We start from the raw sequence: 56651 nt of genomic DNA, 5'->3' as shown, positions 1-56651 counted from the left end.
TGTCGCGGCTGAGGAAATCGTCCAGCTCCTCCTTTGTTGGCATCGCCGGCGCACAGCCGTGACGTGACACCACCAGCGCGCCGCAGGCATTGGCGTAGCGGCACGCCTGCTCCCAGCTCTCATCACTGAGCCAGCCGCGCAGCAGACCCGACATAAACGCATCGCCGGCACCCAGTACGTTGAGCACCTCAACGCGCACGCCGCTGTGCAGGCGCGTCTGTTCCCAGCTAGCAGGAATATCGCCCTCAAATACCACGCAGCCGAGCGGCCCGCGCTTACACACCAGCGTGGCGTTGCTGGCCTGGCGCACGTTTTTCAGCGCAGTCAGGGTGTCGGTGCTGCCGCCGGCAATGTGAAACTCTTCTTCCGTTCCAACAATCAGATCGAAATAGTGCACCACTTCCTGCAGCTGCTGCGTCACCTGGCCGGACTCAATGAAACGCGTTTCACCGTCGCCCAGCGAGGTCAGCCCCCACAGCACCGGACGATAATCGATATCCAGTGCGGTACGCAGCCCGTTGCGCCGCGCGATATCCAGCGCTTTCAGTACCGCCGCCCGCGTGTCCGGATGCGACAGATGCGTGCCGGTTACCGCCACGGCGCGCGCTGAGGTAATGAACTCTTCCTTAATGTCCTCCGGCACCAGGCCCATATCGGCACAGTTATCGCGGTAGAAAATCAGCGGAAAGGTCTCTTCATCTTTAATGCCAAGAATCACCAGCCCGGTCAGGCGCTGCTTATCGGTAATCAGCCCGTCAGTATTGCAGCCCACGCGCTGAAGCTCCTCACGCAGAAAGCGGCCATTATGTTCGTCCCCGACGCGCGCCAGCATCGCCGATTTCAGGCCCTGAATCGCGGTGCCATAGGCCACGTTGCCGGAAGAGCCACCAAGGTATTTGTTGAAGCTGGTCATGTCTTCCAGACGTGAGCCAATTTGCTGGCCATAAAGGTCGACGGCGATGCGTCCAATACAAATCACATCAAGCCGCTTCGGTTGTGTACTCATACTGATGGTTTCCTTCTGTGATAAGCAGACACGGCGGGCGCTGCTGCCCGATCTCAGGCGCTGCGCTTCCGGGATCTCAGGTGCCTGGCTGGCTATAGAGGCAGTATGAGGAATAAAAATTCCATATACAATATGAAATGAAACATCTATCGCGATTTTGTGAGCCAGGTAAAACTCTGGCCTGGCCACCTTTAGCGCCCTCTGCTGCCTGGCTGTTTCGCGGATGCACTGGCTTGTGAGCCAGCTCGCAGGAAATCGTGACAGGATAGCGGAAGCTGCTGAGGTGAAATGAAATTTCATTCTGGCGACTAAAGCGCAGTGTACTGTTCCACTTTGCTGTTATCTGACCCCACCGCCGCCCCCGTTTCGACGCTGAATTTGATCTTCATCGCAAAATGAAATGTTTCTTCTGTAATCGAGTTTGATGGAAAAAATATTTGTTTATAATCGCCACACGTTTCACTTAGCGACGGGCGCCGTTCACCTCCGCCGACCCGAACCGCGTGTACCCCCTGAGCGGGTACTCCATGTAAAGGAAAGAGCATATGGGCACTATCAGATTGACTACCGCGCAGGCGCTGGTGAAATTTCTCGATAATCAGTACCTGAACGTTGACGGCGTTGAAACCAAATTCGTGCACGGCATCTTTGCGATTTTCGGTCACGGCAATGTGCTCGGTCTCGGCCAGGCGCTGGAGCAGGATAGCGGCGATCTGGTGGTGTATCAGGGCCGTAACGAGCAGGGCATGGCGCATGCTGCCACCGGCTTTGCCCGTCAGTCGCTGCGCCGTCAAATCATCGCCTGTACCTCTTCCGTCGGACCGGGTGCCGCCAACATGATCACGGCGGCGGCCACGGCGACGGCCAACCGTATCCCACTGCTGCTGCTGCCGGGCGATGTGTTCGCCACGCGCCAGCCGGATCCGGTGCTACAGCAGATCGAGCAGAGTCACGATCTCAGCATCAGCACCAATGATGCCTTCCGCGCAGTGAGCAAATACTGGGACCGCGTGAGCCGTCCGGAGCAGCTGATGACCGCCTGTATCAACGCGATGCGCGTACTGACCGACCCGGCGGAAACCGGCGCGGTGACGCTGGCGCTGCCGCAGGATGTGCAGGGCGAAGCCTGGGACTTCCCGGAATACTTCTTCCAGAAACGCGTGCATTTGCTCGACCGGCGTCTGCCGACCGCGGCCCAGCTGGATGCGGCGCTGACTTTAATTGCGCGTAAGCACAAGCCGCTGATTGTAGTGGGTGGCGGCGTGAAATATTCCGGCGCGGGTCAGGCGCTGCTGAGTTTTGCCGAACGTTTCAATATTCCGTTTGCCGAAACCCAGGCCGGCAAAGGCACGATTGTTTCCGACCATCCGCTCAACGTGGGCGGTGTAGGTGAGACCGGCTGTCTGGCGGCGAACCTGCTGGCCAAAGAGGCCGATCTGGTGATCGGTATTGGTACGCGCTATACCGATTTCACCACCGCATCAAAATGGATCTTCCAGCATCCGGACATCAGCTACCTCAACATCAACGTCAACAATTTCGACAGCTACAAGCTGGATGGCGTGCAGCTGCTGGCGGATGCGCGTGAAGCGTTAACCGCGCTGGAAGCCGGGCTGAACGGTTTTGATAATCACTGGGGCAGCCAGATTGAACAGGCGCAAATCAGGCTGCTGAAAGAGACGCAGCGCGTTTATGCCGCCACTTTCAACACCGACGACTTTATTCCGGAAATCGCCGACCACATCGATCGTGCCGCGCTGTTTGGCGAGTTTGAGCGCTTAACCAAATCAGTGCTGACACAGAGCAGCGTGCTGGGCACGTTAAACGAACAGCTGCCTGAAGATGCGGTGATTGTCGCCGCCGCTGGCAGTCTGCCGGGTGACCTGCAGCGCGTGTGGCGCACCAAAGATTACAACGCTTATCACGTCGAATACGGCTACTCATGCATGGGTTATGAAGTGAATGCCGCGCTGGGTGTGAAGCTGGCGCAGCCGCAGCGTGAAGTCTACGCCATGGTCGGCGACGGCTCGTTCATGATGCTGCACTCCGAATTGGTCACTTCGATTCAGGAAGGGGCGAAAATCAACGTCATCCTGCTGGATAACATGACCAACGGCTGCATCAACAACCTGCAGATGGAACACGGCATGGACAGTTTCAGCACCGAGTTCCGCTTCCGTAATCCGCAGGGCGGCAAGCTGGATGGCGGTTTTGTGCCGGTGGATTTCGCGGCGATCGCCAGCGGCTACGGCTGTAAAACCTACCGGGTGACCACGCTGGAGCAGCTGAAAGCGGCGCTGGAAGATGCGCAGCAGCAGACGGTATCCACGCTGATCGACATTAAAGTGCTGCCGAAAACCATGGTGCACAAATATTTCAGCTGGTGGCACGTCGGCGTGGCGCAGGCTTCCACCTCAGAACGTACGCAGCAGGTGGCCGACAAGCTCAATCAGCATATCGAACAGGCGCGTAAGTACTAACCCTTTTTCGGCCGGCGCTGCCCGGCCCGTTTTACCCTACTTATCCGACTCTACAGGTGTAATTATGACGCTCAAACTCGGTGTAATCGGTACCGGCGCAATTGGTCAGGAACATATTCGTCGCTGCAACAACGTGCTGCAGGGCGCAAAAGTGGTGGCGGTTTCGGACATTAATGTGGAAGGCGCGCGCGCGGCGCTGCAGCGACTGAATATCCAGGCCGAAGTGTATCAGGATGGCCATCAGGTGATTAACTCACCGGAAGTGGATGCGGTGCTGGTCACTTCATGGGATCCGACACACGAAGCGTTCACGCTGGCCGCGATTGCCGCCGGGAAACCGGTGTTCTGCGAGAAGCCGCTGGCGCTGAGCGCGGAGGGCTGCCGCCGTATCGTCGACGCCGAGATCGCGCACGGCAAACGTCTGGTGCAGGTGGGCTTTATGCGTCCGTATGATGCCGGCTATCGTGCGCTGAAAAAGGTGATCACCGACGGTGACATCGGCGAGCCGCTGATGCTGCACTGCGCGCACCGTAATCAGAGCGTCGGCGAGAATTACACCACCGATATGGCCATCACCAACACCCTGATTCACGAACTGGACGTGCTGCGCTGGCTGACCGAAGACGATTACAAGAGCGTGCAGGTGGTGTTTCCGCGCACGACTTCAAAGTCGCACGCGAAGCTGAAAGATCCGCAAATCGTGCTGTTCGAAACGCAGAAGGGCATCCGCATTGATGTGGAGATCTTTGTGAACTGCGCCTACGGCTACGACATTCAGTGTGAAGTGGTGGGCGAAGAGGGCATCGCCAGACTGCCGGAGCCGTCGGCCATTCAGATGCGCAAAGATGCCCGCCTCGGTAACGCGCTGCTGACCGACTGGAAAGATCGCTTCATCGACGCCTACGACGTGGAGCTGCAGGCGTTTATCAATGATGTCAAAGCGGGCCAGCTGAGCGGGCCTTCCGCGTGGGATGGCTTTGCCGCCTCGGTGGCCGCCGATGCCTGCCTGAAGGCGCAAAACAGCGGCGCGATTGAAGCAGTCGCGATGCCACCGCGTCCGGCGTTTTACCAGAAATAGTCTGAGCCTGCGCTAACCCATCCACGGCAGCGGATTAGCGCTGCCTCTCTGCATCAGGGAGCTGAAAATGAATCAAGATAACGTCAAACTGGCCATCGCGCCGATTGGCTGGACCAACGATGATATGCCGGATCTCGGCAGCGAAAATACCTTCCAGCAAACGGTCAGCGAAATGGCGCTGGCGGGCTTCACCGGCAGCGAAGTCGGCAGTAAATATCCGCGCGATCCGGCGGTGCTGAAACCGATGCTGGATATTCGCGGTATCCAGATTTGTAATGCCTGGTTTAGTACCTTTTTTGCCAATGGCGACAAGGCGAAAACCATTGATGAGTTCATCAATCACATGAATTTCCTGCACGCGATGGGCGCGCGCGTGATTGGTTGCTCAGAGCAGAGCAAAAGCATTCAGGGCACGTCGCTGCCTGTGCTGGAGCAGAAGCCGGTGTTCAGCGATGAAGAGTGGCGTTTGACGGCGGAAGGCTATAACGAGCTGGCGGAGATCGCGGCGCAGAAAGGGATGCGCGTGACGCTGCACCATCACATGGGCACCGGCATTCAGACGCCAGCCGAGATCGAGCGTTTTATGGCGCTGACCAACGATAACGTCGGTCTGCTGTATGACACCGGCCACATTTACTACTCCGAAGGCTCACAGCAGGTGATGCTGGATGTGCTGACCCGCTATCTGCCGCGTATTTTCCACGTGCACCTGAAAGATGTGCGCGACAGCGTGGTAGAAGAGGTGCGCGCCAATTCGCTGTCGTTCCTCGACGGGGTGAAAAAAGGCACCTTTACCGTACCGGGCGATGGCGTGATCGATTTCAAACCGGTATTCAAAATCCTTGATGATTACGGCTACAAAGGCTGGATGGTGGTTGAAGCAGAACAGGATCCGGCCATCGCTAATCCCTTCGAATATGCGGTGAAAGCCCGTAAATATATTCGTGACAATGCCGGGTTGTAAATTTGCGTGTTAATTAGCGCAATGAATTGCGCCGCTACGGTAAATTCGGTAGTGACTTTCGTCATTATCGACCGCACACACTGTAGCGGCGAGATTTATCGCGCTATGTATCAATTGCTCTTCTGCAATCGACTCATTTCATTGTCTTAATTCACTGTCTAAGGTTGAAGCGGAACAGGATCCGGCCATCGCTAATCCCTCCGAATATGCGGTGAAAGCCCGTAAATATATTCGTGACAATGCCGGGCTGTAAGATTGACGGTCAGTTAGCGCAATGAATTGCGCCGCTACGGTAAATGCAGCAGTGACTTTCGTCATTAACGACTGCACACACTGTAGCGGCGCGATTTATCGCGCTATGTATCAATTACGCTTCTGCAATTGACTTATTTCGTTGCCTTTGTTCACTGTGTAATTTCCTGAATCCAGTGAGAACATCACGCCCCCATCCTGCGCCCGCTGAATTTTCATCAGTAAATTTTTATCCAGGCAATTAGCAGGGGGTTGCATTTGCTTGAAACAAATACGGTCCTCTTTTTCCAATGGCTGGTATCCCTCGCCCAATGCATAAAAATAGTAGGTGATGGGGCCATTTTTATTAAAGGCTCTAAAAGAAAAAACAAAAACCCCGCGCGGTGGCGGGGTTGTGGACAATGCTTAAGGCGATTACGAAGCCAGCGACAGCGCCGGTTTCTGGCCGTTTTCTGCCAGCCAGTCACGGATGCGCGCCTGTTCGGCTTCGCTCAGCCACATGCCCTGTTTGGTGCGGCGCCAGATGGCGTCGTCCAGTTCACGTACCCATTCGTGTTTCACCAGGTAACGCAGTTCGGCTTCATAGAATTCGTGGCCAAAGTTTTCACCCAGATCTTCACGGCTCTTCGCGCCTTCCAGCAGCACTTCAGTACGGCTGCCGTAGGTACGGGCGAAGTGACGCGCCATGCCTTCGCTGATGAACGGATAGCGACGGCGCAGGCTGGCGGTGTAGTCTTCACGCGTGCCGGAGAAGTCACCGCCTGGCAGCACAGCGTTTTTGGTCCACGCCGGACCGGCATCAGGATAGTATTTCGCCAGTTTCTCCAGCGCATGCTCCGCCAGCTTGCGATAGGTGGTCAGCTTGCCGCCGAACACGGACAGCAGCGGTGCCTGACCGTTATCGTCATGCACGTCCAGCGTGTAATCACGGGTGATCGCCTGCGGTGAATCGGATTCATCATCGCACAGCGGACGCACACCGGAATAGGTCCAGACGATGTCGTCACTGGTCAGCTGCTTTTTGAAGTGCGCATTAAACACCTTCAGCAAATAGCTGATTTCGTTGTCATCAATTTTGACGTTCTTCGGATCGCCTTTGTATTCCACATCGGTGGTGCCAATGATGGAGAACTCATCCATCCACGGAATCACAAACACGATACGGTTATCTTCGTTCTGCAGAATGTAGGCCTGCTTCTCGGTGTGCACGCGCGGCACCACAATATGGCTACCTTTAATCAGGCGGATACCGTACGGCGATTTCAGCTTCAGGCCGTCGTCAAAGAACTGCTTCACCCAGGGACCGGCGGCGTTAACCAGCCCTTTGGCGCGCCAGGTATAGGTTTTGCCGGTATCGACGTCTTCCGCTTCCACCATCCACAGGCCGGCTTCACGCCAGGCGCGGGTCACGCGGGTGCGGGTGCGCACTTCACCGCCCTGTTTCACCACTTCCTGCGCGTTAAGCACCACCATGCGCGCATCGTCCACCCAGCAGTCGGAATATTCGAAACCGCGCGTGATTTCTGGCTTCAGGGCCGATTCCGCGCCAAAACGCAGACCTTTACTGCCCGGCAGCGTAGTGCGCTTACCCAGACGATCGTACATAAACAGGCCCATGCGGATCATCCACGCCGGGCGCAGATGCGGGCGGTGTGGCAGACGGAAACGCATTGGGAAGGCGATGTGCGGGGCCATTTTCAGCAGCACTTCACGTTCGGCCAGCGCTTCGCCTACCAGACGGAATTCGTAGTGTTCCAGATAGCGCAGGCCACCGTGAATCAGCTTGGAACTGGCAGAGGAGGTTGCACAGGCCAAATCCCGCGCCTCCAGCATCAGCACTGACAGGCCGCGTCCTGCAGCATCCACTGCAATGCCGGCACCGTTGATGCCGCCGCCGATCACGATCAGGTCTTTGGTTTCCACGTCATCTCCTCCGATGTTCGGAATAGTTCTAAAATGTTCGTTTTCGAGCGTAATAATAGTCGGAAACCAACATTGACGCCAGCGCTTAACTCAATAAAAACATTCTTGCGTGATATAGCTAACATTTCGGCAGGAAAAAAATCACATATCCACAGAATTTGTCAGGTTATCGCGGCGGCTTATCAGGGTAAACTAACGCCAATTGATGACGAGGTAATGAGAGACCCATGGAAACCTTCGAGTGTATTAACGTCCTGCAGGCTAATGAACATCTGGCACAGGGTGCCCAGCTGGTGGACATCCGCGATCCGCAAAGCTTCGCCATGGGCCACGCCACCGGCGCCCAGCATCTGACCAATGACAATCTGGCAACATTCATCGCCGGCGCGCAGCACGACCAGCCGGTGCTGGTGATGTGCTATCACGGCAACAGCAGTAAAGGCGCGGCGCAGTTCCTGTTAAGCCAGGGCTTTAGCGACGTCTACAGCATCGACGGCGGTTTTGATGCCTGGCGCGCCGCGTTTCCGACGCAGGTGGCGACCGGCAGCCTCTGATCGACCGACAAAAGGAAGGAGAGCACCGCATGATGCGCATTACCCAGTTTAACCAGCCGCGCATGGCACAGGCGTTTGTCGATTACATGGCGACGCGCGGCGTCACGCTGCGGATTGAGCGCGAAAGCCACTATGTCATTGTGCTGGATGACGACAGCAAGCTGGAGATGGTCGAAAACGAACTCGCGCAGTTCGTGCGCGATCCTAACCATCCGCGCTATCAGGCGGCGAGCTGGCACAGCGGCACCACCGCCAGCGGACTCCGTTATGAGCGCAGCAACATCTGGGCAAACATCCGTGAACGCGCGGGCCCGCTCACCCTGACCATCATGATGGCCTGCATCGCGGTGTTTATTCTGATGCAGATCGTCGGCGACGATGTGGTGCTCGGCTGGCTGGCCTGGCCGGCAGATTCATCACAATATTTTCAGGTGTGGCGCTGGTTCAGCCACGCGCTGCTGCACTTCTCGCTGCTGCACATTCTGTTCAACCTGATGTGGTGGTGGTATCTCGGCGGCGCGGTCGAGAAGCGCCTCGGCAGCGGTAAACTATTTGTGATTATGCTGATTTCGGCACTGCTGAGCGGCTGGATGCAGGCGAAGTTCAGCGGCGTGCTGTTTGGCGGTCTGTCCGGCGTGGTCTATGCGCTGATGGGCTACTGCTGGCTGCGCGGCGAGCGCGATCCCGAAAGTGGCATTTATCTCGAGCGCGGCCTGATTGGCTTCGCTATTGTATGGCTGGTGATTGGCTGGTACGGCGCCTTTGGCCTGTCGATCGCGAACGCTGCGCACGTCACCGGTTTGCTGGTGGGGCTGGCGATGGCGTTCGTTGATACGCGCAAACGCGCACGTCGCTAGCAGCAGGATAAAAAGAACACGGCCTTGAGCCGAGGAGAGAGATGTGAAGCAGACGCAACGTCATGACGCCATTATCGATCTGGTCCGGCGTCAGGGGTATGTCAGTACGGAAGAGCTGGTGGATCACTTTGAGGTCAGCCCGCAGACGATCCGGCGCGACCTGAACGATCTGGCCGATCAGAACAAAATTCAGCGCCATCACGGCGGCGCGGCACTGCCGTCCAGCTCGGAAAACACCGCGTGGCAGGATCGCAAAATGATGTGGTCGGCGGAGAAAGCGCGCATCGCCGAGCGCGTGGCGAGCCAAATCCCGGACGGCGCCACGCTGTTTATTGATATCGGCACCACGCCGGAAGCGGTGGCGCATGCGCTGCTCAACCACAACAATCTGCGTATCGTCACCAACAACCTCAACGTGGCGATTTTGCTGATGAGCAAGCCGGATTTCCGCGTGATTATCGCCGGCGGCGAAGTACGCACGCGCGACGGCGGCATCATGGGGGAAGCCACGCTCGACTTCATCTCACAGTTCCGGCTTGATTACGGCATTCTCGGCATCAGCGGTATTGATATGGACGGTTCGCTGCTGGAGTTCGACTATCACGAAGTACGCACCAAACGCGCCATTATCGAGAACTCGCGCTGCGTGATGCTGGTGGTGGATCACTCCAAGTTTGGCCGTAACGCCATGGTTAACCTTGGCAACATGAGCCTGATTGATTACCTGTACACCGATCAAACCCCGCCGTTAAGCGTGCTGAAAGTGATTGAACAGCACGAAGTGCATCTGGAACTGTGCTGATTTCCCAGGTGCGCATGAATTACCAGGTGCGCATCAATGCGCACCCTACGATGCACTTGCCATAGTTACCGAACCGCACCTGGGACATCGCGCTTGTTGTAGGGTCGCCATTGATGGCGACCAGGCCGCAGCGGCACGCCTTTTTTCACTGCATCTTCATTTCCCTGTCGCTTTTTTCAGCGTCCCCGGCTTAACTTACTCTTTCAGATTTGCGCTTGCCCGTGTTTACCGTTTCGGATGCAAAGGGATGCACTATGTCGCCGCTAAAATTCAATAAAACCCGCTTTGACGCCGCGCTGACCCGCCAGTGGCAGCAGCTCGGACTGACTTCCGCCCGGCAGATGACGCCGCATCAGTGGTGGCAGGCGCTCAGCCGGGCGCTGATGGAGCTGCTCGCCGCACAGCCGCCGGTGCCGCCGAAAAGCGCTCAGCGCCACGTTAATTATCTCTCAATGGAGTTTCTGCCCGGCCGGCTGACCGGCAATAACCTGCTCAATCTCGGCTGGTATAACGCGGTGGCCGCCGCGCTGGCAGAACATCAGGTTGAGCTGACTGAACTGCTGGAGGAGGAGGTCGATCCGGCGCTGGGCAACGGCGGTCTGGGACGGCTTGCGGCCTGCTACATGGATGCGATGGCCACCGTCGGTCAGCCGGCGATGGGGCACGGTCTCAACTATCAGTACGGCCTATTTCGCCAGACGTTTGTGGCCGGACAGCAGCAGGAAGCACCGGACGACTGGCAGCGCGATCGCTATCCGTGGTTCCGCCACAACTCCGCGCTGGATGTAGTGGTGGGGCTGGGTGGTAAGGTTAAAAAGCGCGACGACGGCAGCATTGAGTGGCGTCCGGCACAGCAGCTGATTGGCGAAGCCTGGGATCTGCCGGTAATCGGTTATCGCAACGGTATCACGCTGCCGCTGCGGCTGTGGCAAGCCAGCAGCGCGCAGCCGTTTGACCTGACGCTGTTTAACGCCGGCAAATTCCTGCAGGCGGAGCAGCCGGGCATTGAAGCCGACAAGCTGACCAAAGTGCTCTATCCCAACGACAACCATGCGCCCGGTAAACGCCTGCGGTTGATGCAGCAATATTTTCAGTGCGCCTGCGCGGTGAGCGACATATTGCGCCGGCACCGGCAGGCGGGGCGGGCGCTGGATACGCTGCCAGATTTCGAGGTGATTCAGCTCAACGATACTCATCCCACCATCGCCATTCCGGAGCTGCTGCGTCTGCTGCTGGATGAACACGGGCTGAGCTGGGATGACGCCTGGCACATCACCAGCCGCACCTTCGCGTATACCAATCACACGCTGATGCCGGAAGCGCTGGAACGCTGGCCTGAAAGCCTGCTGCGCGAACTGCTGCCGCGCCATCTGCAAATCATTAAGCAGATTAATCGCCAGCTGAAGCAGCAGGTCAAACAGCGCTGGCCGAACGACAGCGCCCTCTGGCACAAGCTGGCTGTGGTGAGCGACGGCGAAGTGCGCATGGCTAACCTGTGCGTTGTGAGCTGTTTCGCCGTCAACGGCGTGGCGGCGTTGCATTCGCAGCTGGTGGTGCACGATCTGTTCCCGGAATATCACCAGCTGTGGCCGCACAAATTCCATAACGTCACCAACGGCATCACGCCGCGCCGCTGGCTGAAGCAGTGCAACCCGCTGCTGTCCGCGCTGATTGATGACAGCCTGCAGGTCGAGTGGGCCAACGATCTCGACGCGCTGGAATGGCTGGCGCCGCTGGCGCAGAAGAAAAGCTTTCGCCAGCAGTTCCGCACCATCAAGCAGCAAAACAAACTGCGGCTGACGGTATACATCAAACGCGTGACCGGCATCGATATCAATCCTGACGCGCTGTTTGATGTGCAGATCAAGCGCCTGCATGAATACAAACGCCAGCATCTCAGTCTGCTGCACATCCTGCACTGCTATCGCCAGCTGCGCGATAACCCGGACAATCCCGACTTCGTGCCGCGCGTCTTTTTGTTTGGTGCCAAGGCGGCGCCCGGCTATTTCCTGGCAAAAAACATTATCTGTGCCATCAATAAAGTCGCGGAGGTGATCAATAACGACCCGCTGGTGGGCGATCGCCTCAGGGTGGTTTTTGTGCCGGATTACCGGATTACCGCCGCCGAACTGATGATTCCGGCGGCCGATCTCTCTGAGCAGATCTCCACGGCCGGCTATGAAGCCTCCGGTACCGGCAACATGAAGCTGGCGCTCAACGGCGCGCTGACGATCGGAACGCTGGACGGGGCTAACGTGGAGATTGCCGAGGCGGTCGGAGAGAAAAATATCTTTATCTTCGGCAACACGATGGATGAAGTAAAAGCGCTGAAGGCCGGCGGTTACAGTCCGAAGAAGCTGCGTAAGCACGATCGCTATCTCGACGGTTTGCTGAAGGAGCTGGAGAAGGGCAAATTCAGCAACGGCGACCGGCAGGCGTTTGCGCCGCTGCTGGAAAGCCTGACTAAACAGGGCGATCCGTGGCTGGTGCTGGCCGATTTCGCTGCCTATATCGCGGCGCAGCAGCGTGTCGAAGCGCTGTGGCGCAATCCGGAAGCGTGGACCAAAGCGGCGATTCTCAACACCGCGCATACCGGCCGCTTCAGTGCCGATCGTTCGATTCGGGATTACCAACAGCGTATCTGGCAGGCGGCGCGCTGAAGCTGAGCCGCCGGAAAATGACGCTGAATGCGTGATGTGCGCACGGCAAAGAAGGAGACGACATGGCCATGAAGAAACTGGATCAGGCTGCACGGGATGCCGGTATCGCACTGAGTTTTATCAATAATCAAGGCGAGTCACAGACCATCAGCGATGACACCAAACGCGCGTTGCTGGCGCTGATGGACACGCCGGCGGACAACGCGTCGCCGCTGCCGCCGGTGCTGGTGTTCACGCCGCCCGGGCTGCCTGAACTGACGCCGCAGGGCAGCGACGACTACCGCTGGCAGCTGGTCAGCGAGCAGGGGCAGCACTATGACGGCACGCTGAGCGCGGGAGAAAGCCTGGTGCTGCCGGCAGAGCTGCCCGAAGGCTACCATCAGCTCACGCTGAGCACCTCAGGCCAGCAGTGGCAGACGCGCATTATCATTGCACCGGCGCGCTGTTATCTGCCGCCGGCGCTGGCGCAGGGGGAAAAGCGCTGGGGCGCGCTGGTGCAGCTCTATACGCTGCGCTCGGCGCATAACTGGGGCATCGGCGATTTCGGCGACCTGATGCAGATGCTGGAGCAGGTCGCCGCTCACGGCGGCGATTTCATCGGGCTTAACCCGCTGCACGCGCTCTACCCGGCGCAGCCGGATCACATCAGTCCGTACAGCCCGAGCTCGCGCCGCTGGCTCAACGTGCTGTACATCGACATCAACCAGATCGACGCCTTCACTCACAGTGAAGCCGCCCAGCGCTGGTGGCACAGTGCGCCAACGCGCAAGGCGCTGCAACAGGCGCGCAGCGCAAGGTTTGTCGATTACCGCGCAGTGACGACGCTCAAGCTGACCGCGCTGCGCTTTGCCTGGCAGCACGCGCAGCCGCAGCTGGCACAGCAGCCGGCGTTTCAGCAATTTCTTGCGGAAGGCGGCGATGCGCTGCGCTACCAGGCGGCATTTGATGCCATCGTGGCAGCGCGCAGTCAGCAGCATCCCGACGAGTGGGGCTGGGAAAAGTGGCCGTCAGGCTGGCAGCAGGCGCAGCAGCCGGAGGTGCAGCAGTGGTGCGCACAGCATGAGGACGACATCCTGTTCTGGAGCTGGCTGCAGTGGCTGGCCCAGCAGCAGTTCGCCGCCTGCTGGCAGCGCAGCCAGCAGCTGGGGATGGCGGTCGGGTTATACCGTGATTTGGCGGTTGGCGTGGCGCAGCACAGTGCGGAAACCTGGCAGGACCCGCAACTGTATAAGCTGGGCGCGTCGGTGGGCGCACCGCCGGATCCGCTTGGCCCGCTCGGACAGAACTGGGCGCTGCCGCCGCTCGATCCACACGTACTGCGCGCGCGTGGCTATCAGCCTTTTATCGATCTGCTGCGCGCCAATATGCGCGACTGCGGGGCGCTGCGTATCGACCACGTCATGGCACTGCTGCGTTTGTGGTGGATTCCCTACGGTGAAAGCGCGGACAAAGGCGCCTACGTCGCTTATCCGGTGCACGATCTGCTGGCGATCCTCGCCCTTGAGAGTCAGCGCCAGCGCTGCATGGTGATCGGTGAAGATCTCGGTACCGTGCCGCAGGAGATCGTCAGCCTGCTGCGCGATCGCGGCATTTTTTCGTGGAAGGTGCTGATGTTCGAGTGCGGGGAGGACGGACAGTTCCGCCCACCGGCAGCCTATCCGCGCCAGTCGATTGCCAGCGCCAGTACCCATGATTTGCCGACGCTGAGCGGATTCTGGCATGCCGCCGATCTGCAGTTGCGCCAGCAGCTGGGGCTGTTTGCTAAACGCAGCATGCTTAAGGCGGCCATCGCGGACCGCGATCGGCAGAGAACCGCGTTGCTGAACGCCCTGAGCGAGGCACGAGCCATTGATGCGCGCAGCAAAAACCGTGCCGGCCAGCGTCTGACGCCTGCGCTGAATCAGGGCGTGCACCGCTTTCTGGCGTACACCGACAGCGCCCTGCTCGGGCTGCAGCCGGAGGACTGGCTGGGAATGGAGACGCCGGTCAACGTGCCGGGCACGGTAGCTGAATACCCGAACTGGCGGCGCAAACTGCGCGTACCGCTGGAGAAGCTGTTTAGTTACGGCAACGTGCAGCGGCTGCTGGCGATAGTCAACGAAGGGCGTAAGAAGCAGTAAAAAACACGGCAGCCTGAGTGGCTGCCGCGTGATCAATCAGTAGTAAGAGTGCTCGCCGCGCTGGTGCTCGGTGAGGTCGCGCACGCCTTTCAGCTCAGGGAAGGCGGCCAGCAGCTCTTTCTCGATGCCGTCTTTCAGCGTCACGTCAATCATTGAGCAACCGTTACAGCCGCCGCCAAACTGCAGAATGGCATAGCCTTCGTCGGTGATCTCCATCAGCGAGACGCGACCGCCGTGGCTGGCCAGCTGCGGGTTGATCTGCGCCTGCAGCAGATACTCCACGCGCTCAACCATCGGCGCATCGTCCGACACTTTACGCATCTTGGCGTTTGGCGCCTTCAGCGTCAGCTGTGAGCCGAGATTATCGGTCACGAAGTCGATTTCCGCATCTTCGAGGTACGGCGCGCTCAGCTCATCAACATAGGCAGACAGCTTGTCGAACTTCAGTTCGGTATCGGTGGCTTCGACCGCATCCGGCGGGCAGTAGGAGACGCCGCACTCGGCGGTTGGCGTACCCGGGTTAATAACGAATACGCGAATCTGGGTGCCATCTTCCTGTTTTGACAGCAGTTTTGCGAAGTGCTCTTGCGCAGTATCAGTAATACGGATCATGGCGATTGCTCAATAGTTGACTAAAATACCTGGTTATAATACGCCCAACGCCGACGCTCTACAAGGTACGGCACAGGCATCCTATGTGTACGCTGGCCGCGCCCTGCGCCAGTAATAAGCGGCTGATTTCCCCCACCGTGCTGCCGGTGGTCACCACATCATCGATAAGCAGGATGTGGCGTCCGCGCACCGCCATTTCAAGGCGAAACGCGCCACGCAGATTGTTTTTCCGTGCGCGGGCGCTGAGCACATGCTGCACCGCACCGTGCCGCACCCGGCGCAGACCTTCGCGGTACTCACAACCGAGCCAGCGCGCCAGCGGTTTAGCCAGCAGGGCGGCCTGATTATACCCGCGCTGCCAGGCGCGGCGGCGATGCAGCGGCACGCTCAGCACCAGATCGATACGTGGCAACGGCTGCTCGCGGCGCTTTGTTAATAATTTTAACAAAAGCAGCCGTGCCAGCATCACCCTGAGTGCGGTTGCGCGCGAGAATTTGAGCTGCTGCACCCAGTCGCTCAGCGGCGGCACATAATCACTCACGCAAGTGAGCGCCTGCCACGGCGGCGGCCGGCGCATGCAGCGTCCGCACGGGTGATCGCCGCTGGCTGGCAGCCCGCAGCAGGGACAGAGCGCCGGCAGCGCCGGTAACTGATGCTGACACACGCTGCACAGGCCGTGTCGGGCGATCCGCAGCGGCAGACGGCATAGCCAACACAGGGCCGGGATTGCTAGCATAGCGACCTCCTTTTCACTTTTCGGGAGTGTAACCGATGAGTTCGCTTTACTGGCACACCACAGGCACAGGCGATCGCGATCTTGTGCTGCTGCACGGCTGGGGACTGAACGCCGAAGTGTGGCAACACATTGTTCCGCGACTCAGCCCGCATTTTCGTCTGCATCTGGTGGATCTGCCGGGATTTGGCCGCAGCCAGGGATTTGGGCCGCTGAGCCTGGCGCAGATGGCGCAGCAGCTATTACCGCAATTGCCAGCGCGTGCGGTGCTGCTCGGCTGGTCGCTGGGCGGCTTAGTGGCCAGCCAGCTGGCGCTGAGTCAGCCCGATCGCGTGGCGGCATTGATCAGCGTGGCGTCGTCGCCGTGCTTCACCGCCCGGGATGAATGGCCCGGCATTCAGCCTGAGACGCTGGCGACGTTCCAGCAGCAGCTGAGCAGTGATTTTCAGCGCACCGTGGAGCGCTTTCTCGCGCTGCAGACCATGGGGACGGAGAATGCACGTCAGGATGCGCGCCAGCTGAAAGAGGTGGTGCTGTCGCAGCCGATGCCGTCGGTAGCGGTGCTGGAAGGAGGATTAAACATTCTGCGCCACGATGATTTGCGCAGCGCGCTGGATGGGCTGACCCTGCCGTTCCTGCGTATTTATGGCGCGCTGGATGGCCTGGTGCCGCGCCGTATTGCGCCGCAGCTGGATGCGCGCTGGCCGCATTCGCAGTCGGTTGTCATCGCGAAGGCCGCACACGCGCCGTTTATTTCGCACCCGGAGGCGTTCTGCCAGCAGGTACAGCAGTTTATCCACGCAGCCACATAAACTGCCAGGCGGCCAGCACCAGCGGCTGGCTGCCATCCACGCGCTGCCCGCTGATCACATCCTGAAAATGACGCGCCTGCGGCAGCGTGGTGCTGATCTCGCGGCTGCTGAGGTTGAATACGCACAGTAATCCCTCATCGCTGTCCGCCGCGTGGCGGCGCAGCAGCAGCACCGCGTTGTCGCTTTCCAGCAGCGTCATCGGATTATCCGGATGAAACGCCGGCTGACGCGTGCGCAGCTGAATCAGCGCGCTAAGCCGCTCAAACACCTGCTGACGCAGCGGGTTGCCGCCGCTGATTTGCTGTTCGATGTCGCGCAGGCTGTACTTTTCCCGGTTGATGGCGCGGTTGTGCCCGGCGGCGCGCACGCCCTCGTTATCATTGCGCGAGCCGAGGATGCTTTGAATATAGATGGCGGGCACGCCGGGAAACGCCAGCAGAATCGCGTGCGCCAGCAGGAAGCGGCGCAGGCGCGTGTCGTCATCGTCGGTCTGGTGATTAAGCGCATCGAGATAGGTGACGTTGATTTCATACGGGCTGGTGCTGCCGTCCGGATTGTTTTTATAAGATACCAGCGCGCCCTCCAGCGCCAGTTCACGCACCAGCGCCACAATCTCGACTTCCGACAAAATTCCGCGTGCCGGATTGAGGCCAATGCCGTCGTGCGAGGCGAGAAAATTGAAGAAGGTGGTGCCGCCATCACCGGGCTCAAGCGTGCTGGCCCACTGGCGCAGCGCGCGCGCCGAGCCGGAGTGAATGGCGTGCAGCACCAGCGGTGGCAGCGAAAACTGGTAAACCATCTGCGCTTCGTCGTGGCCGTTGCCGAAATAGCTGATGTTATCCTGATGCGGCACGTTGGTTTCGGTCACGATCACCGTACCTGGCGCGACTTCGTTGGCGATGGCGCGAAACAGCTTCACCAGCTGATGGGTTTTGGTCAGATGGATACAGCGTGTGCCCGGCGTTTTCCACATGTAGCCCACCGCGTCCAGCCGCACGTAATCCGCGCCTTTGTTGAGATAATCCAGCAGTACGCCCACCATGCGGATCAGCACCTGCGGATTGGCGAAGTTGAGATCGATTTGGTCGGCGCTGAAGGTGGTCCAGATAAAGCGCGTGTCGCCGTTAGCGAGGGTAAACGGCGTCAGCAGCGGTGAGGTGCGCGGGCGCGTCACGGCACTGAGATCGGTGGCGGGCGGCATGCTGATAAAGAAGTCGTCCCAGCCGGCATCCTGCGCCAGAAAGTGGCGAAACCATGCGCTGTGCGCCGACATGTGGTTACAGACGAAATCGAACATCAGCCGGGTTTCGCTGTGCAGCGCCGTGATGTGCCGCCAGTCACCGCAAATCGGGTTCACTTTGTGGTAATCGATAACCGAGAAGCCATCGTCGGACGAGTAGGGGAAAAATGGCAGCAGATGCACCAGGCTGAAGGTGGACTGCAGATGCTGCTGATAAAAGCGCGTAAAGCTGGCGAGCGTGGGCTGCTCGGGTTCGCGGAACTGGTCGGCGTAACTGATCAGCACCACGTCTTTTTCATCCCAGTGCGCTTTACGCGGCAGCTTTACCGTGTCGCGCGCCGCGCGGATGTGCGAAAGCAGGCGCTCGCGCGCCGCGACGGGGAAGCTACCTTCATAAATCTCATCGAGCAGGAAGTTGATAATGTCCATCGGATCGCCGGGTTACGCGGAAGGTCATTTTTTCACACGGTTTTTTCAGCGTAGTCCGCCAGGACAATTTATCAACCTCCTGTACTCGCGCGCTGCTTAGCGTTTCTTCCCAAAGGCCGCCGCCAGCGCATCGCCCATCGCACTGTTACCGACGCTGGCGCTGGCAGGTTTGCCGCGGCCTTTGGCACCGGCGGCCGGCCGCGCGGCCTCTTTGCCTGCGCCACGGTTGCCGCCGCTGCGCGCGTTGCTTTCACCCGGCTGCTCATCCAGACGCATGGTCAGCGCGATACGCTTACGCTGCAGATCGACTTCCATCACCTTCACTTTGACGATATCGCCGGCTTTCACCACCTGATGCGGATCGTCTACGAATTTGTCCGACAGCGAAGAGATGTGCACCAGGCCGTCCTGATGCACGCCGATATCGACGAACGCGCCGAAGTTGGTCACGTTGGTCACCGCACCTTCCAGCACCATGCCCGGCAGCAGGTCGTTGAGCGTCTCCACGCCTTCGGCAAACTGCGCGGTTTTGAACTCCGGACGCGGATCGCGGCCCGGTTTCTCCAGCTCTTTGATGATATCGGTGACGGTCGGCAGCCCGAAACGCTCATCGGTGAAGTCGCGCGCATTCAGGTCGCGCAGGCTACCCGGATTGCCCATCAGTTCATTCAGCGCCTGTTCCGTGGCGGCGAGAATGCGCTCCACCAGCGGATAGGCTTCCGGATGCACCGTTGACGCATCCAGCGGGTTATCGCCGTGGTTAATGCGCAGGAAGCCGGCGCACTGTTCAAAGGCTTTCGGGCCGAGGCGGCTCACCTTGAGCAGCTGCTGCCGGTTCTGGAAACGGCCGTTTTCGTCACGCCAGCTGACAATATTCTGCGCCATCATGCGCGTCAGGCCGGCGACGCGCGTCAGCAGCGCCACCGAGGCGGTATTCAGGTCAACGCCCACGGCGTTCACGCAGTCTTCCACCACCGCATCAAGTTTTTTCGCCAGCTGGCTCTGGCTGACATCATGCTGATACTGGCCAACGCCAATCGATTTCGGGTCGATTTTAACCAGCTCCGCCAGCGGATCCTGCAGACGACGGGCGATAGACACCGCACCGCGCAGCGAAACGTCGAGATCGGGGAACTCCTGCGCCGCCAGTTCGGACGCGGAATAGACCGATGCACCGGCCTCGCTGACGATCACTTTCTGCGCTTTGATTTGCGGGAACTGCTTCTGCACATCAAGGAAGAAGCGTTCGGTTTCGCGTGATGCGGTGCCGTTACCGATGGCCACCAGTTCAACCTGATGCTTCGCGCACAGCGCCGCCACCGAGGTCGCGGCTTTGGCCGCCTGGCCGGTATGCGGATAGATGGTGTCGGTCGCGACCAGCTTGCCGGTGGCATCGACCACCGCCACTTTTACCCCGGTGCGCAGGCCTGGATCGAGGCCCATGGTGGCACGCATGCCGGCCGGTGCCGCCATCAGCAGATCGTGCAGATTACGGGCAAACACATTGATCGCTTCGTCTTCCGCCCGCTCGCGGATGGTGCCCATCAGTTCGGTTTCGAGGTGCAGCAGGACTTTGATGCGCCAGGTCCAGCTCACCACCGCCTTGCGCCAGCTGTCGGCCGGTGCGTTGTTCAGGCGCAGGCCAAGGTGGTCGGCGATCAGCGTTTCACCGTAGCTTTCGCGCGGTGCTTCGTCGAACTGCGGATCGGCATTGAGCGACAGCTGTAAAATGCCTTCGTTACGGCCACGGAACATGGCCAGCGCGCGGTGCGACGGCACGCTGCTCAGCGCTTCGTGATGGTCGAAGTAGTCGCGGAACTTGGCGCCTTCTTCTTCTTTACCTTCCACTACGCGGGCAACCAGATGGGCGTTCTTCCACAGATATTCACGCACTTTCGCCAGCAGCGTAGCGTCTTCGGCAAAGCGCTCCATCAGGATATAGCGTGCGCCATCCAGCGCAGCACGCACATCGGCGACACCTTTGTCCGCGTCGACATAACGGGCTGCCAGCTGCTCGGGATCCTGAGATGCGTCGTTCCACAGCGTCTCTGCCAGCGGTTCCAGCCCGGCTTCGATGGCGATCTGCCCGCGCGTGCGGCGCTTCTGTTTGTAGGGCAGATAGAGATCTTCCAGCTCGGTTTTATTCAGCGTGCCGTTGATGGCAGTGGCTAATTCCGGCGTCAGTTTGCCCTGGTCATCAATGGATTTCAGAATCGACTGGCGGCGTTCCTCCAGCTCACGCAGATAGCCGAGACGGCTCTCCAGCGTACGCAGCTGGGTGTCATCCAGCCCGCCGGTCACTTCCTTACGGTAACGTGCGATAAACGGCACGGTGTTCCCTTCGTCCAGCAAGCGAATGGCGGCGTCAACCTGGTCGGCGCGTGCCTTCAGCTCACCTGCGATAATCTGGCTCAGCGAATCTTTCATCATCAGTAACGGTCTTGCTTACACAGGGTTAGAAATAGGGGACAGTTATACGGACTGAGGCCGCAAATTGCCAGCCGCTGGCCGGTGAATCCGTCTTTTTCTGAATGCAGCGCGCAATACAGAAAACTTAGCCACCTATGCGTTAAACCCCAGCGCAATGACACGGCGGTTTCTGCCTGATGCGCAGCGGCTGTGCTTTATAATCCGCGCCATACCACGGAAGGAGGCGAAGGAATGCTCAAATTACTGCTGCTGCTGGCCGGACGCGAGCTGCTGGTACGTTATCGTCTGCTGATTTATGGCCTGGCGCTGTGCGGCGTGCTGCTGGCTGCGATGATCGTGACGGATGTGCTGGTCGATGGGCATATCAATCTGTCGCTGCAGGTGCTGGCGTTGCTGCTGTTGGTGATGCTGCTGTTCAACCTGCTGAGCGGTGAAGTGTCGCTGCAACGCTGGCTCAATCTGCTGTTTTCCCTGATTTTTGTTAGTACGCTACTGGCCGGCGCGCTGTGGCACGGTGACGAAAGGCAGCTGAAGAAACTGCTGCTGGCGGTGATGGAGATCTGCCTGCTGTTTAACGGCCTGTTTCGCTGCCTGAGTGCGGCGCTGATTCAGCGCCAGCGCTGGGTGCGACATTTTATGCTGGGCTGCGGCGAGATGGTGCTGAGCGTGGTGCTGTTTGTTGACGACCACATTCATACCTGCCTGCTGCTGGGCGGCTGGCTGGTGCTGCTGCTGCTGTCGTTCAGCCTGACGGTGTGGCGCGTCTGGCTGCAGTGGCAGCGCCTGCCGGTGGGCCAGTCCGTCACGCTGCTGCCGTGGTTTTGTCGCGGCCATCGCAACATCGCGCGGCTCAGGCCGTGGCATCGGGCCAGCTTTCCGCCGGTCGCCGCGGCATTGCCGCTGTATGTCCACGTCTGGCAGGCACAGGCTGAAGCGGATAAACAGCCGAAGCGCTACGTGATCGATCGTTATATCGGCGTGATCAACGGTGAAGGGCACTTTTGTACCGGCCACGCGGCACTGAGCTTTGGCGAGCGCGGCTACATCAGCCTTTATCCGCAGCAGGAGATCGATCCGCAGCCGCATGAGCTGCCGCGTCTGCTGCTGGCCGGGCAGATTAACGATCGCCCCGGCCGTTTTCTTCCCTCGCTGGCGGCAGAGGTCGCCGACTGGCGCAGCCCGGATTTAACCTTCAGCTTTCAGTATTACAACCGGCAGGCGCTTGCCAGCTACTGGCAGGCCAACCGCGGCGACAGCCTGTATAACCTGACGGCAAAAAATTGCTCAACGACGGTGGTGGATGCGCTGGATGTGGCGTTCGAAGGCTATTATGGCCGGCGTTTGCCGCAGGTGTTTGCCCTGCTGCTGCAGCCGGCATTCTGGGGCGCCTGCGTGCTGCGCGAGCGGGCCGAAATCATGACCTGGACGCCCGGTCTGGTCGCCGATTACGTGCGCCTGATGAAAAAGACGCTGGGTGCCTGTCCGGGCAAGTGACGCTTTGTGATAGCCTCTGTGCAGTAACGAGGCTGTAACCACGAGTGAAGCGATGAAAACCCAACTGATTACCCGCGAAGGCTATAACAAGCTGCGTGCTGAGCACGACCATCTGTGGAATGAGAAGCGGCCGGAAATCACCCGCATTGTCTCCTGGGCCGCCAGCCTGGGCGATCGCTCCGAAAACGCCGATTACACCTACAACAAGCGTCTGCTGCGCCAGATCGATCGCCGCGTGCGCTATCTGCGTAAGTGCCTCGCCGAGCTGAAAATTGTCGATTATGCGCCGCAGCAGGAGGGCAAAGTGTTCTTCGGTGCCTGGGTGGAAGTGGAGAATGAGCAGGGCGACGTGAAGCGTTTTCGCATCGTCGGACCGGACGAGATCTATGGCGATACGGTGAAAGATTACATCTCCATCGACTCGCCGATGGCGCGCGCGCTGATCAAAAAAGAGGTGGATGACGAGGTGACGGTAAACACGCCGGAAGGACAGAAGGTGTGGTTTGTGAACCGCATTGAGTACGTCACGGAAAGTGAGGAAAAAAGAGGCGGAGAGTAATGGCCTGGTGAAACAAGCCGGGGCGCAACTTATTCTCCGCTGGCGAAAGGGCTGGCAGTATAAGAGGGGGAAGCGCCGCAGCCTTGCCGCGCCAGATAAGCGTTATTTGCCCGGCGTGGTCGCCGTGGTCGTTGAGGTGCTGCTGCCGCCGTGATCGCCGCCGCCCATGGTGGCCAGCGCCACACCGAGCAGGGCACCCACGGCACCGATGCCGATGGCATCTGAATTACCTTTGGCCGTGGTCGACGCCTGTGCGCCGGCGGCTTCGCCCGCTGGCGTAGCGGCCTGAACCTGTGTGAGGCTGGTGAGTACCAGAGCGCTCAGCAGAACAACGGTTTTTTTCATCTTTCTTCTCCACATGAACTCAGTAAGCAGGTACCGATGCAGTGTCGGAGATCATTTGCGCAGAGGAAAGGGGAGTTTACTGACTGATTTAAATGGCTTTATTTAATGGTGGCCTTATTTTGCGCGCGCACTGGCACTGTTCCGAGCGCGGATGCGCAGTCAGTGGCGAAAACGCGCTATTTTATGCTGCTGAGCGCCGCCAGCGGCCTATTCTGCCCGCGAAACTTAAGCCAAATGGCGCGCCCCGCCTGACGGCGCAAGCGGGACGGCCCGGCTGGACCAGTCGCCGGCAGAAAACGGCGCTGATTTTCAGACAAGCGCTAAACGGCGTCAAAATCAGTCAGAAAAGCGCGAGCGAAGCCGCAGTTCGCGGTCAAAATTAAAGATAAGCTGCTGTTTAATATGCTTTGTAACAATTTCGGCTAGAATATAAACCATTAATGACTGTCACAGACGGGCATCTTTTTTACACAATATCGGCTCAGGCAATGGCGCCTTTGGGAGTTGAACATGCAAGAGAACTACAAAATTCTGGTCGTCGATGATGATATGCGTCTGCGCGCACTGCTCGAACGCTATCTCACCGAACAGGGCTTTCAGGTGCGCAGTGTCGCCAACGCCGAGCAGATGGATCGTCTGCTGACCCGCGAATCATTCCATTTGATGGTGCTCGATTTGATGCTGCCGGGCGAAGATGGCCTGTCAATTTGCCGTCGTCTGCGGAGCCAGAGTAACCCGATGCCGATCATCATGGTCACCGCGAAAGGTGAAGAGGTCGATCGTATCGTGGGGCTGGAAATCGGCGCCGATGACTACATTCCAAAACCGTTCAACCCGCGTGAGCTGCTGGCGCGTATTCGTGCCGTGCTGCGTCGTCAGGCCAATGAGCTGCCGGGCGCGCCATCGCAGGAAGAAGCCGTCATCGCCTTCGGTAAGTTCAAACTGAACCTCGGCACGCGCGAAATGTTCCGTGAAGATGAGCCGATGCCGCTGACCAGCGGAGAGTTCGCGGTGCTGAAAGCGCTGGTGAGCCATCCGCGTGAGCCGCTGTCGCGCGATAAGCTGATGAACCTGGCGCGCGGACGTGAGTACAGTGCGATGGAGCGTTCTATCGACGTGCAGATCTCTCGTCTGCGCCGCATGGTCGAAGAAGATCCGGCGCATCCGCGCTACATCCAGACCGTCTGGGGCCTTGGCTACGTGTTCGTTCCGGACGGCAGCAAAGCATGAGGCGATTGCGCTTCTCACCCCGCAGTTCGTTTGCCCGCACCCTGTTGTTGATCGTTACCTTGCTGTTCGTCAGCCTGGTAACGACCTACCTGGTGGTGCTCAATTTTGCCATTCTTCCCAGCCTGCAGCAGTTCAACAAAGTCCTCGCCTACGAAGTGCGTATGCTGATGACCGACCGGCTGCAGCTGGAGGATGGCACGCAGCTGGAAGTGCCGCCGGCCTTCCGGCGCGAGATTTATCGTGAGCTGGGCATTTCGTTGTACACCAACGCGGCGGCGGAAGAGAGCGGGCTGCGCTGGGCGCAGCATTACGAATTCCTCAGTGAACAGATGGCGCAGCAGCTGGGCGGGCCGACCGACGTGCGGGTTGAGGTTAACAAAAACTCGCCGGTGGTCTGGCTGAAAACCTGGCTGTCGCCGGATATCTGGGTGCGCGTGCCGCTGACCGAAATCCATCAGGGCGACTTCTCACCGCTGTTCCGCTATACCCTGGCAATAATGCTGCTGGCGATTGGCGGTGCCTGGCTTTTTATCCGTATCCAAAACCGACCCTTAGTCGATCTCGAACACGCTGCGTTGCAGGTCGGGAAAGGCATTATTCCGCCACCGCTGCGCGAATACGGTGCCTCGGAAGTGCGTTCGGTGACGCGCGCCTTCAACCAGATGGCGGCGGGCGTGAAGCAGCTGGCCGACGATCGTACGCTGCTGATGGCCGGCGTCAGCCATGATTTACGCACGCCGCTGACGCGCATCCGTCTCGCCACCGAGATGATGGGCGAAGAAGATGGTTACCTGGCCGAGTCGATCAATAAAGACATTGAAGAGTGCAACGCCATCATTGAGCAGTTCATTGATTATCTGCGCACCGGGCAGGAGATGCAGACCGAGCGCGCCGATCTGAATAGCGTGCTGGGCGAAGTGGTGGCGGCGGAGAGCGGCTACGAGCGCGAAATTGAGAATGCGGTGATGGACGCCGAGCTGATGCTGGACATTAACCCGCTGTCGATTAAACGCGCGGTGGCGAATCTGGTGGTCAACGCGGCACGTTACGGCAATGGCTGGATTAAAGTCAGCAGCGGTCAGGAATTGAATCGCGCATGGTTCCAGGTGGAGGATGATGGCCCGGGTATCAAGCCGGATCAGCTACAGCATCTGTTCCAGCCGTTTGTGCGTGGCGACAGCGCGCGCAGCACCAGCGGCACCGGCCTGGGTCTGGCGATTGTGCAGCGTATTATCGATGCGCATGACGGATCGCTGGAGATTGGCGACAGTGAACGCGGCGGATTACGTATCCGTGCGTGGTTACCGATCCCGGAAAACAGCGCCACGACGACAGTAAGCAGTAACGTTAGTTAAATTTCCGCACCAACCGTCTCGGCGCAATCTATTGCGCATCCATCAGCGATATTGCCGCTGCAGGCATGTGCGATGGATCGCGCCGCGACGAAAGGTGCCATACCTAAGCCGCCGTTGTGGCGGCCAGATTACCTCACAGCTGCGGGCCGGCCTGCACCAGCGCCTTACCGGCGTCGTTATCGGTGTACTTCTCGAAATTGGTGATAAAGCGCTGCGCCAGCGCTTCAGCCGCCTGCTGCCAGGCTGCGTCGTCCGGCCAGCTGCGGCGCGGATCGAGAATGGCATCGTCCACCTGTACCAGCGTGGTGGGCACCTGCAGATTAAACACCGGCAGCGTCACGGTCTCCGCTTCATCCAGCTCACCGGCCAGAATTGCGTTGATAATCGCACGCGTGTCTTTCAGCGAGATGCGCTTGCCGCTGCCGTTCCAGCCGGTATTCACCAGATAGGCCTGCGCGCCGGACGCCTGCATACGTTTCACCAGCACATCCGAGTACTGCGTTGGATGCAGCGTCAGGAACGCCGCGCCAAAACAGGCGGAGAAGGTTGGGGTGGGCTGCGTCACGCCGCGCTCGGTGCCAGCCAGCTTGGCGGTAAAGCCGGACAGGAAGTGGTACTGGGTTTGCTCCGGCGTCAGGCGGGAAACCGGCGGCAGAACGCCAAACGCATCGGCGGTCAGGAAGATCACCTTCTTCGCATGGCCTGCTTTCGACACCGGCTGCACGATGTTTTCAATGTGCTCGATCGGATAAGACACGCGGGTGTTTTCCGTCTTGCTGGCGTCGGCGTAATCGACCGTGCCGTCGGCGCGCACCACCACGTTCTCCAGCAGCGCATCGCGACGAATGGCGCGATAAATCTCCGGCTCGGCCTGCTCGGACAGATTGATGGTTTTGGCGTAGCAGCCGCCTTCGAAGTTAAAGACGCCGTCGTCATCCCAGCCGTGCTCATCGTCGCCGATCAGCTGACGATCCGGATCGGTAGAGAGCGTGGTTTTACCGGTACCGGACAGACCAAAGAACACCGCCACGTCGCCCGCTTTGCCGACGTTCGCCGAGCAGTGCATCGAGGCGATACCCTTCAGCGGCAGCAGATAGTTCATGATGGCGAACAGGCCTTTTTTCATCTCGCCGCCGTACCAGGTGCCGCCGATCAGCTGCATGCGTTCGGTCAGATTAAAGGCGACAAAATTCTCTGAATGCAGACCCTGCGCCTGCCAGTCCGGATTGATGCACTGCGCCGCGTTCATCACCACGAAATCCGGCGTGAAGTCAGCCAGCTCGGCCTCTGTCGGGCGGATAAACATGTTTTTAACGAAATGCGCCTGCCATGCCACTTCCATCACGAAGCGCACGCTGAGACGGGTATCCGGATTGGCGCCGCAGAAGGCGTCAATGACAAACAGACGCTTGCCGGAAAGCTGCTGCGTGCAGCGATCTTTCAGCGCCTGCCAGGTTTCCTGCGACAGCGGCTGGTTGTCGTTCTTGCCGTTGCCGACATCGTTCCACCATAGCGTGTCACGCGTGGTGTCATCGCGCACGATGTATTTATCTTTGGGCGAGCGCCCGGTGAAAATGCCGGTATCCACGGCGATAGCGCCGCTCTGCGTCAGGGTGCCGCGCGCATAACCTTCCAGCTCCGGGCGGGTCTCTTCCTGAAATAACGTGGCGTAATCGGGGTTGTACACCACTTCGGTAGTGCCGCTGATACCGAGCGTTTCGAGGTCTTGCGATGTCAGGCCGTTAACGCGCATGTGACTGCTCCTTAAATCGGTACTTCATTGCATTTTTTATGAGGGTTTCTGCGTCCTGTTGCGCATAGCCGCACAGGGCAGATCGCGCGCAGTGTACACGTCTGAGCGAGGTGGAAAAGTGAAGAGAGTTAAAAATGCGAGCTGGAACGTGACAAGTAGAGAAATCTGCCACTTATGAAACTAAAGTTAGCAATAATTAGTTAATTTCCGTGAAAAATCATAGCGCTACGCCGGAGGGAAATACGGGCGGCGTAACCGCCCGTTTGCTGATTAATGCAGTTGATCGCTGTTACCGGATGGCGCGTTACGAATGGCCGCAATGTCCACGGCATCGTACACATAGTGCGTGCCGCAGTAATCGCAGTGCATGTCGATTTTGCCGTCTTCGACCAGAATCTCATCCACTTCTTCTGGCGGTAGCGTTTTCAGCACTTCACCGCAGCGCTCGCGTGAGCAGGTGCATTTGAAGCTGACCGGCGCGGGATCGTAAACGGTGGCTTCTTCCTGATGGTAGAGACGCCACAGGATGTCGGTAGCGGGCAGTTCAATCAGCTCTTCGCTCTTCACGGTTTCCGTCAGCGTGGCCAGATGATTGAAGTCATCCAGGTTAGGCTCCTGCGCGGGCAGCACCTGCAGCAGAATACCGGCTGCGCCTTTCTCACTGGTGCGAATGAACAGGCGGGTTGGCAGCTGCTCGGAACGCATGAAGTAATCTTCCAGGCAGCCTGCCAGCGTCTCCGCTTCCAGACCGACCACGCCCTGATAGCGCTCGCCTTTCTCTGGCGAAATGGTGATCACCAGATAGCCGTTACCGACCATCTGCTTCAGGCTGCTGCCGGCGGCGATCTCCGCGTCTTCCTTCACCCGCGCCACGCCGCGCAGTTCCTGGCGGTTATTACCGTTGATTACCGCCATGCTCAGCGGGCCATCGCCCTGCAGCTGCACGGTAATGTCGCCGTCAAACTTGAGCGTGGCGGTGAGCAGGCTGGTCGCGACCAGCAGTTCGCCCAGCAGGGTTTTGACCGGCTCGGCATAGTCGTGATTCTGCACGATGTCGCGCCAGGTTTGAGATGCGTTGACCAGCTCGCCGCGCACGGCGACGTTTTCAAACAGGTAACGGTGCAGTTGATCTTGAACAGACATAAGGTTTCTCTCGTGGGGGCGCGAGTTATTCATCGCCCGACAATTTAAATTTCAGCAGATCGCGGCGCTCTTTCTTGTCCGGGCGGCGATCGGGATGCGGCATGCTCAGGGCATTCATTTTGCGCGCCAGCGCGTTCTTTTCGCGCTTTTCGATGCTGGCGTCCGTCTCCGCGTACATCTGCTGCGCTTCGCTGGCCGGACGCCGCTGGTCGCCGATGGCGGTGATAATCACCGTGCGCTCATCGTTGCCCTGACGCAGCGTCAGCTCGGCCTGCAGTTCGACCACTTTGCCTGGTTTGCTGCGCTGGCCGTTGTAATGCACTTTGCCGCCTTCAATCATTTCGCGAGCCAGCGCGCGGGTTTTATAGAAGCGCGCGGCCCACAGCCATTTATCAAGGCGAACGCCTTCACTGGTTTTCTCTTTCATTGCGGCTCCTGCTGTTAGGCTGCGTCACGCCGCGTCGCGATGGTCGCACGCGGCCGCATGACGCCGGAAAGATGGACCGGGCCGGTGCCGGATACCCAAAGGTATGGGTACAACGGGAGAAATCAAGGGCGAGATACCGTTGCGGGCTGTCGATCCATCGCCAATCCCTTAAGCGTAATCGGCATTTTGTTTTCCGCCCTGAAAAACAGGGCGACAGGGTAGCACAGAAGGTGGAGGGTCAGAACAGCGAGCGCACGCTCTGCATAGTGCTGAGGTTGTGGTTGAAGCACTTGTCGTAATACTGCTGAATCTGCGCCATACGCAGGCGGTTGCGGTGGATACGGCGCAGCGCCAGCAGGCCGTTGCTGACCACGCTGACAATCAGCACCAGCATCAGCAGCGCGGTGCCCAGATAGCGCCACTGCGCCATGGCGTCCGGTTCGTTGTGCAGGGCGATATGGCGCGTGCCGTTGGCATCAGTAGTCATGCTGGTAATGATGCCGCTGGCGGCGAACGGCGTGTGCAGCAGCATGCCGGACAGGCGCTGCAGCTCGTGCCACTGTGAAGGCGCGTCGAGATCGAACAGCGCCACCGACGGCTGCGGCTGGTTCACCATCTGCCGGCCTTCATCGCTGATGATCAGAAATCCACCCGGCGGCGGGCTGTTGAGGGTTTCTGCCGCGCGACGCGTCTCACGCGAGAAGAAGGTTGAAGTGGCGGTGTTGACCAGATTCTCCAGCGCTTCGGCGCTAACCGGGCGCAGCAGCACGTTCATGCCGTTGAGCTTGCCGGAATCGGCGCGGTGAATCAGCGTGTCCCAGTCTTTGGCGTTGCCGAGATTGACCAGCGCGTTCTTCAGCCGCACGCAATCCTGCTGCTGGCTGCACAGCTGCTGGGTTTTCAGCACCAGATCGGAGAAATCATCCAGCAGGATCATGCCTGACTTCTGAATCGCCGACGCCAGCTGCGGGTTCAGTTTTGGGTCGGTGTTGGTTTCCGGATGCAGCTGCTGCGTGGTGGTTTCCAGCAGCGCGGCGGCCTTATCGATGATGTCGGACTGCGGCAGCGGCAGCGGCGCGGCGTTGTTCCAGTAAATCGCCGAGCAGTCGAACGGCATCCAGGCGTAGCTGCGGTTGCTCTGATAGTTGCCCGGCACCGAACACATGCCGGTGCCGCTTACTTTCAGGCTATCGCCGATGTGCAGCGGCAGGGCAGCGAGTTTATCGACGCTGTTCACTTCCACGCTTTCGGTGCCTTTCAGCCAGGCGAGGCTGAGTTTGATCGGCATGCCGAGCGGAATCCAGCTCACCAGCATCACCAGCACCAGCAGCGAACCGCACGCCAGCACCAGGTTTTTGCGCCAGCGCTGCACCGGGAAGTTGCGGACTTCATCCTGCAGCGACAGGAAGCGGCCCTGACGCACCACCTGGCGATTCAGGTAGATGTCCACATCCGTCACCTGACCCAGATCGTGCGCCACATAAGGCTGCCAGTGTGCCGGATAGATCAAATCGATAATGCCGAGCGAGATGTTGCTCTGTTCCTGATTGGATTCGCCAAACAGGCCCCAGCGCTTCGGTGCACCGCGCAGGCAGTGCACATCGCGCAGCCCTTTCTCGCCGGGGAATCGGTACATAAACCACAGGCTGACGGCGACGATCGCGCCGGCGGGCAGCGCAATCCACAGCATCAGGCTGCCGGGCAGCACCAGGCTGAGGAAAAACAGCAGGAAGGCGCAGCAAATGGCGGTTGCTTCGCGCGTGCCGTCGGCGCGCGACAGCTGATACTCTTCCGGCGACTCTTTGCGCACCTGCAGCAGCTCGACGTTTTCGCTCTCCTCTTTACGAATCGAGGCGTTGGTCGACATCGGCCGTACCAGCGGCGGCAGCGCCGGTTGTTCCACCGCATAGTTCACCAGCGAATGGCCGTTGAGCGAGATCACCAGCGGCAAAGTCTGGGTGCGGATCAGCTCGACGTAGTTCTCCTCAGCGATGTATTGCTCCCACAGCGGCGGCAGATGCACCTCGACTTCATCCAGGTAGTAGCGCCATTTGTGGGGATCGTCAGTGGAGAGGCCGTAACGGGTAATGGAGCGGGTGACGGGATAAACATTATTGCTCTGGGCAGTCAGCGCCAGCGCTTCGGGTTCCCGTGACGAACGGGTCGATCGCCCGCTGCCGCGCTGACGCGGTTTGCCCAGCGACGCGATGTACTTCTCAACGGCCGCGCGTTCTTCATCGGTGAGTTTACGGCAGGGTGGACCGATAAACGGCAGCGGTTTCGCCAACGGCGGACGATGCCGCATAGCGTACCAGTAGCCAATTCCGGCCACTAACGAACAGGCCAGCATGATAGCCAGAATGACGATAAGAGTGCTCATGCTTTGCTCAATCCAGCCAAAAATCTGCCGTCACGTTTACGATGTGCTCCCGGTAAAACCTGCAATACGAGTCAATTTTGGCGAGCAGAAGTCATTCTGACAAGAGGCAAATGAAACAAAATACCGCGCAAAATCATTGAATTATAAATTTGTTAGATTATTCCTTAACGGGATGGTACTCACATGGGCCTCAATTAAACATCGGTATTATCCGAATTTGCTGCTACCCCGTTGACTTATTGTGAAATTCTTACTGTGCAACCAACAACAGATTGTTAGCGGCGGGCGTCAATCTCTGCCACTATGATTGACTTGCGCTGTGTGTCGCACAATGCTGCGGGCTTCGGTATGCTGACGTCATCGCGTTTCACAAGGCTGTGCTAAGTTTGAGGCTGATATGACCACACCCCTGAAAAAACCTGACATCCTCAACGTGGAAGCGGTGGCCCGCTCCCGCCTGTTTACCATCGAAGCGGTTGATCTCGCCTTCAGCAACGGTGCGCGTCGCGTCTATGAGCGCATGAAGCCCTCCGACCGTGAAGCCGTGATGATAGTGCCGATCATCGGCGATGACGTGATCCTGATTCAGGAATACGCGGTCGGGCTGGAAACCTACGAGCTCGGCTTCCCGAAAGGCTTGATCGATCCGGGTGAAAGTGCTTTTGAAGCCGCCAACCGTGAGCTGAAAGAGGAAGTCGGTTTTGGCGCGCACCAGCTGGAAGCGCTGGGCAAACTCACTATGGCGCCATCCTATTTCTCCAGCAAGATGAATATCGTGGTGGCAGAAGGGCTGTACGAAGAGAAGCTGGAAGGGGATGAGCCGGAGCCGCTGATTGTACGCCGCTGGCCGCTCAGCAATCTGCTGGCGCTGCTGGAAGAGCCGGATTTTCGCGAGGCGCGTAACGTCAGCGCGCTGTTCATGGTGCGTGAATGGCTGGTGAAGCAGGGGCGGTTGAGTTATTCAGGACACCTGGCGGCGCAATAAAAGGCGCGGAAAGTCGCACGGGGTAAAAACAAAAAGCCGGGGATTTCCCCCGGCTTTTTTGATCAAAACAGTTCGTGGCTTTCACCGTTGTCCATGATGGTGGTGCCCACATCATGCACCGAATACTCGGTCGGCTGGGTGCCGTTAATGAAGTACTCCTGACGGGTATTGCCGCCACCGTTGGCCAGCTTACCGGTGCTGCGGTCAATGGTCACCGTTACCACGCCGTCCGGCGGCGTCAGCGGTTGCACCGGTACGCCATCCAGCGCCGTTTTCATGTAATCATCCCATGCCGGCTGCGCACTCTTCGCGCCGCCTTCATAGCCGGAGATCTGATCCGGAATTGCACCCGATACCGTGGTGCGCCCCAGCGCGCGCGAATCATCGAAGCCAATCCACACCGACGTCACCACGCCCGGACCATAACCGGAGAACCAGGCGTCTTTGGAGCTGTTGGTGGTACCGGTTTTGCCGCCGATATCGTTACGCTTCAGATCGCGGCCGGCACGCCAGCCGGTTCCCATCCAGCCCGGTTCACCGAAGATGTTGGAGTTCAGCGCGCTCTTAATCAGGAACGCCAGCGGCGTGTTGATCACGTGCGGTGCATACTGCTGATCGCCGGCCGGCTGTGGCTGCGCCGGTACCTGCTCCAGCTCGGGCTGCGGCACGGTCTGATTCTGCTGCTGATTCGAGGTGGCGACGTTCTCCACGCTCTCTTCATTCAGCGCCACCGACTTTTTGGTGTCGCCATAGATCACCGGCAGATTGCACTGCGGGCAGGCGATCTTCGGCTGCGCCTGGAAAATCACGCCGCCCTGTTCGTTTTCAATCTTCGCGATGAAGTAAGGATCGACCAGGAAGCCGCCGTTAGCCATCACCGCATAGCCGCGCGCCACCTGCATTGGTGTGAAGGATGCGGCGCCCAGTGCCAGCGACTCGGTATGGATAATGTTCTGCGCCGGGAAGCCAAAACGCTGCAGATACTCAGCGGCATAATCGACGCCCATGGCACGCATCGCGCGCACCATCACCACGTTTTTCGACTCACCCAGGCCCTGACGTAAACGAATCGGACCGGCATAGGTTGGCGGCGAGTTCTTCGGACGCCAGTCTGCGCCGGCACCGGCATCCCAGCGTGAAATCGGCACGTCGTTGAGAATGGAGGCCAGCGTCAGGCCACGGTCCATGGCGGCGGTATACAGGAATGGCTTGATGTTCGAGCCGACCTGGCGCAGCGCCTGGGTAGCACGGTTGAACATGCTCTGGTTGAAGTCGAAGCCACCCACCAGCGCGCGTACCGCACCGTCTTCCGGGTTAAGCGACACCAGCGCCGAGTTCACCAGCGGCACCTGTCCCAGCCACCACGCATCGCCGACTTTACGTACCCAAATCTGCTGGCCAGCCTGCAGCACCTGAGTAACGCTGCGCGGCGTCGGGCCCTGCAGGGTGTCAGATTTATACGGACGCGCCCAGCGCACGCCAGCTAACGTCAGCGAAACGCTGCTGCCATCTTTCAGCATGGCGGTGGCTTCGTCGGCGCTGGCGCTGGTGACCACGGCGGCATTCAGCGGACCGTACACCGGCAGATTTTTCAGCGTATTGACGATGCGGGTGTGATCCCAGCTGGCTTCCCCCACTTTCCACAGCACGTTGGTCGGGCCGCGGTAGCCGTGACGCATATCGTAGGCCATCACGTTGTTGCGCACCGCCTGCTGTGCGGCTTCCTGCAGGTGGCGCGTCACGGTGGTATACACCTTGTAACCGTCGTCATAGGCGCTGTCGCCGTAACGCTTCACCATCTCCTGACGCACCAACTCGGTAAGATATGGAGCAGAGAAGGCGATTTCCGGGCCGTGATAGCTGGCGGTCAGCGGCGTGTTGCGCGCGTCGTTGTACTGCTGCTGGGTGATGTAGTTCTGATCCAGCATGCGTGCCAGCACCACGTTGCGGCGCGCCAGCGCACGGGCGTGCGAGTAGAGCGGGTTAAAGGTCGATGGCGCTTTCGGCAGGCCGGCAATCATCGCCATCTCACTCAGCGACAGCTGATCGACAGGTTTACCGAAGTAAACCTGTGCTGCGGCACCGACGCCATAAGCGCGATAGCCGAGATAAATTTTATTCAGATACAGCTCAAGGATTTCATCCTTACTCAGCAGCTGCTCGATGCGAATCGCCAGGAAGGCTTCCTTGATTTTACGCATCAGCGTGCGTTCAGGGCTGAGGAAGAAGTTACGCGCCAGCTGCTGCGTAATGGTACTGGCGCCCTGCGAGGCGTGGCCGGAGACCAGCGCAATGCTGGCGGCGCGGAAAATCCCCACCGGATCGACGCCGTGATGCTCATAGAAGCGGCTGTCTTCCGTGGCAATAAACGCTTTGATTAACTCAGGCGGCATCTGTTGCAGGGTGAGCGGGATACGGCGCTTTTCACCGTACTGGGCGATCAGCTCGCCATCCGCGCTGTAAACCTGCATCGGGGTTTGCAGGCGCACATCTTTTAATGTGTTCACATCAGGCAGCTGCGGCTCTATGTATTTGTACAAACCATAAACCGTGCCGGCTCCCAGCAAAATGCAACACACTGCAAGGATCAATAAATACTTTACGAACTTCACCTGAGAATTCCCATCTGTTGTCGTTTGGGCAGTTTATAAACAATCGCGCGGTAGTATAAAGGCAAGCCTGACGCTTTGATATACCCGTCATTCTTGATGCGATGCGGGTAATCATCCTTTTTTCTGCAACGATAAGGAGATCGCGCGCATGGCTTTTCAGCGCTGGCAAATTGGACTGGACATCCAGAACGGGCAACTCTGCGCCCTTGGCATTGAACGACGCCGTCATGGATGGCAGCTGCGACACTGGTGGCAGCAGCCGCTGCCGCACGATACGTTACGCAACGGCGTGTTGCAAACCTCGCCAGTGTTACAGGAGATGTTGGTGCGCTGGCAGCGCCATTTACCCAGGCGCTACTCGCTGCGCGTTGGCCTGCCGCCGCAGCTGGTGCTGCAGCGCACGCTGCCGTTGCCAGAGACCTCGTTACGCGAGCCGGCGCTCAGCCGCTACGTTAACGCGTCTGCATCACGATTGTTTCCGGTCGAAGCCGCCTCGCTGTCGCTGGATTACCGGCTGGCCGATAGCGCTGGCCAGCTGTACGTTACCGCCGCGCGCCGCGAAGTCATCGCTCAGTGGCTGGCGCCGCTGCAGCAGGCCGGACTGCGCCCCGACGTGTTTGAGCTGAGCAGTCTGGCGCTGACGCAGATCGCCATGCGTATCCCGCTGCGCCCGCATCAGCTGCTGATCCATCCGCTCAGCGATCACTGGCTGTGGACGCTGGCCGGCGAAAATAACGCCTGCGGTGCCGCAACCGAACCGCTGACGCTCGCCCATCTGCGCGACACCTTTCCCCAGGCGCAAACGGTGTTCTGCACCGCGCCCGAACGGCTGCCGGAAGCGGAAGTGCAGCGCTGCAGGCCGCTGACGCTGCTGCATTATCTGCAACCGCCGCTGCCGGCGCAGGCGGGCGCGCTGGCGGTGGCGCTTGGTCTGGCGCTGCGGCCGGAGGATTGCTGATGCTGGCGGTCAACCTGCTGCCATGGCGCGCGCAGCAGCGGCAGCAGCGGCGTCAGCACAGTGCGGTGCTGCTGGCGGGTTTGCTGCTGTGCACGTTATCGCTCGCGCTGCTGTTGTGGTGGCGCGGTGAACAGCGCTACCAGCATGCAGCACAACAGCAGGCCAGCATGGCGATACAGCTGCAGCAGATACAGCAGCAGCTGGCGCATCAGCACGCACTGCTGCAGCAGCGCGATGCGCTGTTGCTGAAGCGGCAGGCGCAGCAACAGCGGTTGCAGCAGCATCAGCGCTGGCAGCAGTTCTGGCAGCTGCTGCCCACGCTGATGCCCGATACGCTGTGGCTGAGCCGCGTGGAGCGACGTCAGGGACAGCTGGTGCTGGATGGCCTGGCGCAGAGCCTGGCTGACGTCAGCGCGTTCCGCCAGCAGCTGCAGACGCAGCCGCTGTTTGCGGCGGTAAAGCAGGGCAGCGTGCAGCGTCAGGCACAGGGGGATTATCGCTTCGCGCTGCGCGCCCGGCTGCAGGAGGTGGCCGATGAATGAACTCATCCAGCGCTGGCTGCAGCTATCGCTGACGTGGCGGATGCTCAGTCTGCTGCTGCTGGCACTGCTGTTACTGGCGCTGGCGTGGCTACTGCTGCTGCGGCCGCAACAGCAGCGGTCCAGCGCGCTGCAACAGCAGTTGTCACAGCTGGCGCAGCAGTACCAGCAACGGCAGCAGCAGCTGGACGCGCGGCCGACCATCGAACGGCTACAGGCAGAGATCGCGGCGTTGCAGCCACTGGCCGCAGCCGCCTCCGTATCATTAGAACAACTGGTTGCAGCGCGCGGCAGCCAGCTGGAGGCCTGGCATCCGGACAGCCAGCCGCAGCAGCTGGCGCTGCGCCTGAGCTGGCCGCAATTTCTGCCGCTGTTCAGCGGGCTGGCCGCGACGGCGTTAGCGGTGCCGCAGCGTTTTCAGCTGCAGGCGGAGCAGGGCGTGTTACGCACTGAGCTTTGGCTGGAGAGTGACGATGCGGAGTAGCGCACTGGTGTTCCTGCTGTGCAGCAGCTGGGCGCTGGCGCGCGATCCGTTTCAGCCGCTGGCCGCCAGCCAGTGTCAGGCGCCCGCTGCCGTACCGCAGGGCTGGCGCTTACAGGGCATCGTTGGCCGCGCGCCGCACTTTATCGCCTGGCTGGTCTCACCGCAGGGCCAGAGCCAGCGGCTGAGCGCGCCGGGTGCCTTTCCGGTGGCACCGTGGCAGATAACACAGCTGAACGCTCGCTCGCTGGTGCTAAGCGCCACGCAAAGCTGTCCGCCGCAGCAGATCACATGGGTAATAAAAGGAGGATTTTATGAAAAGGATGCTGCTGCTGTGGCTGGCGCTGAGCAGTCCGCTGCACGCCACTGAACAGCCCCTGAGCCTGGTGTTTGATGATGCGCCAGTCGAGCGCATTCTGCAGGCGCTGGCTGACTATCAGCAAACCAACCTGCTGATCGCGCCGGGCGTGGAGGGGCGGCTGTCGCTGCGACTCGATAACGTCGGCTGGGAGCGCGCACTGGCGCTGGTCACGCGGCTGGCGAAACTCACGGTGATCCAGGAGGAGGGCGTGCTGCTGGTCTATCCGGAAAGCTGGCAGCAGCTGCAGGTGCAACAGGCGCAGGCCGAGCGTGAAGCGCAGCAGCAGCAAACGCCGCTTGAGCAGCGCACCGTGACGCTGCATTACGCCAGCGCCAGTGATGTCTACCGCAGCCTGCAGACGGAACGCTCGCTGATGACGTCGCGCGGCAGCGTCACGGTGGACAGCCGCACTAACAGCCTGCTGCTGCGGGACAGCGCGCAGGCACTGCGCGACACCGAGCGCTGGCTGCAGGCACTGGATCTGCCGCTGGAACAGGTTGAGCTGGCGGCCCACATTGTCACCATCAATGAAGAGCATCTGCGCGAGCTGGGCGTCAGCTGGAGCACCGCACCCGGCGATGTTGTCACCGGGGCGCTGCGCAATCCGCAGCTGCAGATGCCGCTGGCGGTGAGCAACCCGGCGATACGCACCGGCGTTACGCTCGGACAGATGAGCGGCGAACTGCTTAACTTGGAGCTGAGCGCACTGGAACAGGAGAACCAGATCGAAATCATCGCCAGCCCGCGGCTGTTTACCTCGCACCAGCAGACCGCCACCATCAAACAGGGCACCGAAATCCCGTACGAGGTGAAATCCGGCAGCAGCGGCGCGACGGCGATTGAGTTTAAAGAGGCGGTGCTCGGCATGGAGGTCACGCCGGTGGTACTGGGCAACGGGCGCATTCAGCTCACGCTGCGGCTGAGCCAGAATATGCCGGGTCGCAGCCTGACGATGGGGGAAAGTCAGGTACTGAGCATTGATAAGCAGGAAATCGCCACCCAGGTGACGCTGCGCGATGGGGAAACGCTGGCGCTGGGCGGTATTTTCCAGCAGCAGCGCACCCAGGGCGAAAAGCGTGTGCCGTGGCTCGGCGAGATACCGTTGCTCGGCGGTCTGTTTCGTCAGCAGACCGACGAACGCAAAAAACGTGAGCTGGTGATCTTCATCACGCCGCGACTGGTCAGGGAAGCAGCGCTTACCGCCGGATAAAGCGGAAAATTCGCTCCATATGACCAACTGCGTTGACGCAGGGCAGGAATTAGCATACAAGGTTTAGCGATTTTAAAACGGTGTAACGGAACGCGGCAGGATAACCTTCCGGCGGATGTCAGTGACAAGCGATACTGGCATCGAAAGAAATATGCCCGAATTTTGGGTGGTACAGGACGTCAGTCACGGCACGCATTCCCCGGTTTACGCAGGTAAGCTATCGGGAGCGACAGGCCCGGCCAGCGCACCTGTAGCGCGCACAAGGATGGCAAAAAAGGAAGAGCGTTACCGTCTCGCGAACCACAGACCGGTCCTGTTTGAAGGTCGCCGGGGGCAATTTATTCGGTTGCCAAACGGCCATGAGTGTTGAGATAATTTTCAATCTGACTCTTGCTAACGCTCATGAGGTCTCAGTTCCTGTCCCGCCAGCATTATGCTGAACGCGGGGTATCATCAACGAATTCTTAGTAATACCGACAAAATGGCAGAGAAACGCAATATCTTTCTGGTTGGGCCGATGGGTGCCGGCAAAAGCACTATTGGTCGTCAGTTAGCTCAGCAACTCAATATGGAATTTTTCGATTCCGATCAGGAAATTGAGCGACGTACCGGAGCGGATGTAGGCTGGGTATTTGATGTGGAAGGCGAAGCCGGTTTTCGCGATCGTGAAGAGAAAATCATCAACGAGCTGACCGAGAAACAGGGCATTGTCCTGGCGACCGGTGGCGGCTCCGTCAAATCCCGTGAAACCCGCAATCGTCTCTCCGCCCGCGGCGTGGTCGTCTACCTCGAAACCACCATCGAAAAGCAACTTGCCCGCACTCAGCGTGATAAAAAGCGTCCACTGCTGCAGGTTGATGAACCGCCGCGCGAGGTACTGGAAGCGCTGGCTGGCGAACGTAATCCGCTTTACGAAGAGATCGCTGACGTCACCATTCGCACTGACGATCAAAGTGCAAAAGTTGTCGCCAATCAGATCATCAACATGCTGGAAAAAAACTAATCCAGCACCCTGAGGGCTCAGCAATAGGTATCGGTCATCATGGAGAAGATCACTGTCTCACTGGGGGATCGCAGTTACCCCATCACCATCGCTGCCGGACTGTTTAACGATCCGGCTTCTTTTTGGCCGCTGCAAGCCGGCGACAATGCCATGCTGGTGACGAATCAGACGCTGGCACCGATCTATCTGGACAGACTCGCGACGTTGCTGAGCGACGCCGGGGTGAAAGTCGATCAGGTGATTCTGCCCGACGGTGAGCAGTACAAGACGCTGGCAGTGATGGACGAGGTGTTCACCGCGCTACTGCAGAAGCCGCACGGCCGTGACACCACGCTGATTGCGCTGGGCGGTGGCGTGATTGGCGATCTGACCGGCTTTGCGGCCGCCAGCTACCAGCGCGGCGTGCGCTTTATTCAGGTGCCGACCACTTTGCTGTCGCAGGTTGACTCCTCGGTCGGGGGGAAAACCGCGGTAAACCATCCTCTCGGCAAAAACATGATCGGTGCCTTTTACCAGCCGGCTTCGGTGGTGATCGATACTGACTGCCTTGCCACGCTGCCGCCGCGCGAACTGGCCTCTGGCCTGGCGGAAGTGATCAAGTACGGCATTATTCTCGACGGTGAATTTTTCCAGTGGCTGGAGCAGAATCTCGATGCGCTGCTGGCGCTGGATAAAACCGCCATGGCTTACTGCATTCGCCGCTGCTGCGAGCTGAAAGCCGACGTGGTGGCGGCCGATGAGCGTGAAACCGGCCTGCGTGCGTTGCTCAATCTGGGTCATACCTTTGGTCACGCGATTGAAGCGCATATGGGGTACGGCAACTGGCTGCACGGTGAAGCGGTTGCGGCGGGCATGGTGATGGCCGCGCGCACTGCTGAGCGACTGGGTCAGTTCAGCGCGGCCGATACTGACCGTATTATTGCGCTGCTGCAGCGTGCCGGCCTGCCGGTTAACGGCCCGGCGAGCATGACGGCAGAAGCCTATCTGCCGCACATGATGCGCGATAAAAAAGTGCTCGGCGGCGAGCTGCGTCTGGTGCTGCCTCTCGCTATTGGCCGCTCCGAAGTGCGTGGCGGCGTGGCGCATGATATGGTGCTGGCTGCGATTAACGATTGCAAAGTATCTTGATTATCCCCGGACTACGTCGGGCTGCTGTCCGGCAGGGGAACAGTGAGCAGTGATGCGGCACGTGGGAAGCGTGCCGTTTTACGGAGGAGGCTAAATGGATGAGTTCAAACCGGAAGACGAGTTAAAACCTGACGCCAGTGACCGCCGTCCCACGCGGCCTCGCAAATCGTCTTCTGCGCCGAAAGCGAAAGTACCGGTTTCCCGTCAGCATATGATGATGGGCATCGGCATTCTGGTGCTGCTGATTTTGGTGCTGGGTATTGGTTCTGCACTGACCGGTCCGGATGAGAAGAAACCGGCCAGCAACAGCGCCAGCACCGGCAGCGCGGCACCGGCAACCGGCGGTAGCGAAAAGAATATCGACCTGTCGGGTTCAACCTCTATGAGCGGCCAGCAGAATGCCACGCCGTCGGCTGAGGGCAGCGCGCCGCAAAATACCGCCGGCAACGCCGCACCGGCGGGCAGCGACGGTCAGTCGATCTCGATGCCGTCCGTCTCCTCTACGCCGACTCAGGCCGCGCCGGTTGACACGCCAGCTAACCAGCAGCGCGTGACGCTGCCGGGCGATCTCAACACCGCACTGAATAATCAGCAGGGTTCCGTTGATGCTGCTGCGCAGGGCGCACAGGGCAACAGCTCGCTGCCAACGGCACCGGCCACGGTCAGCGGCAGCGCCGGTAAAGCGGTCACGCCACCGGCAGTGCGTGCGGAGACGCCAGCGCGCAGCGCTACCGCCAGCAGCCATAAAGCACCGACCACCAGCAAACCGGCGGCGGTGAAAGAGAACAAAACGCACAGCACCACGGCGCACAACAGCGCACCGGCCAGCAGTGGCGGTGCCAGCAAGTCGCTGCCATCCGGCGGCAACTATACGCTGCAGCTGAGCGGTGCCTCGAAAGAAGCGAGCCTGAACGCCTGGGCGAAGAAACAGAATCTGAGCGGTTATCACGTGTATAAAACCACGCGTAACGGCGAACCGTGGTATGTGCTGGTGAGCGGTGCGTATGCCACGCCTGCCGAAGCCAAACGCGCGGTTGCTTCACTGCCGGCGGAAGTGCGCGCGGCGAATCCGTGGGTTAAGCCGCTGAGTCAGGTGAAGAAAGAGAGCCAGTAATTGATGTGGGGCCGCGCTGCTGCGGCCCCGTTCTAAGCGCAGATCTGCTGTCGGTTTCACCACAGCCAATAATTAAGATGTAATAGCCACGACAGCATGAAGAAAAATCGCGCTTTCCTGAAATGGGCCGGAGGGAAATACCCGCTGCTTGACGATATCCGTCGTCATCTGCCACAAGGTGATTGTTTAATCGAACCTTTTGTCGGCGCCGGTTCCGTATTCCTCAACACCGATTATGACCGTTATCACCTGGCGGACATCAACGGTGATCTGATCAATCTCTACAACATCGTCAAAACGCGCACCGCCTCGTTTATAGAAGACGCGCGCCAGCTGTTCAGCGCCAGCGGCAATACGGCGGAAACCTATTACGCCCAGCGTACGGCATTCAACGCCAGCACGGATACCTATCAGCGCGCCGTGCTGTTTCTTTACCTTAACCGCCACGGTTACAACGGCCTGTGCCGCTACAATCTGCGCGGTGAATTTAACGTGCCGTTTGGTCGCTATCGTAAGCCGTACTTCCCGGAAGCCGAACTGCTGTGGTTCGCCGAGCGTGCGCAAAAAGCCACCTTTGTCTGTGAATCGTACGATGTTACTCTGGGCAACGCCCCTGCAGGCTCAGTGGTTTATTGCGATCCGCCGTATGCGCCGTTGTCGGCGACGGCCAATTTCACCGCTTACCACACCAACAGCTTTAGCCTGCGCGAGCAGCAGCATCTGGCAGAACTGGCCAGTAAGCTGGCGCAGGAGAGCCGCATCCCGGTACTGATTTCCAACCATGATACCCTGCTGACGCGCGAGTGGTATCAGCATGCGGATTTACATGTAGTTAAAGCCCGGCGTTCCATCAGCCGAAGCATAAGTGGTCGCACTCAGGTTGACGAACTGCTGGCGCTTTTCCGCTAGTCTGTTTCGTCCGCGACCAACGCATCACGCCAGCTCCGGCTGGCGCACAAATTGGGAGATTCGGATGAAACAATTTTTACTGGCCCCATCAATTCTTGCTGCTGACTTTGCTCGTCTGGGTGAAGATACCGCGAAAGCGCTGGAAGCCGGTGGCGACGTGGTGCATTTCGATGTGATGGATAACCACTATGTTCCCAATCTGACCATGGGGCCGATGGTGCTGAAAGCGCTGCGCGATTACGGCATCACCGCCCCTATCGATGTGCATCTGATGGTCAAACCGGTCGATGCGCTGATCCCGGAGTTCGCTAAAGCCGGTGCCAGCTTCATCACTTTCCATCCGGAAGCCAGCGAGCACGTCGATCGTACGCTGCAGCTGATTAAAGAGCACGGCTGTAAAGCCGGTCTGGTGTTCAATCCGGCAACGCCGCTCAGCTATCTTGATTACGTCATGGATAAGCTCGACATCATTCTGCTGATGTCGGTGAACCCGGGCTTCGGCGGCCAGTCCTTCATTCCCGGTACGCTGGATAAACTGCGCGAAGCGCGTCGCCGTATCGATCAGAGCGGTTACGATATTCGTCTGGAAGTGGATGGCGGTGTGAAGATCGATAACATCGGTCAAATCGCGGCAGCCGGCGCGGACATGTTCGTGGCCGGCTCGGCGATCTTCGGTCATCCGGATTACAGGAAGGTGATCGATGAGATGCGCAGCGAACTGGAGAAAGTTAATGGCTCATTTCACTGATATCCGCGCGCTGGCGTTCGATCTCGACGGCACGCTGGTGCACAGTGCGCCGGGCCTGGCGCAGGCGATCGATCTGGCGCTGGCCGATTTGCAGCTGCCGCCCGCGGGCGTTGAGCGCGTCTCAACCTGGATTGGCAACGGCGCGGACATTATGATGGCGCGGGCGCTCACCTGGGCGCTGGGCCGTGAGCCGCAGGCCGATGAACAGCGCGACGCGCGTGCGCTGTTCGACAAACATTACGCCGCCACGGTGGAAGCCGGCAGTACGCTGTTTCCACAGGTGCAGGAGACGCTGGCCGCGCTGCACGCCCGCGGTCTGCCAATGGCCATCGTCACCAATAAGCCCACACCGTTTGTTGCTCCGCTGCTGCAGTCGCTCGGCATTGCCGACTACTTTTCTCTGATCATCGGCGGCGACGATGTGGTGGTGAAAAAGCCGCATCCGGCGGCGATTTTCCTCGTTCTCGGCCGTTTTGGCGTGCTTCCAGGACAATTGCTGTTTGTCGGCGATTCGCGCAATGATATTCTCGCTGCCCAGGCGGCGGGCGTGCCAAATGTCGCGATGACCTTCGGCTACAACTACGGTGAGCCGATTGCCACCAGCCAGCCCGATTTAACTCTCGATACTTTTAGCGAACTTTTGCCCGTTGTCGGGCTGTGATTATCAGGACATAACATGAGCAAACCCATCGTTTTCAGCGGCGCCCAGCCTTCCGGTGAACTGACCATTGGCAACTACATGGGTGCGCTGCGTCAGTGGGTGCAGATGCAGGATGATTTCCACTGCATTTACTGCATCGTCGATCTGCACGCCATCACCGTTCGTCAGGACCCGGCCGCGCTGCGCAAAGCCACGCTGGATACGCTGGCGCTGTACCTTGCCTGCGGTATCGATCCGGAAAAAAGCACCATCTTCGTGCAGTCGCACGTGCCGGAACACGCGCAGCTGAGCTGGGTGCTGAACTGCTACGCCTACTTCGGCGAACTGAGCCGCATGACCCAGTTCAAGGACAAATCGGCGCGTTATGAAGAGAACATCAACGCCGGCCTGTTCGATTATCCGGTGCTGATGGCGGCCGATATTCTGTTGTATCAGACCAACCAGGTGCCGGTCGGCGAAGATCAGAAGCAGCATCTTGAGCTGAGCCGTGACATCGCCGCGCGCTTCAATGCGCTGTACGGCGACGTGTTCAAAATCCCTGAGCCGTTTATTCCGAAGTCCGGCGCACGCGTGATGTCGCTGCTGGAGCCGACGAAGAAGATGTCAAAGTCTGATGACAACCGCAACAACGTGATTGGTCTGCTGGAAGACACCAAATCGGTGGTGAAGAAGATCAAACGCGCAGTGACTGACTCGGAAGAGCCGCCGGTTGTGCGTTACGACATCAAAGAGAAAGCGGGCGTGTCTAACCTGCTGGACATTCTGTCCGGCGTGACCGGTAAGTCGATTGCGCAGCTGGAGCAGGAGTTCGAAGGCAAAATGTATGGTCACCTGAAAGGCGCAGTGGCCGATGCTGTGTCTGAGATGCTGACTGAGCTGCAGGAGCGTTATCACCGCTTCCGCAATGACGAAGCGTTCCTCAACCAGGTGATGCGTGATGGCGCAGCGAAAGCCCGTGCGCATGCCCAGGAAACGCTGAAGAAAGTGTATGACGCGGTGGGCTTCGTTGCGCAGCCATAAGCCGGTTTGCCGGGGCGCAGCACAACGCGCCCCGCAGGCTTTACTTCACCCGATGCAGCGTCAGCTCGGCGCCATCCCAGAATAGCCGCGCATTGCCGTCGGCCAGCACGCTCAGTACCGCGCCCGGTGCCGGTCCCCACGCCTGATTGCCACAGTGCACGTTGAAGCCATAGCGAAAGCTGAAATCACGATCCTGTCCGGTGCCGTTGGCGGCGCTCAGGCGCGGTTTGCCCTGGCAATTATCGGTCGCCGGATTGATGGCGCGTTCGGCAGTGCCGCGCGTCCAGCTGATCGCATTGGGTTTGAACGCCACGCGCGCGCCCATGAACTGCGGATCGTTTTTGATGTAAATCTGGCCGTTCTCCTTTTTCGGCGTCACGGCAACCACCTGCCATTCGCCCACGACCGTTGACCAGGTCACCGGGGCGGCACTCACCGCCGCGCTCAGCGGCATCAGCAGCGCCGCGGCCAGAGAAATATTGCGCATGGAAACTCCTTGTGATTGATTTGGCTGCTCAGTCTGGCGGCAAAGCGCAGCGCTGTACAGTATTTTACCGCATCAGAACCAGCGCAGCTGCGTGCGCAGGCTGACCACGCGGCCAACAATAATCAGTGCCGGACTGGCAAACTGCCGCGCCAGCGTTGCCAGCTCCTGCAGCGTGGCGCAGGCCACGCGCTGCTGCGGCGTGGTGCCGTGCTGCACGATAGCCACCGGCATCGCAGCGTCCATCCCGTGCTGTAACAGCTGCTGCTGGATCTCGGCCGCCTGGCTGAGGCCCATGTAAAACACCAGCGTCTGCTGTTCCGCCGCCAGTTTGCCCCAGTCGATTTCACCGTGCTGCTGCAGATGGCCGGTGACGAAGCGCACGCTCTGCGCATGATCGCGGTGGGTGAGGGGAATGCCGCTGTAGGCGGCACAGCCGGACGCGGCGGTGATGCCCGGCACCACGCTGAACGGAATGTTATGCTGCGCCAGCACCTCCAGCTCTTCGCCGCCGCGACCAAAAATAAAGGGATCGCCGCCCTTGAGCCGCACCACGCGCTTGCCGCGCTGCGCCTGCTCCAGCAGCAGCTGGTTGATTTGCTCCTGCGGCACGCAGTGATGGCCAGCCTGTTTCCCGACGAAGATGCGTTCGGCATCGCGCCGCACCAGATTGAGAATCGGCTCCGACACCAGCCGGTCATACACCACCACATCGGCCTGCTGGATCGCCTGCAACCCTTTCAGCGTCAGCAGACCGGCATCGCCCGGCCCGGCACCCACCAGCACCACCTCGCCCTGCTGCCCCAGCGGTGCCGCAAACAAGGCATCGACCTGCGCAGCCGCGCGCGCGTCATCGCCGTTGGCCAGCGTTTGGGCCAGCCGATCGCTGGCAAAGAAGCGCTCCCAAAAGGCGCGACGTTGCGCCATGGCGCTAAAATGCTGCTTCACGCGCTCGCGCAGTGAGCCGGCCAGCGCAGCCAGTTCGCCGAGATGCTGCGGCAGCATCGCCTCCAGCTTTTCGCGCAGCAGACGCGCCAGCACCGGCGCGCGGCCACCGGAAGAGACGGCGATCATCAGCGGTGAACGGTCGACGATCGACGGCATAATCGCGCTGGCCTGCTGCGGGGCATCCACCAGGTTACAGAAGATGCGGCGCTGTTCGGCGGCGTCAGCCACCTGCTGATTGACCGCATCATCGTTGGTGGCGGCAACCGCCAGCCAGCACGCATCCAGCCACTCATCGGCAAAGGCGCCGTGCAGTAATGTCACCTTTCCCTGTTGTGCCCACTGCTGAAACGCCGGGGAAAAATCCCGCGCGCCGACGTACAGCGCCGCACCGGCCTCCAGCAGCAAACGCGCCTTGCGTTCAGCCACGTCGCCTGCGCCAACCAGTAAACAACGTTTGCCTTGCAGCCGGCAAAACAGCGGAAAGTAGTCCATAGCGAATCCTGAAAAAAAGCCCGCACGGTGCGGGCTGTGGAAGGGATTATACCGATTTCAGCGGCGAAGCCTGGGCCTGTGTCTGCGGGCGCTGCGCCTGCGGCGTGGCATACCAGTAGCCGAGACCCATCAGCACCATGCCAGAGAACATGTTGCCGAGCGTCACCCACAGCAGGTTGTGGCCAATGCCGCTCAGCGTCAGGTCGGCGCTGTGCTGACCAAACCACGACAGCGCAAACACCGTCATGTTGGCGATGGAGTGCTCATAGCCGGAAGCGATAAACGCCAGCAGGCACCACCAGATGGCGATGAACTTCGCCGCGCCTTCGCTGCGCACCGCCATCCAGATCGCCAGACACACCAGCCAGTTGCACAGCGCGCCTTTAAAGAACAGCGCCATTGCCGTCTGGCTGGTTTTCGCCAGCGCTACGCTGTGGATCAGCGAGCCGGCGTTCGGCAGCAGCGCGCCAGCGGCGTAGTAGTAGAGCAGGGCGACAAACACCGAACCGATGAGGTTGCCCAGCCAGGTTTGCGGCAGCACGCACCACATCTGGCCGTGGCTGATGGTGCCGGCTTTGACGCCCACGGTGAGGAACATGGTATGGCCGGTAAACAGCTCGGAACCGGCGATGATCACCAGCGTCAGGGCAATACCGAAGGTCGCGCCCATCAGCAGCGGACGATACGCCGGATCCGCCAGGTTACCGAGGGTGAAGATCAGGATGATCGCCAGGCCGACGTAAGCGCCGGCCATCGCCGAACCGATCCAGAAGGCCAGCGGACTGTGTTGTGCGGTACGCACGATGCGCGCCGCGTTGGCGGCGCAGGTGTTCAGGGTGTCAGAAAACATAGTGACGTCTCATAAAGTGAAGGAATTCTGTCAGGCGCAGACTTCGACCCGGCCGTTGCTGACGCGCACCGCATAGCTCGCCACCGAGCGGCTTGCATCTTCCAGGCAAACGCCATCGCTCAGGCGAAAACGCTGTTTTTTTAGCGGGCTGGCGACCCACAGCGTGTGCTGGTGTTCGGCGATCAGGCCGCGCGATAACACGCTGGCTTCGGCAAACGGATCGATGTTGCTCAGGGCGTACAGCTGCGCATCGTCGCGCGGGCGAAAGATGGCGATCTGCTGGCCGTTAACCAGCGCGCACACGCCGGTAGCGGGCAGGATTTGTGTGAGTTCACACACGGTGTACCACTGGCTCATGCGTCAGCCTCCTCGATCAGGGTAATAGCGATGCGCTCCGCCGGCCGCGCCGGGCGATGCTGCTCGCGCTCACTGACGTGCTGCACCAGCGGGTCGCGCTGCGGGCTGTTAATAAACGTGGCGAAGTGCGCCTGCTGCTGCGGGTCGTTAACCGTGGTGGTCCATTCACAGCGGACGTCAGCGCGCAGGCGCGCCAGCTCCTGCTCCAGCTGCGCATTCAGGCCGAGCCGGTCGTCGATAATCACGCTGCGCAGATAATCGATGCCGCCGTCCATGCTCTCCAGCCACAGCGAGGTGCGCTGCAGCCGGTCGCCGGTGCGGATGTAGAACATCATGAAGCGGTCGAGATACTGCAGCAGCGTGTCGCGGTCGAGGTCGGCCGCCAGCAGATCGGCGTGTCGCGGTTTCATGCCGCCGTTGCCGCACACGTACAGGTTCCAGCCTTTTTCGGTAGCGATGACGCCAACATCTTTACCCTGCGCTTCGGCGCATTCACGGGTACAGCCGGAGACGCCAAACTTCATCTTGTGCGGCGTACGGATGCCTTTGTAGCGATTTTCCAGTTCGATGCCGAAGCCGAGACTGTCGCCGACGCCATAGCGGCACCAGCTGCTGCCAACGCAGGTTTTCGCCATGCGCAGCGCTTTGGCGTAAGCCTGTCCGGTTTCAAAGCCGGCGGCAATCAGCTGTGACCAGATGGCCGGCAGATCGTCGCGCTGCGCCCCAAACAGACCGATGCGCTGTGAACCGGTGATTTTGGTGTAAAGGTTGTACTGCCGCGCCACTTCGCCCAGCGTCATCAGCCCCTGCGGCGTGATTTCGCCGCCGGCGGTGCGCGGAATCACCGAGTAAGTGCCATCTTTCTGGATGTTGCCGAGATAGAGATCGTTGCTGTCCTGCAGCGGCGTATGCTGCGGCTTGAGGATGTATTCGTTCCAGCAGGAGGCCAGCAGCGATCCGACGGTCGGTTTACACACTTCGCAGCCGTAGCCCTGGCCATATTTCGCCAGCAGCGCGTCAAACGACGTAATCTCCTCCACGCGGATCAGGTGATACAGCTCCTGGCGCGAATAGGCGAAATGCTCGCACAGGTGATGATTGACCTCGATGCCCTGACGGCTCAGCTCGGCGTTCAGCACCTGGGTGATCAATGGGAGGCAGCCGCCGCAGCCGGTGCCGGCGCGGGTTTCGGCTTTCAGCGCCGCCACGGTATGGCAGCCGGCCTGTACCGCGTTGATGATATCGCCTTTGCTGACGTCAAAGCAGGAGCAGATTTGCGCGCTGTCCGGCAGCGAATCAACGCCCAGTGCTGGTTTTTCGCCGCTGCCTGCCGGCAGAATCAGCAGCGCCGGGTTTTGCGGTAAAGCGATGTGATTGAGCGCCAGCTGCAGCAGGTTACCGTAGTCGCTGGTGTCGCCCACCAGCACCGCGCCGAGCAGGGTTTTGTTATCTTCGCTGACGATCAGGCGCTTATAGATGTGCTGCTGTTCGTCGAGCCAGATGTAGCTGCGGGCGCCCGGCGTGCGGCCGTGCGCATCGCCAATACCGCCGACGTCCACGCCCAGCAGCTTGAGTTTGGCGCTCATATCGGCACCGGCAAAGACGCTGTCGCGCCCGACCAGCGCATCGCTGGCGACCTGCGCCATTTTGTAGCCCGGTGCCACCAGACCGTAAATCCGATCCTGCCAGGCGGCACATTCCCCAATCGCGTAGATCGCCGCATCGCTGGTCTGACAGCGATCGTTGATGGCAACGCCACCGCGTTGACCGAGCGCCAGGCCGCACTGTTTCGCCAGCTTGTCCTGCGGACGAATGCCGGTAGAGAAGACGATGAAGTCGACGTCGAGCGCGCTGCCGTCGGCAAACTCCAGCGTTTTGCCGCCTTTGCCATGATGCACAATCTGCCGGGTATTTTTGCCGATATGGACCTGCACGCCCATCTGTTCGATCTTACGCCGCAGCTGTTCGCCGCCCTGTGTATCCAGCTGTTCCGCCATCAGCACCGGTGCAAACTCAACCACGTGCGTTTCAATGCCGAGATTTTTCAGCGCGCCCGCCGCTTCCAGCCCGAGCAGGCCGCCGCCGATCACCGCACCGCGTTTGCTGCGCCGCGCGCAGGCTTCTATCGCGTTGAGATCTTCAATGGTGCGATAAACAAAGCAGTCGCTGCCTTCCGCGCCGTTGATCGGCGGAATCCACGGGTAAGAACCGGTGGCAAAAATCAGCGTGTCGTAATGCACCGCGCGGCCGGTATTGGAGTGGATCAGTTTTTCTTCGCGGTTAATAGTGATGGCGCGCTCACCCAGCAGCAGGTTGACCTGATGCTTCTCGTAATAGTCTTCGCGCACCAGCGAGAGTTCTTCCGCGGTGTGATGGGAAAAATAGGCGGAAAGGTGGACGCGGTCATAGGCGACGCGGGGCTCTTCACAGAAAACGGTGATTGCGAACTGCTCAGGGGCAGCTTTGTCGATCAGTTCTTCTATAAAGCGGTGGCCAACCATGCCGTTGCCAATAATAACGACATTGTGCTTGCTCATGCTTGCCTCAAAATTTGCGGGATCTGCGCCTACCTTAGCGCGCTGTTTCTGGCGCTTATTGATGTATATCAACGGCGGCTTTATATACCCATTTAGAGGTATGTTGCTGATTTTACGTGTTTTTATCTAAGTCCTTTATTTGGCTGAAAATTACCCCATGAAGGCCAGAAAAGTTGCCAGCGGCGTAGCCGTTTTTCGTGCTAGCTTAAGATGTTGCGTTTTCAGCGGAGAAGGATATGACCCAGCAAGCGTTTAAGTGGATTAATAACCTGCGTCTGGCAGGCCAACCGGGCTTATGGCAGATCGAAATTGCGCACGGTAACATCCGCGCCATTACGCCGCAGCCGCCGCAGGCGCCCGCCCAGCCGGATGCGCTGGATGCCGGCGGTGGGCTGGCGAGCGCGCCGTTTATCGAGCCGCATATTCATCTCGACACCACGCAAACCGCCGGCGAACCGGCGTGGAATCAGTCCGGTACGCTGTTTGAAGGCATTGAGCGCTGGGCTGAGCGCAAGGCGCTGCTCAGCCATGAGGATGTGAAGCAGCGCGCACGGCAGACGCTGAAGTGGCAGATTGCCAACGGTATTCAGCACGTGCGCACCCACGTGGATGTGTCCGATCCCACGCTCACCGCGCTCACCGCGATGCTGGAAGTGAAGGCCGAGATGGCGCCGTGGATCGATATCCAGATCGTGGCCTTTCCGCAGGAGGGCATTCTCTCCTATCCCAACGGCGAAGCGCTGCTGGAAGAGGCGCTGCGCCTCGGTGCCGACGTGGTGGGGGCGATCCCGCATTATGAGTTTACCCGCGAATATGGCGTCGAATCGCTGCACAAGGCGTTTGCGCTGGCGCAGCGCTATGACCGTCTGATAGACGTGCACTGTGATGAGATCGATGACGAGCAGTCACGCTTTGTCGAGACCGTGGCCGCGCTGGCACACCGCGAGGGCATGGGCGCGCGCGTTACCGCCAGCCACACCACGGCGATGCACTCCTACAATAACGCCTATACCTCGCGGCTGTTCCGCCTGCTGAAGCTGTCGCAGATTAATTTTGTCGCCAATCCGCTGGTGAATATTCATCTGCAGGGGCGCTTTGACAGCTACCCAAAACGGCGCGGTGTGACGCGGGTGAAAGAGTTGCTGGAGGCGGGCATCAATGTCTGCTTCGGCCATGACGATGTGTTCGATCCCTGGTATCCGCTCGGCACTGCCAGCATGCTGCAGGTGCTGCACATGGGGCTGCACGTCTGTCAGCTGATGGGCTATGAGCAGATCGACAGCGGGCTGCAACTCATCACCCACAACAGTGCCAAAACCATGCAGCTGGCGGAGTATGGCGTGCAGGTGGGCAACGCGGCCAGCCTGATTATTCTGCCTGCCGATAGCGGTTTCGATGCGCTGCGCCGTCAGGTGCCGGTGCGCTATTCGCTGCGCAAAGGCGTGCTGGTGGCGGCGACACAGCCGGCAAGCAGTGAAATTTATCTGGGTGATAGCGAAGCGGTAACGTTTCGGCGTTGAGGAAGCGGGAAGGGGAATAGCGGCGCGAGACGTCGCGCCGCTTGGGGATCAGGCAGTCTGGTGACCGTGCTGGCGATGCTTAGTGACAAAGCCGAGCAGCACACACATCACAAACACCACCGCGTACAGGGCGTTCGCGGTGGACAGCGCCGCGTGCGCACCGCCTTTGGCCACGATCGGGCCGGTGACCACAAAGGTCAGCATGGTCCCAACGGTGCCGCAGGTGAGGATGAAGTTCACCAGCTTCGGCGATGATGCTTTGGTCTGCAGCGAGCCCAGCGTGATGATGGTGGTGTAAATCGCACTGGAGAAGAAGCCAAGCGCCATAATGATCCAGTGCAGCATGCTGGCATCGGTGGTTTTCACGAACCAGTACATCAGGCCGGTAGCCAGCAGCGCCAGTGCCACCAGAATGCGTTGCAGGTCGAAGAAGCGCAGCAGGAAGCTGAACGCCCACATGCCGACCATATAGGCGGTCCAGAAGTTACCGACCAGCTGGCCAGCCGCTGCGATATCCATGCCCATCGATTTGGTGGCGTATTCCGGTACCCAGGAGATGAAGCCGAGCTGGCCGAGGATGTAGCACAGTGCGGCAATCGACAGGAACAGTACGCCGATGCCCCATTTCTCTTTTTCGCCGCCCTGCACCGCAGCTTCGCTCTTCAGCACCGGGAACTCGACCATCAGCGTCAGGATGAAGATCGCCACGTAGATCACGCCAATGCAGGCGTAAACCCAGTACCACGGCAGCGCGCGCGCCAGCAAAATACCCGCGATAATCGGGAAGATGGTGCCGGCCATGCTGAAGAATGAGTCGGTAAACAGCAGACGGGAACCGCGCTGGCGGCCATCGTACAGATGGGTAATCAGGAAGGTGCCGATCGACATGGTGATACCGCTGACCACGCCGAGCACGAACATGCACAGCGAGAACACGGTCAGGTCATGGCTGGTCATCAGCCCGGCCACGGCAAGGATCATCAGCACAAAGCCAAAGATCAGCTGGCGCTTGAGTGGCACAATCACCATCAACCAGGCGTTCAGGAACACCGCCGCCAGGATACCGGCGTTAAGGAAAGTGAAGGTGTTGCTCATCTCGGAGATAGGCAGCTGGAAATACTGGGCAATGTTGTCCAGCACCATACCGGTAACGATCACCAGTGCGCCAGTGAGCGCATAGGAGAAAAAGCTGATCCAGGTAAGGCCAATGCGATTACGGTTTGTCATGTTCTGAACCTGTGATGCGCCGACGTGGCAAAAAGTGTCATGAATTGTAAATCGAACTGTGATCGTAATAAACAAGCAGTGAAACGTGCGAGAAATATTTCATTAATAGTGTGATTTTCGTCACGCAAATGATTGCGTGACGGGAAAAGTATGACGATAGCAACATCAGCGTAAATATAGGTAAAACGCTGGCTCTTGTATTACATGCTCTTTACAATCAATCTCGTTTTTGAGCTTGCTCTCCAAGGTAAGGAATCTTTCATGCTTAAACGTACTTTGACAGCGGCGGTTGCCCTGTTAGCGCTCTCTTCAGTATCTGCTTCGGCTCTGGCTGCGAAAGGGGATACGCACGTGCTGCTCACCACCTCTGCGGGCAATATCGAACTCGAACTGGATAATCAGAAAGCCCCGGTTTCAGTAAAAAACTTCGTGGATTACGTGAATAACGGCTTCTACAACAACACCATCTTCCACCGCGTGATCCCTGGCTTCATGATTCAGGGCGGCGGTTTCACGGCAGATATGCAGCAGAAGCAGACCAACGCACCGATCAAAAACGAAGCGGATAACGGCCTGCGCAACCTGCGTGGCACCATTTCTATGGCGCGTACCGCCGAGAAGGACAGCGCGACCAGCCAGTTCTTCCTGAATGTGGCCGACAATGCGTTCCTCGACCACGGCCAGCGCGACTTCGGCTATGCGGTATTTGGTAAAGTTGTGAAAGGCATGGATGTGATCGACAAGATCGCCCAGGTGCCGACCAAAGATGTCGGGCCGTACCAGAATGTGCCATCAAAACCGGTTGTTATCACTTCTGCGAAAGTCCTGCCGTAATCCCCCTGCGCGCCACTCCCGCGTGGCGCTGTCTGTCGCGCTCCGGCAAAGCTGAAATTTGCTCTTATACTTAGGGCACATCCAGCTTGCCGGAGGCGCTATGAGCAGCAAACTCACCGAAAAACAGAAAGCCACGTTATGGCAGCAAACCCGTGCGGCCAACTATCAGGCCAGCTGCAAACTGGCCGGATATACGCTGAATGAACCTGCCGTCGAGAGCGCACAGGCGGAAGACCGTCTGGCGTCGCTGAGGAGGCAATATGGCGGATAATAGCCTGGCGGTGCGCGATCCCTACTTGTGGCACAACGATGACGTACTGAAAAACCTGCTGGAAATTCACGATGTGGCCCAGCTGCGCAAGGCCGAGCTGGCATTCAGCGCGGCGCGGCTGGCCACGCTGGCGCTCGGACCGGCCACGCCGGGCCTGCCGCACCTGCGCCATATTCACCGCACGCTGTTTCAGGATATCTACAGCTGGGCTGGCGAACTGCGTACCATCGACATCTGGCGCGACGACACGCCCTATTGCCACTGCGAGTACATCGAGAACGAAGGCAATGCGCTGATGAGCGCGCTGGAGGAGAAAGACGGCCTGTGCGACCTCGACCCGCAGACCTTCGTGGCACGCATCGCGCATTACTACTGTGAAATCTACGTCCTGCATCCGTTCCGTGCCGGTAACGGCCGTGCACAGCGCATCTTTTTCGAACAGCTGGCGCTGCACGCGGGCTATCTGCTGAACTGGGATACGCTGGAGCCTGAAAGCTGGCACAAGGCCATCGTCGCCGGCGTCGGCGGCGATCTCGCGCCGCTCAACGCGCAGTTTGCGAAAGTGGTAAGCCCGGCCACACCGCTAAAGTAAGATTTCCAGCCCGTGCTTTTGCACGATGTGGAGCAATTTGAGTGAAATGCCGCCCGGGCGTTTTACTCCGCTCTCCCATTTCTGCACCGTGGAAACGCTGGTGTTGAGGTAGCGGGCAAAAACGGGCTGACTCACATTAAGGTTTTCGCGTAGCGCTTTGATATCTCCGGCCTCCAGCGCTTTAACCTCTTCCAGACAGCGTTGGTCAAAATCCCGCATGCTCTGTTTATTCAGGGCCCCGGCTTCAAACAGGCCTGTTGCTGCACTGTGAATTGCTTCCAGGGCTGAGCTTTTAAATTTTCGCGTTGTGGTCATGGCATATCTCCACCAGTTCTTTTCCTGCAATCAGACGATTAAGAGATTCATTCGAGAGCAGCGAATAGTGCTTTGCTAACTCACGAAAGCCAGTAAGCTCGCTTTCGCTCAGACTGGACTGATCCTGCTTGGCAAACAGAAAGGTATAAATCCAGTTTCGCCCACCTTTCGCCAGAATGATTGCGCGTTCGCGATTCTGCTGCAGGCGTTTTTTAAAAACGCCTCCACCCAGGTTGTCAGCCTGACCTTTCTGTACTGCGACAATGGCCTGGCAAAGCTCACTGTCTGCGATTACGTGGCGCTGAGCCTGTTTACTGAACCATTTCGTTTTAAATACGCGGCTTGTTACTGACATCGTTGCTCTCCAGAATATAGCACCTGGTGCGAGAGTAATCAGATTCTTTTTTGACAGCTAGCGGGGATTGAGGTCGAAGGTGGTAACATTGCTTTTTTGCGACCTTTCTTGCTTGTCGCCAACCGACAGCACCCACTCAATTCATCTGTAATTTATGCTGCTGCTAATTGATAACTACGACTCCTTTACCTGGAATCTCTACCAGTACTTCTGTGAACTGGGCGCGCAGGTGCGTGTGGTGCGCAACGATGCGATGACGCTGGAAGAGATGGCGGCGCTGCCGCTGAGCCATCTGGTGATCTCGCCGGGCCCCTGCACGCCGGATCAGTCCGGCATCTCGCTGGCAGCGATCCGCTACTTTGCCGGACGGCTGCCGATTCTCGGTGTCTGTCTTGGCCATCAGGCGATTGCGCAGGCCTACGGTGCGCAGGTGGTGCGCGCGCGCCAGGTGATGCACGGCAAAACCTCTGCGGTGCAGCACACCGGCCAGGGCGTGTTCCGC

53 protein-coding genes and 1 pseudogene (2 of these 54 only partly in view) are annotated in these 56651 nt (G+C 59.4%); 33 read left to right on the top strand and 21 right to left on the bottom strand.

Translation table 11 applies throughout. From position 1 onward, the window contains the following. Positions 1-1006 carry the 5' portion of a bifunctional 5-dehydro-2-deoxygluconokinase/5-dehydro-2-deoxyphosphogluconate aldolase gene (locus MXF20_RS18665; RefSeq protein ID WP_325970691.1) on the bottom strand. It extends 908 nt beyond the left edge of the window, so the window shows 1006 of its 1914 coding nt (coding positions 1-1006); its start codon is at positions 1004-1006; the stop codon falls past the left edge of the window. A gap of 545 nt (positions 1007-1551) precedes the next feature. Between MXF20_RS18665 and iolD the strand changes: the two genes are divergently transcribed. From iolD to MXF20_RS23455, 4 genes and pseudogenes are all read left to right on the top strand, one after another. Continuing rightward, entirely contained in the window at positions 1552-3486 is a 1935-nt protein-coding gene (gene iolD, locus MXF20_RS18660; protein ID WP_325970690.1) for a 3D-(3,5/4)-trihydroxycyclohexane-1,2-dione acylhydrolase (decyclizing), read from the top strand. Between the two features lie 64 nt (positions 3487-3550). Then, positions 3551-4564: a Gfo/Idh/MocA family oxidoreductase gene (locus MXF20_RS18655; RefSeq protein WP_325970689.1), complete on the top strand. Its 1014-nt coding sequence runs from the start codon at positions 3551-3553 to the stop codon at positions 4562-4564. Positions 4565-4631: 67 nt separating this feature from the next. Beyond that, positions 4632-5528 carry a myo-inosose-2 dehydratase gene (iolE, locus tag MXF20_RS18650; protein ID WP_325970688.1) on the top strand — a complete coding sequence of 299 codons (897 nt, stop codon included), beginning with the start codon at positions 4632-4634 and terminating at the stop codon, positions 5526-5528. A 163-nt stretch (positions 5529-5691) separates the two neighbouring features. After that, positions 5692-5781 (top strand): annotated as a pseudogene (locus MXF20_RS23455) (hypothetical protein); the annotation flags it as partial. 110 nt (positions 5782-5891) lie between these two features. Here the strand turns inward: MXF20_RS23455 and MXF20_RS23450 are convergent. Together MXF20_RS23450 and glpD are read right to left on the bottom strand one after the other, a co-directional pair. Beyond that, the gene (locus tag MXF20_RS23450) at positions 5892-6182 is read right to left on the bottom strand and encodes a DUF943 family protein (protein WP_418936862.1); all 291 of its coding nucleotides are present in this window, start codon (positions 6180-6182) and stop codon (positions 5892-5894) included. Positions 6183-6194: 12 nt separating this feature from the next. Beyond that, entirely contained in the window at positions 6195-7703 is a 1509-nt protein-coding gene (glpD, locus tag MXF20_RS18645; RefSeq protein ID WP_325970687.1) for a glycerol-3-phosphate dehydrogenase, read from the bottom strand. Positions 7704-7930: 227 nt separating this feature from the next. On the opposite strand from glpD, the gene glpE reads away from it, so the two are divergent. The 5 genes from glpE to malQ all read left to right on the top strand — a co-directional run bounded on the left by glpE (position 7931) and on the right by malQ (position 14696). Beyond that, on the top strand, positions 7931-8257 hold the full coding sequence (glpE, locus tag MXF20_RS18640; protein ID WP_325970686.1) for a thiosulfate sulfurtransferase GlpE: 327 nt from the start codon (positions 7931-7933) through the stop codon (positions 8255-8257). A 32-nt stretch (positions 8258-8289) separates the two neighbouring features. Then, complete coding sequence (glpG, locus tag MXF20_RS18635) at positions 8290-9114, top strand: rhomboid family intramembrane serine protease GlpG (RefSeq protein ID WP_325970768.1); 825 nt, start codon at positions 8290-8292, stop codon at positions 9112-9114. A gap of 43 nt (positions 9115-9157) precedes the next feature. Continuing rightward, complete coding sequence (locus MXF20_RS18630) at positions 9158-9916, top strand: DeoR/GlpR family transcriptional regulator (protein ID WP_325970685.1); 759 nt, start codon at positions 9158-9160, stop codon at positions 9914-9916. 254 nt (positions 9917-10170) lie between these two features. Then, positions 10171-12576, top strand: a complete 2406-nt coding sequence (gene malP / locus MXF20_RS18625; RefSeq protein ID WP_325970684.1) for a maltodextrin phosphorylase — start codon at positions 10171-10173, stop codon at positions 12574-12576. A 62-nt stretch (positions 12577-12638) separates the two neighbouring features. Next, positions 12639-14696 (top strand): 4-alpha-glucanotransferase, encoded by a 2058-nt coding sequence (gene malQ / locus MXF20_RS18620; RefSeq protein ID WP_325970683.1) that lies wholly within the window; start codon positions 12639-12641, stop codon positions 14694-14696. A gap of 36 nt (positions 14697-14732) precedes the next feature. Here malQ and nfuA read toward each other — a convergent pair whose 3' ends face one another. Beyond that, positions 14733-15308: a Fe-S biogenesis protein NfuA gene (nfuA, locus tag MXF20_RS18615; protein WP_021507402.1), complete on the bottom strand. Its 576-nt coding sequence runs from the start codon at positions 15306-15308 to the stop codon at positions 14733-14735. 58 nt (positions 15309-15366) lie between these two features. Continuing rightward, positions 15367-16044: a DNA utilization protein GntX gene (gene gntX / locus MXF20_RS18610; protein ID WP_325970682.1), complete on the bottom strand. Its 678-nt coding sequence runs from the start codon at positions 16042-16044 to the stop codon at positions 15367-15369. Between the two features lie 35 nt (positions 16045-16079). On the opposite strand from gntX, the gene bioH reads away from it, so the two are divergent. Then, positions 16080-16853 carry a pimeloyl-ACP methyl ester esterase BioH gene (bioH, locus tag MXF20_RS18605; RefSeq protein ID WP_021507404.1) on the top strand — a complete coding sequence of 258 codons (774 nt, stop codon included), beginning with the start codon at positions 16080-16082 and terminating at the stop codon, positions 16851-16853. Here the strand turns inward: bioH and MXF20_RS18600 are convergent. Beyond that, a complete protein-coding gene (locus MXF20_RS18600) occupies positions 16834-18522 on the bottom strand; it encodes an alpha-amylase family glycosyl hydrolase (RefSeq protein WP_325970681.1) in 1689 nt (562 codons plus the stop codon). The two genes, bioH and MXF20_RS18600, sit on opposite strands and share 20 nt — an antisense overlap. A gap of 96 nt (positions 18523-18618) precedes the next feature. Continuing rightward, positions 18619-20949: a Tex family protein gene (locus MXF20_RS18595; protein WP_132466631.1), complete on the bottom strand. Its 2331-nt coding sequence runs from the start codon at positions 20947-20949 to the stop codon at positions 18619-18621. Between the two features lie 234 nt (positions 20950-21183). On the opposite strand from MXF20_RS18595, the gene MXF20_RS18590 reads away from it, so the two are divergent. Continuing rightward, entirely contained in the window at positions 21184-22446 is a 1263-nt protein-coding gene (locus MXF20_RS18590; RefSeq protein ID WP_325970680.1) for a hypothetical protein, read from the top strand. A 52-nt stretch (positions 22447-22498) separates the two neighbouring features. Then, a complete protein-coding gene (gene greB / locus MXF20_RS18585) occupies positions 22499-23005 on the top strand; it encodes a transcription elongation factor GreB (RefSeq protein ID WP_058780186.1) in 507 nt (168 codons plus the stop codon). Positions 23006-23107: 102 nt separating this feature from the next. Here greB and yjbE read toward each other — a convergent pair whose 3' ends face one another. Further along, positions 23108-23350: an exopolysaccharide production protein YjbE gene (yjbE, locus tag MXF20_RS18580; protein WP_021507409.1), complete on the bottom strand. Its 243-nt coding sequence runs from the start codon at positions 23348-23350 to the stop codon at positions 23108-23110. Positions 23351-23442: 92 nt separating this feature from the next. On the opposite strand from yjbE, the gene MXF20_RS18575 reads away from it, so the two are divergent. From MXF20_RS18575 to envZ, 3 genes are all read left to right on the top strand, one after another. After that, positions 23443-23733, top strand: a complete 291-nt coding sequence (locus tag MXF20_RS18575) for a hypothetical protein (RefSeq protein ID WP_325970679.1) — start codon at positions 23443-23445, stop codon at positions 23731-23733. A 127-nt stretch (positions 23734-23860) separates the two neighbouring features. Further along, the gene (gene ompR / locus MXF20_RS18570; RefSeq protein ID WP_001157751.1) at positions 23861-24580 is read left to right on the top strand and encodes a two-component system response regulator OmpR; all 720 of its coding nucleotides are present in this window, start codon (positions 23861-23863) and stop codon (positions 24578-24580) included. Then, complete coding sequence (gene envZ / locus MXF20_RS18565) at positions 24577-25935, top strand: two-component system sensor histidine kinase EnvZ (RefSeq protein WP_325970678.1); 1359 nt, start codon at positions 24577-24579, stop codon at positions 25933-25935. Before ompR ends, envZ begins: the two co-directional genes overlap by 4 nt. 133 nt (positions 25936-26068) lie before the next feature. Here the strand turns inward: envZ and pckA are convergent, their stop codons facing one another. The 4 genes from pckA to MXF20_RS18545 form a co-directional block, all read right to left on the bottom strand. Further along, positions 26069-27688 carry a phosphoenolpyruvate carboxykinase (ATP) gene (pckA, locus tag MXF20_RS18560; protein ID WP_325970677.1) on the bottom strand — a complete coding sequence of 540 codons (1620 nt, stop codon included), beginning with the start codon at positions 27686-27688 and terminating at the stop codon, positions 26069-26071. 270 nt (positions 27689-27958) lie between these two features. Continuing rightward, entirely contained in the window at positions 27959-28831 is an 873-nt protein-coding gene (gene hslO / locus MXF20_RS18555; protein WP_325970676.1) for an Hsp33 family molecular chaperone HslO, read from the bottom strand. A 25-nt stretch (positions 28832-28856) separates the two neighbouring features. Continuing rightward, on the bottom strand, positions 28857-29258 hold the full coding sequence (hslR, locus tag MXF20_RS18550; RefSeq protein WP_325970675.1) for a ribosome-associated heat shock protein Hsp15: 402 nt from the start codon (positions 29256-29258) through the stop codon (positions 28857-28859). Between the two features lie 238 nt (positions 29259-29496). After that, positions 29497-31638 (bottom strand): intracellular growth attenuator family protein, encoded by a 2142-nt coding sequence (locus MXF20_RS18545; RefSeq protein ID WP_325970674.1) that lies wholly within the window; start codon positions 31636-31638, stop codon positions 29497-29499. A gap of 397 nt (positions 31639-32035) precedes the next feature. On the opposite strand from MXF20_RS18545, the gene nudE reads away from it, so the two are divergent. Beyond that, positions 32036-32623, top strand: coding sequence for an ADP compounds hydrolase NudE (gene nudE, locus MXF20_RS18540; RefSeq protein ID WP_325970673.1), 588 nt, complete (start codon positions 32036-32038; stop codon positions 32621-32623). A gap of 62 nt (positions 32624-32685) precedes the next feature. Here nudE and mrcA read toward each other — a convergent pair whose 3' ends face one another. Continuing rightward, positions 32686-35235 carry a peptidoglycan glycosyltransferase/peptidoglycan DD-transpeptidase MrcA gene (mrcA, locus tag MXF20_RS18535; protein ID WP_325970672.1) on the bottom strand — a complete coding sequence of 850 codons (2550 nt, stop codon included), beginning with the start codon at positions 35233-35235 and terminating at the stop codon, positions 32686-32688. Between the two features lie 148 nt (positions 35236-35383). On the opposite strand from mrcA, the gene pilM reads away from it, so the two are divergent. The 12 genes from pilM (at position 35384) to trpS (ending at position 45367) form a co-directional block, all read left to right on the top strand. Beyond that, positions 35384-36193: a type IV pilus biogenesis protein PilM gene (pilM, locus tag MXF20_RS18530; RefSeq protein ID WP_325970671.1), complete on the top strand. Its 810-nt coding sequence runs from the start codon at positions 35384-35386 to the stop codon at positions 36191-36193. Beyond that, positions 36193-36735, top strand: coding sequence for a PilN domain-containing protein (locus MXF20_RS18525; protein ID WP_325970670.1), 543 nt, complete (start codon positions 36193-36195; stop codon positions 36733-36735). The genes pilM and MXF20_RS18525 overlap by 1 nt, the downstream gene beginning before the upstream one ends. After that, a complete protein-coding gene (locus MXF20_RS18520) occupies positions 36728-37216 on the top strand; it encodes a hypothetical protein (protein ID WP_325970669.1) in 489 nt (162 codons plus the stop codon). The genes MXF20_RS18525 and MXF20_RS18520 overlap by 8 nt, the downstream gene beginning before the upstream one ends. Next, positions 37206-37583, top strand: a complete 378-nt coding sequence (locus MXF20_RS18515; RefSeq protein ID WP_325970668.1) for a HofP DNA utilization family protein — start codon at positions 37206-37208, stop codon at positions 37581-37583. Before MXF20_RS18520 ends, MXF20_RS18515 begins: the two co-directional genes overlap by 11 nt. Further along, on the top strand, positions 37528-38784 hold the full coding sequence (gene hofQ, locus MXF20_RS18510; protein WP_325970667.1) for a DNA uptake porin HofQ: 1257 nt from the start codon (positions 37528-37530) through the stop codon (positions 38782-38784). The genes MXF20_RS18515 and hofQ overlap by 56 nt, the downstream gene beginning before the upstream one ends. A 481-nt stretch (positions 38785-39265) precedes the next feature. Then, positions 39266-39787, top strand: coding sequence for a shikimate kinase AroK (gene aroK / locus MXF20_RS18505; RefSeq protein WP_010617392.1), 522 nt, complete (start codon positions 39266-39268; stop codon positions 39785-39787). Between the two features lie 39 nt (positions 39788-39826). Then, positions 39827-40915 carry a 3-dehydroquinate synthase gene (gene aroB, locus MXF20_RS18500; protein ID WP_325970666.1) on the top strand — a complete coding sequence of 363 codons (1089 nt, stop codon included), beginning with the start codon at positions 39827-39829 and terminating at the stop codon, positions 40913-40915. Positions 40916-41009: 94 nt separating this feature from the next. Further along, positions 41010-42029 carry an SPOR domain-containing protein gene (locus MXF20_RS18495; protein ID WP_325970665.1) on the top strand — a complete coding sequence of 340 codons (1020 nt, stop codon included), beginning with the start codon at positions 41010-41012 and terminating at the stop codon, positions 42027-42029. 96 nt (positions 42030-42125) lie between these two features. Then, complete coding sequence (gene dam, locus MXF20_RS18490) at positions 42126-42938, top strand: adenine-specific DNA-methyltransferase (RefSeq protein WP_021507424.1); 813 nt, start codon at positions 42126-42128, stop codon at positions 42936-42938. Between the two features lie 64 nt (positions 42939-43002). Further along, positions 43003-43686, top strand: a complete 684-nt coding sequence (gene rpe / locus MXF20_RS18485; RefSeq protein ID WP_325970664.1) for a ribulose-phosphate 3-epimerase — start codon at positions 43003-43005, stop codon at positions 43684-43686. Beyond that, a complete protein-coding gene (locus MXF20_RS18480) occupies positions 43670-44347 on the top strand; it encodes a phosphoglycolate phosphatase (protein ID WP_325970663.1) in 678 nt (225 codons plus the stop codon). Before rpe ends, MXF20_RS18480 begins: the two co-directional genes overlap by 17 nt. A gap of 15 nt (positions 44348-44362) precedes the next feature. After that, complete coding sequence (trpS, locus tag MXF20_RS18475; RefSeq protein ID WP_058770971.1) at positions 44363-45367, top strand: tryptophan--tRNA ligase; 1005 nt, start codon at positions 44363-44365, stop codon at positions 45365-45367. 40 nt (positions 45368-45407) lie between these two features. On the opposite strand, the gene MXF20_RS18470 is transcribed toward trpS, so the two are convergent. The 5 genes from MXF20_RS18470 to nirB form a co-directional block, all read right to left on the bottom strand. Continuing rightward, the gene (locus MXF20_RS18470; RefSeq protein ID WP_325970662.1) at positions 45408-45854 is read right to left on the bottom strand and encodes a hypothetical protein; all 447 of its coding nucleotides are present in this window, start codon (positions 45852-45854) and stop codon (positions 45408-45410) included. Positions 45855-45926: 72 nt separating this feature from the next. After that, on the bottom strand, positions 45927-47291 hold the full coding sequence (gene cysG / locus MXF20_RS18465) for a siroheme synthase CysG (RefSeq protein WP_325970661.1): 1365 nt from the start codon (positions 47289-47291) through the stop codon (positions 45927-45929). 46 nt (positions 47292-47337) lie between these two features. Further along, positions 47338-48141, bottom strand: coding sequence for a nitrite transporter NirC (nirC, locus tag MXF20_RS18460; RefSeq protein ID WP_325970660.1), 804 nt, complete (start codon positions 48139-48141; stop codon positions 47338-47340). 30 nt (positions 48142-48171) lie between these two features. Continuing rightward, positions 48172-48498 carry a nitrite reductase small subunit NirD gene (nirD, locus tag MXF20_RS18455; RefSeq protein ID WP_325970659.1) on the bottom strand — a complete coding sequence of 109 codons (327 nt, stop codon included), beginning with the start codon at positions 48496-48498 and terminating at the stop codon, positions 48172-48174. After that, a complete protein-coding gene (nirB, locus tag MXF20_RS18450; RefSeq protein ID WP_325970658.1) occupies positions 48495-51035 on the bottom strand; it encodes a nitrite reductase large subunit NirB in 2541 nt (846 codons plus the stop codon). The genes nirD and nirB overlap by 4 nt, the downstream gene beginning before the upstream one ends. 236 nt (positions 51036-51271) lie before the next feature. On the opposite strand from nirB, the gene MXF20_RS18445 reads away from it, so the two are divergent. Beyond that, positions 51272-52555 carry a cytosine deaminase gene (locus MXF20_RS18445; RefSeq protein ID WP_325970657.1) on the top strand — a complete coding sequence of 428 codons (1284 nt, stop codon included), beginning with the start codon at positions 51272-51274 and terminating at the stop codon, positions 52553-52555. Positions 52556-52603: 48 nt separating this feature from the next. Here MXF20_RS18445 and tsgA read toward each other — a convergent pair whose 3' ends face one another. Further along, positions 52604-53782 carry an MFS transporter TsgA gene (tsgA, locus tag MXF20_RS18440; protein WP_325970656.1) on the bottom strand — a complete coding sequence of 393 codons (1179 nt, stop codon included), beginning with the start codon at positions 53780-53782 and terminating at the stop codon, positions 52604-52606. 261 nt (positions 53783-54043) lie between these two features. Between tsgA and ppiA the strand changes: the two genes are divergently transcribed. The 3 genes from ppiA to MXF20_RS18425 all read left to right on the top strand — a co-directional run bounded on the left by ppiA (position 54044) and on the right by MXF20_RS18425 (position 55479). Then, a complete protein-coding gene (gene ppiA, locus MXF20_RS18435) occupies positions 54044-54616 on the top strand; it encodes a peptidylprolyl isomerase A (protein ID WP_010617374.1) in 573 nt (190 codons plus the stop codon). Between the two features lie 100 nt (positions 54617-54716). After that, the gene (locus MXF20_RS18430; RefSeq protein ID WP_325970655.1) at positions 54717-54887 is read left to right on the top strand and encodes a YhfG family protein; all 171 of its coding nucleotides are present in this window, start codon (positions 54717-54719) and stop codon (positions 54885-54887) included. Continuing rightward, positions 54877-55479, top strand: coding sequence for a putative adenosine monophosphate-protein transferase Fic (locus MXF20_RS18425; protein WP_325970654.1), 603 nt, complete (start codon positions 54877-54879; stop codon positions 55477-55479). Before MXF20_RS18430 ends, MXF20_RS18425 begins: the two co-directional genes overlap by 11 nt. On the opposite strand, the gene MXF20_RS18420 is transcribed toward MXF20_RS18425, so the two are convergent. Beyond that, complete coding sequence (locus MXF20_RS18420; protein WP_325970653.1) at positions 55471-55794, bottom strand: DNA-binding transcriptional regulator; 324 nt, start codon at positions 55792-55794, stop codon at positions 55471-55473. The genes MXF20_RS18425 and MXF20_RS18420 overlap by 9 nt on opposite strands. Next, positions 55772-56149, bottom strand: a complete 378-nt coding sequence (locus tag MXF20_RS18415) for a type II toxin-antitoxin system RelE/ParE family toxin (RefSeq protein ID WP_325970652.1) — start codon at positions 56147-56149, stop codon at positions 55772-55774. Before MXF20_RS18415 ends, MXF20_RS18420 begins: the two co-directional genes overlap by 23 nt. 154 nt (positions 56150-56303) lie before the next feature. Here MXF20_RS18415 and MXF20_RS18410 point away from each other — a divergent pair, with 154 nt between their 5' ends. Then, positions 56304-56651, top strand: partial view of an aminodeoxychorismate synthase component II gene (locus tag MXF20_RS18410; protein ID WP_325970651.1) — the 5' portion only. 228 nt of this gene lie beyond the right edge of the window; the window shows 348 of its 576 coding nt (coding positions 1-348); its start codon is at positions 56304-56306; its stop codon lies off the right edge, out of view.

It is taken from the genome of Pantoea dispersa, from assembly GCF_035783935.1.
GTDB lineage: Bacteria > Pseudomonadota > Gammaproteobacteria > Enterobacterales > Enterobacteriaceae > Pantoea > Pantoea dispersa_C.
The sequence above is the reverse complement of the archived record's forward strand: the minus strand, read 5'-3'. Positions and strand labels throughout refer to the sequence as shown.

Excerpts from the sequence above, each read along its gene's own strand:
- MXF20_RS18515 (WP_325970668.1), top strand. The coding sequence starts at position 37,206 with ATGCGGAGTAGCGCACTGGTGTTCCTGCTGTGCAGCAGCTGGGCGCTG.
- aroB (WP_325970666.1), top strand. The coding sequence starts at position 39,827 with ATGGAGAAGATCACTGTCTCACTGGGGGATCGCAGTTACCCCATCACC.
- trpS (WP_058770971.1), top strand. The coding sequence starts at position 44,363 with ATGAGCAAACCCATCGTTTTCAGCGGCGCCCAGCCTTCCGGTGAACTG.
- MXF20_RS18545 (WP_325970674.1), bottom strand. The coding sequence starts at position 31,638 with ATGAGCACTCTTATCGTCATTCTGGCTATCATGCTGGCCTGTTCGTTA.
- gntX (WP_325970682.1), bottom strand. The coding sequence starts at position 16,044 with ATGCTAGCAATCCCGGCCCTGTGTTGGCTATGCCGTCTGCCGCTGCGG.
- malQ (WP_325970683.1), top strand. The coding sequence starts at position 12,639 with ATGGCCATGAAGAAACTGGATCAGGCTGCACGGGATGCCGGTATCGCA.
- bioH (WP_021507404.1), top strand. The coding sequence starts at position 16,080 with ATGAGTTCGCTTTACTGGCACACCACAGGCACAGGCGATCGCGATCTT.
- pilM (WP_325970671.1), top strand. The coding sequence starts at position 35,384 with ATGGCTTTTCAGCGCTGGCAAATTGGACTGGACATCCAGAACGGGCAA.
- MXF20_RS18480 (WP_325970663.1), top strand. The coding sequence starts at position 43,670 with ATGGCTCATTTCACTGATATCCGCGCGCTGGCGTTCGATCTCGACGGC.
- MXF20_RS18525 (WP_325970670.1), top strand. The coding sequence starts at position 36,193 with ATGCTGGCGGTCAACCTGCTGCCATGGCGCGCGCAGCAGCGGCAGCAG.
- ompR (WP_001157751.1), top strand. The coding sequence starts at position 23,861 with ATGCAAGAGAACTACAAAATTCTGGTCGTCGATGATGATATGCGTCTG.
- MXF20_RS18445 (WP_325970657.1), top strand. The coding sequence starts at position 51,272 with ATGACCCAGCAAGCGTTTAAGTGGATTAATAACCTGCGTCTGGCAGGC.
- MXF20_RS18590 (WP_325970680.1), top strand. The coding sequence starts at position 21,184 with ATGCTCAAATTACTGCTGCTGCTGGCCGGACGCGAGCTGCTGGTACGT.
- MXF20_RS18415 (WP_325970652.1), bottom strand. The coding sequence starts at position 56,149 with ATGTCAGTAACAAGCCGCGTATTTAAAACGAAATGGTTCAGTAAACAG.
- hslR (WP_325970675.1), bottom strand. The coding sequence starts at position 29,258 with ATGAAAGAGAAAACCAGTGAAGGCGTTCGCCTTGATAAATGGCTGTGG.
- MXF20_RS18655 (WP_325970689.1), top strand. The coding sequence starts at position 3,551 with ATGACGCTCAAACTCGGTGTAATCGGTACCGGCGCAATTGGTCAGGAA.
- nirB (WP_325970658.1), bottom strand. The coding sequence starts at position 51,035 with ATGAGCAAGCACAATGTCGTTATTATTGGCAACGGCATGGTTGGCCAC.
- MXF20_RS18420 (WP_325970653.1), bottom strand. The coding sequence starts at position 55,794 with ATGACCACAACGCGAAAATTTAAAAGCTCAGCCCTGGAAGCAATTCAC.
- MXF20_RS18430 (WP_325970655.1), top strand. The coding sequence starts at position 54,717 with ATGAGCAGCAAACTCACCGAAAAACAGAAAGCCACGTTATGGCAGCAA.
- iolE (WP_325970688.1), top strand. The coding sequence starts at position 4,632 with ATGAATCAAGATAACGTCAAACTGGCCATCGCGCCGATTGGCTGGACC.
- nirC (WP_325970660.1), bottom strand. The coding sequence starts at position 48,141 with ATGTTTTCTGACACCCTGAACACCTGCGCCGCCAACGCGGCGCGCATC.
- iolD (WP_325970690.1), top strand. The coding sequence starts at position 1,552 with ATGGGCACTATCAGATTGACTACCGCGCAGGCGCTGGTGAAATTTCTC.
- glpE (WP_325970686.1), top strand. The coding sequence starts at position 7,931 with ATGGAAACCTTCGAGTGTATTAACGTCCTGCAGGCTAATGAACATCTG.
- rpe (WP_325970664.1), top strand. The coding sequence starts at position 43,003 with ATGAAACAATTTTTACTGGCCCCATCAATTCTTGCTGCTGACTTTGCT.
- yjbE (WP_021507409.1), bottom strand. The coding sequence starts at position 23,350 with ATGAAAAAAACCGTTGTTCTGCTGAGCGCTCTGGTACTCACCAGCCTC.
- MXF20_RS18595 (WP_132466631.1), bottom strand. The coding sequence starts at position 20,949 with ATGAAAGATTCGCTGAGCCAGATTATCGCAGGTGAGCTGAAGGCACGC.
- MXF20_RS18520 (WP_325970669.1), top strand. The coding sequence starts at position 36,728 with ATGAATGAACTCATCCAGCGCTGGCTGCAGCTATCGCTGACGTGGCGG.
- envZ (WP_325970678.1), top strand. The coding sequence starts at position 24,577 with ATGAGGCGATTGCGCTTCTCACCCCGCAGTTCGTTTGCCCGCACCCTG.
- malP (WP_325970684.1), top strand. The coding sequence starts at position 10,171 with ATGTCGCCGCTAAAATTCAATAAAACCCGCTTTGACGCCGCGCTGACC.
- ppiA (WP_010617374.1), top strand. The coding sequence starts at position 54,044 with ATGCTTAAACGTACTTTGACAGCGGCGGTTGCCCTGTTAGCGCTCTCT.
- nudE (WP_325970673.1), top strand. The coding sequence starts at position 32,036 with ATGACCACACCCCTGAAAAAACCTGACATCCTCAACGTGGAAGCGGTG.
- dam (WP_021507424.1), top strand. The coding sequence starts at position 42,126 with ATGAAGAAAAATCGCGCTTTCCTGAAATGGGCCGGAGGGAAATACCCG.
- nfuA (WP_021507402.1), bottom strand. The coding sequence starts at position 15,308 with ATGATCCGTATTACTGATACTGCGCAAGAGCACTTCGCAAAACTGCTG.
- glpG (WP_325970768.1), top strand. The coding sequence starts at position 8,290 with ATGCGCATTACCCAGTTTAACCAGCCGCGCATGGCACAGGCGTTTGTC.
- hofQ (WP_325970667.1), top strand. The coding sequence starts at position 37,528 with ATGAAAAGGATGCTGCTGCTGTGGCTGGCGCTGAGCAGTCCGCTGCAC.
- nirD (WP_325970659.1), bottom strand. The coding sequence starts at position 48,498 with ATGAGCCAGTGGTACACCGTGTGTGAACTCACACAAATCCTGCCCGCT.
- hslO (WP_325970676.1), bottom strand. The coding sequence starts at position 28,831 with ATGTCTGTTCAAGATCAACTGCACCGTTACCTGTTTGAAAACGTCGCC.
- greB (WP_058780186.1), top strand. The coding sequence starts at position 22,499 with ATGAAAACCCAACTGATTACCCGCGAAGGCTATAACAAGCTGCGTGCT.
- MXF20_RS18470 (WP_325970662.1), bottom strand. The coding sequence starts at position 45,854 with ATGCGCAATATTTCTCTGGCCGCGGCGCTGCTGATGCCGCTGAGCGCG.
- aroK (WP_010617392.1), top strand. The coding sequence starts at position 39,266 with ATGGCAGAGAAACGCAATATCTTTCTGGTTGGGCCGATGGGTGCCGGC.
- MXF20_RS18495 (WP_325970665.1), top strand. The coding sequence starts at position 41,010 with ATGGATGAGTTCAAACCGGAAGACGAGTTAAAACCTGACGCCAGTGAC.
- MXF20_RS18600 (WP_325970681.1), bottom strand. The coding sequence starts at position 18,522 with ATGGACATTATCAACTTCCTGCTCGATGAGATTTATGAAGGTAGCTTC.
- tsgA (WP_325970656.1), bottom strand. The coding sequence starts at position 53,782 with ATGACAAACCGTAATCGCATTGGCCTTACCTGGATCAGCTTTTTCTCC.
- pckA (WP_325970677.1), bottom strand. The coding sequence starts at position 27,688 with ATGCGCGTTAACGGCCTGACATCGCAAGACCTCGAAACGCTCGGTATC.
- cysG (WP_325970661.1), bottom strand. The coding sequence starts at position 47,291 with ATGGACTACTTTCCGCTGTTTTGCCGGCTGCAAGGCAAACGTTGTTTA.
- MXF20_RS18425 (WP_325970654.1), top strand. The coding sequence starts at position 54,877 with ATGGCGGATAATAGCCTGGCGGTGCGCGATCCCTACTTGTGGCACAAC.
- MXF20_RS18575 (WP_325970679.1), top strand. The coding sequence starts at position 23,443 with ATGGCTTTATTTAATGGTGGCCTTATTTTGCGCGCGCACTGGCACTGT.